This window comes from Solibacillus sp. FSL H8-0538, assembly GCF_038003525.1.
Classification (GTDB): domain Bacteria; phylum Bacillota; class Bacilli; order Bacillales_A; family Planococcaceae; genus JBBOPI01.
Map to the genome: position 1 here is coordinate 1,556,787 of NZ_JBBOPI010000001.1, position 57,671 is coordinate 1,614,457.

A 57,671-nucleotide genomic window follows, 5' to 3' on the forward strand; every position below is an offset into this window, starting at 1 on the left:
AAAGAGAGCTACCGCACAAATCGTGTTATTAATCGTAATTTTGCTAGAGGTATTTTGTGAAAATAATCTATCTGAAAAAAATCTTGCTAAAAAGTATGTGTAAAGCAAAATTAGCCTATGCTATACTTTTCTTAGAATTTTTATGGGGGTTATGACATGATTTTACAACTACACATTATAGTAGAGAATATAAACGACAATTCTATTTTCCGCACAATCCAATTACCAAGCAACAGTACATTTGAACAACTAGCAGAAATGATTACCGTGGCGTTTGATTATTTAGACGATGAATCATACGTTTTCCGTATGGAGCAATCAAAAGGGAAGCTGGAAAAGGACAAGTATATAGGCGTTGATTTTGATAATGATTTTTCAATTGATGAAGAATTAATTTTAGACGATGAAGAGGAACTGCTAGCAAGTTGGTTTACAAAAATACAAGACAGCGCAACCTATTTTATTGCCAATGAAGAATTTCAATTTTTCATAGAGTTAACGGATATTGTTGAAACGAAGCCTCTTGTTCGTTATCCACTTTGTATTGCAGGTCAAGGGCAAATTGATGGACAGCAATCATTTATTGATCTTGACGAGTTAAGTCTAGGTTTGCAACTCATGTATAGCTTGGCGGACAATCTTTTTGGCGAATTTATGGAAGAAGATATCAATATAGAACCTGATTGGACCGCGTTAATTGATGCTGCCGATCTACTCAAAAAATTAAAGCCGTGGCAGTATTTATCTGATAATGAAATCTTCATTGTTAAGCATCCGGAAACAAAGGACCTTTTATACGTATCCGTGTTAGGCGCGGGCGGAGAGGAATTTGGTTTGGCGATTTATATTGGAGAAGAGGGACGCCAAACGCTAAATGCCATGCTCCTTGATCAATTCACAGATGACCATTTCTTTGATTTACGTAGTTTGACCGTTTCATATGTGAACAGGGATGAGCTACATGACCATGATTATGAGATAATTAAAGAAAATGGCTTTTCGTTTAGAGGCAAGAAAAACTGGATTCAGTTCCGCAGCTATGAGCCAGGACTCTATCCATGGTTACCTGAAGCTCATGATGCGGAGTTATTATTAACAGCCATTGAGCAGACGATTCACATTGTAAAGCAGCGGATGAACGGCTGGGCGTTCCCATCCTTGCCACACAACGAGTATTTACTGCGACAGTTTGTTGAAGATGACGGGCAATTTGAATGGCAACAAGGCATCGTGTCTATAGAAGGGGCAGACGACGACTTTGAGGAAGATGAACCACTGTACTTAGAAGTAACCCCTCTTTTGCGTAAGCAATTATCAAAAAAGAAAAAAAGCTCGGTTAACATCGAATTTGATTTGTTTTATCTCCAGCAACCGATACAGGAAAAATCACATGAACGTCCTATTTACCCGCTCGTTGCTGTGGCGATGGAGAAGGCGAATGGACTCGTCATTTACCAACAGATTTTACCGATCCAAAAAGACGGACATACTGCACAAAGCGCGCTGTTAGAATTTTTACAAGAAATGAACTTTACCCCTACAGCCCTTTATGTTACACCTGTTATACTGCGTTATATTGCTCCTTTAGCAAATGAATTAGGAATAAAACTATACGCAGAGAACCTAGCGGCGATAGGGCAACTGAAAGAATTTTTTAAAGAAATGCAGTAAGTGGATATTGTAACAAGAGATGCCCTAATTAAATTATTGGGGTATCTCTTTTCGATTAGTAATAAAAACATTCAAAAAAATGTCTCTTTTATCGCTTCATTTGAACATTTAATATGGGAAGTTATTAGTGGTGCGATCAGTATTACTTATCGAATTGAGCGTTAGCGTTCGACGATATTTATTTCAATAGCGCTAAAGGGTTTGTTGAATATTCGAAATGTGAAAAAAGAAAATCTACCTAAACTTGTGATTATCGAAAACCTTGGATACGTTTATTGTGGTGTTCCGACTTCTGAGCACGGAGAGGTTGGTTAGTACAATATGTGAAAAATATTTGTTTTGGAGTGTGAAATTTCGATGAAAAGTAAGAATTGCCCAATTTGTGAAAAGGATAATCAGTGCTTCCGCAATACCGAGTCTAATGCAACATCTTGTTGGTGCATGGAGCGGGAATTTCCAGAGGGTATTTTGGAACAACTGCCAACAGAAGCAGTAGGGAAACAATGTATTTGTGAGAACTGTTTGGATCAGTATGCCAAACAGGATGAACCTGTTTAAAGTATGTATCAATCGTTAAAAAAAACACCTGCACAAACACCATCGCAGCCAGCACAATGGCTTCCTGTAGAGATTCATGAACCCGTAACGCCAAATACGATTCCGATTATCAACAAGATGAAGGACGTTTCCATCGAATTACCACCAGATTTTTACACTTACGTTTAAATGTTAGGAGTTCTTAAGTTTATTAATAAAATAATATTTATTTTTGGGTCTTTACCAAAACATGCCCTTTACATTAAAAGAAAGTGTACTACTTTATAGGCACATGGAACGGAAGGCGGCGAGTGTAGCTGACGGCATTCGCCTTTCGCTACAGAGCAAAGCTTCCTGCGGGAAAAGCGTGAGCCTTGAGACCCCGCACGTAGCTTTTAGGATCGAAGGCTAAGAACGCCACGTCCTGTGGCAACGCCTTCGTGACCAACATCGTGTTGGCCCGAGGAGGCTCAAGCCACGCCCGCGGAAACGACCGCCTGGAGTGGAATGTGCTGTCAAGTTCAGATTTTGGTGTAGAGCCATATTTTTTATAATATTTATCTATTAATGAGCATATTGTAGTATGGCGTTGAGGAAAAATGGCTCAATAGAAAAATAGGAAAGGTGGGAAATGTATGGGTATACGTTTCATTAAAATATCAGGAGTTTATTTAGTAATCGCGGTGATACTTGGGCTTGTCATGGGGATTATTCAAAATTTTTCCTTTTCATCAGTCCATGCACACTTAAACTTACTTGGTTGGGTTTCTATGGCGATTTTTGGTATTATTTATAGTATTTATAAAAATGTAGGAAAAACTAAATTAGCTAAAACGCATTTCTGGCTTCATAATATTGGATTACCAATTATGCAGGGGTCTCTATTTATAGAACTTCTCACAGGCAATACGTCATTCACAATTGGTATTATTATCGGATCTCTTATAGTTGTACTAGGTATATTGTTATTTGTTCTTAATTTATTTTTAAATATTCGAGAACAGATACCGAACTGACCACACAAGAAATTCTCGATTACTATAGTGGTCGCTGGGCAATTGAAACCTACTTCAAGTAAGTAAAAGGCTATCTGTGTTTTCAGGGTGTTTAAGTACGACACGAATGCGCGATTCATAGATACTGGCTGCTCGTCCAATTTGCGTGCATCATTGAATATGTTTACACCGCCACCACTTCAGCCAAGTCACTCGAGCAAATGAGTAATGGGCTTCGTGTGGTAAAGGCACCAGACATTGGTTTTATTTAGTAATTTTTGTATATAATAATACACATTTAGAAGTTTAATGTATTTTATTTTCGCCACAGAGTATTCTGTGGTTTTTTATTATTTAACTTTTTAGATCGCGATAAGTCATTTTCAAGGGCTATTTGTCATTTACGGCACCGTGTTATAATGGGTGAGTTAAAGGAGTTGTACTTATGGAAGCAAAGAAGGCAATCATTACCTGTAAAAGCTGTGGGGAAGAGCTGACGATTGATTTCAATCAGGCAAGTTTTTCCTCACAAATTTCGATCCTAAACGGCAAAAAACAAGAAAGCCGTACCTATTTAGAAGTTTGCCCAAATTGTGAGACGGTGAATACTGTGACGAGCGAAAATAAAGCAGAGTGGGGAAATATAAAAGGACCGAATGTGAAAATGTTTATGTTCTCTGGTCTGTTGTCATGTTTTGTCATACTGTTTATCGCAGTAATCCTCATATTCTTTGCATTTAAAGGGCTCGGAACGGTTATGGATTGGGTGTTTTAAAAGACTTACATAATGTAATGAAGCGATGTAAGACTTGAGCAATAAAGAATTTTCATTCAATTAGATTGCTTCCTTTTTAACAATTTCCAACGAAAAACTATTTATCTGCTTGTTAGCAGAACGTGATTTGACTTCACAGATTTTCCAAGCACATTTTTAGTTTCGTAGTAGCCGCCAAATGAGGTCGCCGTAGTTTTAATGAATTGCTCATGAATTTTGGGAGATAGCTTGTACATTTGAATTCCTTTCCGATACATTTAAGAAGAGGTGAACTGATGAAAGCATATATATTAACTATTACTTTTAGCAATATGGAGCTAGCTGCATGGAGAAGGGTAGTCATACCGGCTGATGTCACATTCAACCGCGTGCATGAAGTTATTTGTGCATTGACGAATTTTAGCCGAACAGATGATTTTGACAAGTTTTTTGAGTTTCCCTTATTACAAGACCGCATCATTGTGACGAATGATCCAGAAAAAGCCGCGGCCTATAAAAAGGATAAGAAAGCGTTTAATGGAATTTCCATAAAGCATCCGACCCGCGTAAAGATAGACGCTTATTTAGAGCAGTATGGCGAATTGGAATATTGCTATAACAATACGTGGAATCTGCATTTAAAACTCAATGAAATTGTAGAGGATTACTATTTTGGCTACCCAACACTACTTGACGGGGCAGGGGAGACGCCGCTGAATGTGCATGTGAGCGCTACCGAGTTTCAATTATTTCTACAGGCGTATACGAACCCCGTGCACCCGGAGCATTTAGCAAGTATCGCACTCGCAGAAAAGCATTTTTTTCAGAAATTTGATATGTACTGGACGAATCATATACTAACATCTCGCAACTACAAAAAAACGGACTGGGCGAAAATTGACCATAGTAATTATGCGATTATTTCGGACAAGTATCGTACGCGTGATTATCAAAGTATCGAAGAAATTCCAAACTATGATGAAATCCTTGAATATATTGTGGCGGCAACGAATCTTTACGGCATTGCACCCGCACGTATTATTGCGGATTTATACAATGCACATCATAAACAACCAATTTCTTTGAAGGAAATCGATTATTTACGAAGTAATAAGTGGTTTTTAGCAGAATTGAAAAAGAGATTTGTTCATGTATGGGGCTTGCAATTTGTGCATAATGTCATCATTGAATTTAGTGAATATGAGTATTATGAACAGGCTGCGAAGGGCAAACCCTATTATAAGCCAGCAAAAGCACAGTTGCTCAACTATGCAGACGATTTTTATTTAGAGCAAACACCAGCAACTCGAGCACTCGCAAAGGCTTTACGTACTAATTTTGAGATTGATGAAGAGGCATTAGAGGATCGGATTTTTGATATTGTTAGCTCGATTCAAGTGAATAGCTCATTTGAGGACATTTTAAAGCAATTTACGAAGCTCTTTGAAATGGAAAACGCAGCTGAGTTGAACTTTTATGTAGGACTCCTCATGGCAGTTTCCAATTCAACACGCATATGGGAAAATCGCGGCTACACGCCACAAGAGCTAGGGTTAATAGCAAAATCCCCGCAGCAGCTAGCCAAAACAGCTGGCCGCAACGACCCATGCCCATGTGGAAGCGGAAAAAAATACAAAAAGTGTTGTGGATGAGAGCTTTTACAGCTAGGAGCACTGTAACCAGTATTGCCAGTAATCACGCAAAGATAAATCAAGTTTGAATTATACAAAAACACTTCAAATTCTTTTGTAATAAGGATTTGAAGCTTTTTTGTTTACAATGAAAGCAGCCATAAATGTGTTTTAGTATGTGCATAACTACTTGATCGTGGTGAACCTTCCTTCAATTTTCTACACCCACCGAAGCGCTACTTTCCAATTTGGAGCCTCAACATACCTGTTACTACAACCAATACTCCTCAATTTAGGCATGGATCCGTTATTATCAATTCAAACCTAACTTTCCTGTCCAAATTCTACTCATGAATTATAAAAATTCGGTTACGCTATGGATGAGAGAAAGGAGGTTTGTTTATTGGTTCGCCAGCTTGTTACCATTTTTACGTGTGTCATGCTATGGAGCATATTTTTTACTACTAATGCTTCAGCAAATGAAGGGCCGTCACAGGAAGAAATCTTACAGCAGCGCATGAATTATTACACACAATTTGAGCATTTGCTTGTTCCTTGGCACCATTTAGCTGCAGTTGACCAATATGAACGGAATATACAAGCAGTCCGTCCAGATATCCCGAAACGTGATGGCATCATTGCAATCCAATTTTCTAAAGAACGCTGGGCGGGTGAATTAAACCCTTGGAATGAGGATACAGCACCATCGTCAATTCACTATTTCGGTGGCTTAGGTCTTGATGGGAATGGTGATGGGAATGCCGATCCGGAACAAGATGAAGATGTGATGCTGTCCATGGCAAGTTTCCTAAGCAGTTATGGAACAACGGATGACGATTATAAATTAGCACTTTGGGAATATTACAAAAGTGAAGCAGTCGTGAAGCAAATTGAGACGATTGCAATGCTTTATGATCACTTTAAAACGAATGACCTTGAAAAACATCAATTTCCGCTTCCGGTGCACTACGACTACAGTTACAGAGGAACATGGGGTGCGAATAGAGGGTGGGGTGGTAGAAGAATCCACGAAGGTACAGACCTTTTCGCTCGTTATGGCACACAAGTCGTTTCCACCTCTTACGGAGTCGTCGAAGCAATGGGCTGGAATGATTTTGGTGGTTGGCGCATCGGGATACGAGACAATCACAACACATACCACTATTATGCCCATTTAAATAACTATCATGAAAGCATTAAAGTTGGGGACATTGTTGAACCGGGTATGCTCATCGGCTATGTCGGCAGTAGTGGATACGGAAAAGAAGGCACAGCTGGAAAATTCGCACCGCATCTGCACTATGGTATGTATAAATTCAATGGTCGAACTGAGTGGGCATTTGATCCATACCCATCACTGTTACAATGGGAGCGCCAAGGGAAGACCAAGAAAAAGTAACTCTTTTAGCATACGTGTTATATATAATACAAAAAGCAGCGATGATTAGTAAAATCGCTGCTTTCGTTATAAACATAATTAGTTTGTATAAATGGTGCTTTATTGCTTTTTTATAACAGAGTAATATATCATGCGCCAAATATTACAATAAGAGAAAAGAGTATTTGATCCATTTGCTTTCCAATCTAAAAGTGTTTATTTAGCGTTCTTCGTAAATAAATAATTCAGTAAGATTGATATTTAAAACAGTTGCTAATTTAAAAGCTAGATGCAAAGTTGGATCATACTTATCATTTTCAATTGCATTAATTGTTTGTCTAGATACACAACATTGTTTTGCAAGTTCATCTTGAGATAATTTTAGTTTTTTTCGAGTTTCTCTTATATTATTTTTCATTAGGCATACTTTCTGGAATAGTATAAAAGAGATGCAAGATAAATTATGCAAGCTGTAAATAATAATACATACGGATCAACTGAAGCATTTATACTTTGTTGTGTAGTAATATGGTAAATATCTAAGCCGATTTCAATTATTAATAAGCCAATTACAACGCCGAAAGTATAAGACATTGCTTTTGATTTTATGAAATTTTGGCGCTCATCTTGCCGTTTAGCGATTGAGTAAAGTGTGTAAATGATAATACCGATTGAAACTGCGATTAAGCTTAAAAAAATTACAGAATATAGATCCATTCCATTCACCTCAATTCATAAAATGTAAAACTCTTTTGACATTTTTAATTTAACTTATTAGGTTAATTTTGTCAAACTCTTTTTACATTATTGGGGATTACAATAAATAATGAATGTACGATAATCAACAACTAATTAATTGTGAGGGAGGAATTTTTTTATGTGGAATATGACATTAGAGGCAAAAAGGCAGATAGAGCAAGCGCATATATTACCTATTCGTGAAACGGATGAGGAGTGGGCGTCAGATTTAGAAGTAGCAGCACGTGAAGGGGAAGATATTTTATCAGACTTGAAGGACCAGATACGCGAAGTAAAGGATCAACTTCTCAAAAAACTGCCTGAACGTTTTCATCCGTATGTACATAATGAATCGTTAAATACAATGGACTTGCCAAAAGACGTGCGTAAAGATTACATTTGCTGGGTGGTTGAGCAACAGATGATTTTTGAACAGTTAATGGAAAAAGCGTATGAAAATAAGCAGGCGGCGGTTCCATTTTTACCTGAAGAAACGCAAGTGGTTTTTAAGCAGTCGTTACATGATGCCATAGTGCAACATGTAAAAAGAGGAGATGGCTGTCTACATTTGCAGCTTCGTACAGGAGGCTTTTCGACCATTTCAACGACTGTATTAACATTCGAAGATTTGTATGAAGAAGTTGGTGAGTGCCCGCTAATAGAAGGTCAGTATTATATTTATGATGAGCTCATTAAAACAACGCGCGGCTTTGCATTGCGAGTCCTTTTTGATTGTCCGGAGTTAGAATGGACGATTGAAGCCATAAATATTTCTGCTGTAAATTATTATGAGGTGCAAGTTGAGGATGTGGATACATGGAGTCAATTCGTATCTCAGCTGCAAGAGGATTTTATTTATTCGCTCGTAACACCCCAAGTCATTACACAAATTCAGGCATTTTCTGCAACTGCTCCATTTTTACAGTTTGAGCAAGGTGAGCTTGTTGAAAAGGCGGATGGTTTTTATTATGAGCTTAACGGAGAAACGATTCTTATTGCGGAAAATGCCTTCGCACTGAAGGATACTATTTTCTGCAATACATATGTTGATCCGTATGCGCATTTTAGTGAGCCAGTGCCTGCTGATGAGTTGGTGCAAGCAGCGTTAAGTAATGATTTAGCTTATCAAGTGCGTGCTTGGAACACATTGTACGCACACTCAACAGCTTATGTGGCGGAAATTAATGAAATTCTATCGCAAATAGTTGTGACAGAGGCAAATGAAATGATGATTTCAATTTATGTCAATCACTTTTTCCGTGAAGGTAAATTGACGGCAAACATTGTAGAGAAGTACAAGCATTATATAGATGAACTTTAGACGAGGAATTTAGTGAGTCAAAATAAAGCCCTAACAGTTTTCTTCAACATTAGTCAGTATTTTCTAATGTATTACAGGGGGCACGTGGAAGTTAATGTGTACAAAATCTAAAGGCTTAGGATTCTAAAATGTGCCCTTCGTTTTCCTTAAATACAATTCATTTTCATATAAATATCACGTACCTTCCTTCACATTTTCAGTAATATTATTTCATAACATATAGATATCCCGTTTTTGGAGGTAAACTGTATGTATTTTCTAAAGAAAGCATTGGTTGTAGTTACCGGTAGTATCATATTTTCTTTAGGAATAAATTTATTTTTAGTACCATATGAGATATTGGATGGAGGTATTATCGGGATTGGCTTAATATTAAACTATGTGTGGGGATTAAAAACAGGACTTATGATAATTTTATTAAGTATTCCTATTTTTATATTCGCTTGGTTTAACTACCGAAATTTTTTCTACAATAGCTTACATGGGATGATTATTTCTTCCTTTTTTATTGATCTATTCAAACCTTTGGATTCTTTAATTCGAATTCCAACAATATTTAGCTCTATTCTAGGAGGAATCTTTGTAGGGCTTGGCATTGGATTAATGTTACGGTTTCAGACAAGCACAGGAGGCACAGATCTTATCGCTCAGTTCCTATGTGACAAAACAGGTATAAATGTAGGTGTACTAATTTTTTTCATCGATTCAATTGTTATTATATTTGGAGGTATGTTATTATCCTCCGACACGTTTTTTCTTTCAATTATTACGATCCTTTTTGTTGGAATTACTACGAATATTATTACAAGTCATGGAAATTTAGCAGCTAACATAAGGAAGTAGTTTGAAATAATATTGGGAAAAACAGACGGTGATTGGAAGTAGTACGAATCTTTTCTTTGCAGAGAACTATTGGTAGGTGAAAAGCAGTAGGCAAACGCCCGAACCCGTTCAGGCGTATTTGTGCTGAAATAAAAGTAAGGACAAACGACTGCTACCGTTACCAGTACATAGTGAGCTTTTTAAGGTTAATTAAAGTGGTATCGTGGAGTTCAAGCTTCTCTTCTTTTTTTTAGTGGTTAAGCAATGATAAATTTCTTAATCTCTTCATAAAATACGTATCCCGTCCTATTTTTAGGCAAGGTGTATCTTTCTAACATATTTAACAGCCAGTAAGTCATATAATTTGAATAATGGACTATGTGAAAAGTGGAATCGGACACTTTTTTCATAGTCCTTTTCAAATTTAATTGGAACTTTCTGTAAACAAATCCGTACCTATAGGAAGAAAGCTTAAATTCGTGTAAGTGAGAGAATGGAGTGGGCAAATGCTAAATACGAATTATAAAGAGTTTAGAATAATCCTGTTTATCCTATTTTTCATCGCAATGGCTATAGTATCGGGGATTATTGGCTTGATTTTTAGTTTCACAGTTTACACGGAGGGTATTGTTAACTTATTTTTAAACGGAGTACTTCTGCTGTATTTGCTGTGGCAGGTTAAAAAGCATCAAATTTCAATGAACGAGACGCGGATGAGTAGTGTGATGTCGCCCATGCGCTGGACTAAATACATATCTTTTTCAATTTTTATTAAAATACTTGGAATTGTAGGTATTATATTTTTTAGCGCAGTAATTATGCTAATGTTTCCAGCGCTTCAAGAGTTTTTATTAACTTTTATGGTTGTACCGGAAGATGAGCTGGTCACACCACACGCATCGGAATTTATACTGCTAACAATTGGTTTATGTATTCTTACGCCGATTTGGGAGGAATATTTCTTTAGAGGGATATTACTACGTAAATTGACACTGAAGTTCAAGGCGACAACAAGTGTCATTTTGTCTTCTGCCATTTTCGCGGTGCTTCATTTAGGTGGAAGTAGTATGTTTCATGCGTTTGTCATTGGTTGCCTATTTGCATATGTGTATGTACGTACGAAAAATATTTGGGTTTCCATAGTATTACATGGCATTACCAATTTTATTTCAACAGTAGCGCTACTAGCTCCTGTCACACCAGAAGATTTAGCAATGCCATCATCGGATGAACTAATTAGTACGGTGCAACTATTTAGTGTGCTGTTTCTACTATTGTTTGCAATTGTTTTATTTATCGGAAAGCGCAACTGGTATAAGTTAAAAGCGATGAGCACAGCAGAATAATAGAGGAGGGCGAAGTTATGATGAGAACATTATTAATCCTATTACTAAGCATCCCAATCATTTTTATTTTAGCAGGCATCGTGCTTTATTACGCGCCTCAAATTCAACAGCAAGAAAATGTCGAGCTTGTAGATGTCTACAATGAACAAAATAATGAAGCGGATTCGGAGCAGACAGAAGCACTCCTGGCATATGCGGAAGAACGAAATACGAACTATCTTGCTGTTATTAATGAGTTAATGGCAGAGCTTTCTGAAGAGGAGATGCTCGCATTTTCCAAACATCAATTTGTTTATACATTGGAGGTAAATGGTGAAGTGGTTCCACCAAACGGGGAAGTTAAGATTATGCCAGGAAATGCAGAAATTATCCTAAGTGAACGCGGACTAGGCTTTGATTTTTTAGAACCAGAATGGCTTGAAAAAGGCAGTATTAGCGGGGATTATTTTGACCATATAAAAGATTTTAATGCAACTGGGTGGACAGAATGGGGTGCAGACGGAACGGTTGTGACAGCAAGAGGTTATAAGCGCGAAGATGCCACAGTAAATGACATGTATACATTTACGATTACAGACGAACTAAAGGAACGCCTAAATTTTGAAAAGAATACGATTCAGATTATGGTAAAATAGGGTGGTTATGTAAAAAAAGACTAACGTCAAAGTTTGGGATGAAATAAGTGACTAAAAAGCATAGGGAGGAAGTTAAATGACGATTGAAGCGGAATTTTTAAAAGTGATTACAGCACGCTTTCAAAACGTAAAAAAACTAGGTGATGACACAATTCATCAGTTATCAGAAGAGGACGTTCAATGGCAGCTAAACGAAGTGTCTAATAGTGTAGCCATTATCGTCAAACATTTAAGCGGTAATATGATTTCAAGATGGACAAATTTCTTAACTACAGATGGTGAAAAACCTGACCGAAATCGTGACCAAGAGTTTGTAAATACAATTTCTTCGCTCAATGAAGTAAACACACTGTGGGAGCAAGGTTGGGCGACAGTTTTTAACACGTTGCATTCGTTACGACCTGAAGATTTGATGAAAACGATAACGATTCGTGGTGAAATGCATAGTGTCATTGATGCGATCGAAAGACAATTGGCGCACTATTCATACCATATCGGGCAAATTGTCTATATTAGTAAGCAGCTAAAAGGAATGGACTGGGCGAGTATTAGTATTCCAGTAGGGAAGTCCGAGGAATATTTAAAGGAAATGCTAAACAAGCATAAATCCATATAATTAACAATTGGCGGTGAAATAGATGAGACCTTTACTTAAAAATGGTGTGGAAGTTCAAGTTTTTCGTGAATTTTATTGGTTGAAAGAAGAATTGCAAGCGTTTTGCAGAGAGAATGAAATGAGTGCAGCAGGCTCTAAAATTGAAATTGCACATAGAATTGCAGTTTTTCTCGAGACTGGAGAAATACAGAAACCAGTAAGGAAAAAAAGCGCTCCTTCAAATGAAACGAAATCGGCAAATTTGAGCTTGGATACGGTTATTACGGCGAATCATCGTTGTAGCCAAGCTGTTCGAGCCTATTTTAAATCAGAAATTCCAAATTTTCATTTCTCCACGCAAATTCAAAACTATTTTAAGGAAAATGTAGGGAAGACCTACCGTGACGTTATTAGTGCATGGTACGTGGAGGAAGAACGAAAAAAAGACCCATCGTTCAAGAAACAGATTGCTCCACAATTTGAATACAATCAGTTCATTCGCGATTATTTTGCAGATCCGAATAATAGAGATAAACATCGACAAGATGCCGTTCAAGCCTGGAATAGTATAAAACAGCAACCAGGTAGTAATAAGTATGTTTCAAAGTGTGAGCAAGGAACAACAAGAGTATAAACAAACTTGGCAATAAGGAGAAGGGAATAATGAATAAAGAAGCTCATCACTACCTTAATTTATTAATATGGTATACAATAAAAATATTAACGAAGGAGGTATAATATGGTAATTATTAAAAATACTGGTGTGTTATTAGCTGCTTCTGCATTATCTTTTGGTCTTTTTGCAACCGTTACGAATGCTTCGACTTTGCAAGAGCAAGAGGAAAGGGTACAAATTAAAATTGCTACAACTGAAACAGTAGTCTCGAAAAGCGAATTAATTAAGAAATTTAAAGCAGTTTTTCCTAATAAATTTAATTTCTTAACGGAAAATGATTTTCATATGAGAAGTGGTGGTCATCGTTTTCAAAATGACGATATCATCCGCTATGACTTAAGCTTCCATAAGACAATTAACGGTAAATCTATTCACGGTAACATCACCTTTGCGGGTGAAAATTTCGAAGTTGAGAATTTTTACTATCAACCTGTCAACGTAAAAGATGCCTTATTTCCAGCAAAGGTCTCAAAAGATGCAGCTAAAAATATCGCTTCCGATTTTATTAAGAAATTTACTGGAGGAGACAACTATCAGTTAGATACAGATTCCAATGGTTATTTTACTAATAGAATATTAACAGAGCCAATTGCTTACTCATTTTCATTCGTTCGTACAGCAAATCAAGTGGCCATTGCAGATCAGTCAATTCACATAACAGTCCTTGGAAATGGAGAAGTCACGAATTTTTATCGAATGCCTGTTACTGAAGGCCCATTTACCTTTGATGATGCCAAACTAAGCAAAGATAAAAATGAGATGTTAGAGCAGGTAAAGAAGAATCTCTCGGTTAATTTACAATATCAGGTGAATTATGATTATGAATCAAGTGAAGCGGATGTACAGCTCGTATACAAACCGTCTTCAACTATAATGGGCGTTCATGCTCATACTGGGAAATGGCAAACAGCTAATAATTTCTCAGCAGAGCTACCTAAAGAACCAAAAATTGAATTCATTACATCGAGTCCATTAAAGCCAAAACAAGATGGCATTACATTAGAAGAAGCGAAGAAACTGGCTGAACAACTACTTAAAGTTGATTCGGACAAGATTAAATTAAACATTCAGTCAATTGATGAAAGAGAAAATAATGGACAACCTGTTTTCAGCATTGAATATATGTATGAATATAGAAATGGTGGTTCAGGGACGAATCTTGAAATCAATAAATTAACTGGTGAGATTATTCAATACAGTGATATGAAAAATGAACTGTTAGCACAATATAGTGAGGGAAAAACAAACGAAAATACTATTTCGGTTGAACAAGCTAAGGCTCAAGCGATTAAGTATTTAAAAGAATGGGCTCCATCCAATTTACACAATTATGCGAAGCCAATAGCAGAACCGCAATACGATAAAAACAGCCGTATCTATTCCATTACATTCCCTAGAATTGTGAATGGGCTTGTTGTGGAAGGTGATCAAATAAGTGTGAGTATTGCTGCAGATGGTTCATTAAATAACCTTAATGTTCATTCTCCAAAGGTGGACAACTGGCCATCAAAAGACAAAGCAATTGCTGTGGACAAGGCAAAGGCAATTTATGAAGAGGCATTAAATTTAAAACTGCAGTATGTAAGATTGGATAATAATGATAAGCATTATAATCTAGTATATGCACCTGTATTAAACGATAATTCGTCTAGTTATATTGATGCAACGACGGGAGAATTGAAGAGCTTCAATAACAATGCAACAAGTTCCGAAACCATTTCGCATCCTTGGGCAGAGCAAGAACTAAATTATCTAATTCATGCTAAAATTATAGATATAAAGGATAGTAAAACGTTCAATGCGAATGCCTCTGTATCAAGCGGTGAGGCCCTTAAAGTCATCCTAAAATCTCTCACATATTTTTATCCAAGTAATAATAATGAACAAGGAGAGATGAACCAATCTTTCGACAACATCGATCCAAAACATCCGCTATATCAAGTGGTTGAACGAGCAGTTACTATAGGTATACTTGATCCAGAAAATCAGAGCTTTAATCCAGATACCCCTATTACCCGTGAAGAACTGGCTGTTTGGTATATTCGCTTGCTAGGGTTTGAACAATTAGCAAAACATACCGATCTTTACAATGTTGACTATGCAGATGCTGCTAAAGTTCGAGCAGAGTATAAGGGGTATGTTGCGATCGCAAACGCACTTGAATTATTAACAACAGATAAAAATAATTTTAATCCTAACCGAGAAGTGACATATGCGGAGTTAGCAGTTTCGACAATTCGTCTTGCGTATGAACTATCGGAAAAAGGGACAAGACTGAATTATTACTAAGTGTATGACGGCAATCTAATTCGCCGTAAAAAATAGGTAAGGAATTACTTTGTATACCCTTGTTATATGCCAAAATTTTAGAACCCTTCACCGCATGAAAATTCATGTCGGAGAAGGGTTTTTAAATTGTTAGTGAAACATTTACTTTAAGCCTATAAAACGGAGTTGCAATAAGACCCTGCAATGCCGCCTACTTCATTTATAATGCGAGATACATTTTTAACGTTTGCAAAGCTGAAGCAAAGTATCCTTGCGAAAAAACACCAGTAGGAGTGACCAAAAGGCAACAAAACCTAATAATGAGGATTGGGTTAAAAATGGTTGTTTACAAAAATGTTTTAATTTTGAAACTATTCCGCGCTATGTATCGTAAATAAGCATAGAAAGGATTTGAGGCTCATGATACAGGTGAAAGTAGCAGAAGGTGGTTATTACGAGAATACCCTGATTATTAAAGACATTGAATTTGAAGTATTGCCTGGAAAATTAATTAGACTTATTGGTTCAAATGGTGCTGGCAAAAGTACAACGATTCAAGCAATCATGGGCACTCTAACGCATAACATAGGAGTTGGCGTTTTAAGTTTAACGATGTTGATTTAACAAAGAAGTCAGGCAGCTCAGTAAAGTAATTTACCGACCTGCCTGTTTTTAATGTATTACTGTTTACGTGAAAAGAAATGGCGACATTTGTACATAAAGATCGCTGTACAGCCAATGAAAATGATAAAGCTGATTGGGAAAATAAATAAAAATGCGGATGTCATTAGGGTACTCCTTTAAAATTGCAGTTTATTCATTTTCTCATGTATTGGAATGCTTGGGAACGAGAATATAGGGATTTTTAAAATAAAGGAAATATTAAGGCGAATAATATATTTCCTGAGAAATAATTGAAAATTTAGATAATTGAAAAAAATACACATTAATCATCCTACATTGAAAAAATAACTATTATCGTTAAACTTTATCTGGTAATGCTTGTTAAATAATGGACAGATTTTTGCAGATGACGTAATCTATCTTACATTAAAAGATAAATTTGAATAGGGGAATAGGAATGCTGAAAATCTTTAAGTATTTAACAAAGAATGAATGGCTACTTGTATTCATTAGCTTAATATTCATTGTCATTCAAGTATGGTTAGATTTAAAGTTGCCTGACTATATGGCAGAAATTACGATGTTAATTCAAACAGAAGGCACTAAAATGTCCGAAATTCTAATACCAGGTAGCTTCATGCTATTTTGTGCTATTGGCAGTATGATTGCAGCGGTCATTGTTGGGTATTTCGCTGCTAGAGTAGCAGCAGGTTTGGCCAAGCGTCTTCGTTCAAACGTCTTTGAGAAAACAATATCATTCTCGATGGAAGAAATTAATGGCTTTTCAACAGCAAGTTTAATCACACGTTCTACAAATGATATTACACAACTCCAAATGATTATTGCAATGGGACTACAAGCAATTGTCAAAGCCCCGATTTTAGCTGTTTGGGCGATTTATAAAATTTCCGATAAGAGCTGGCAATGGACTGCATCCACAGGTGTTGCGGTGGGCGTTCTTATTGTCATGTTAAGTGTGATTATCATTTTTGCTTTACCAAAGTTTAAAATTATACAAAATTTAACGGATAATTTGAACCGTGTCACACTCGAAAATTTAACTGGTCTTCATGTAGTCCGTGCGTACAATGCGGAAAACTATCAACAACAAAAATTTGAAAAAGCAAATGAGGAATTAACGAGCACAAACCTTTTTACGAATCGTTTGATGGCTATTATGGCACCGGGGATGACCTTTATCATGTCTGGACTTAGCATATCTATTTACTGGATAGGTGCTTATATGATTAACGAAACTGCCAAAATGGACCGTATGATGTTATTTTCTGATATGGTCGTGTTCTCGTCCTACGCGATGCAGGTCGTTATGGCATTTATGATGCTGAGTATGATTTTCATTATGTTACCTCGTGCATCAGTTTCTGCTAAACGCATTCTAGCAGTATTAAATACAAAAACAAAAATACAGGACGGGACAGAAACGAATGGCAAGCTAGGTGTAGCTGGGGAAATCGAGTTTCGTAATGTCAGTTTTGCGTATCCAGATACAAAAGAGCCAATCTTACGTAACATTAGCTTCATTGCGAAAAAAGGTGAAACAGTTGCTTTTATTGGTTCGACGGGTAGCGGTAAAACGACTGCGATTAATTTAATTCCACGCTTTTATGATACTACGGAAGGCGAAATATTAGTGAATGGTGTAAATGTGAAAAACTACACGCAAGAAGCACTTCACAATAAACTTGGTTATGTACCACAAAGTTCCGTATTATTTAGTGGAACAGTTACTTCTAACATTGCGTACGGAAATAATGGGAAATCAGCTGACACGGATGAATTAGTGAAACAAGCTGTTGAAATTGCGCAAGGTAAAGAATTCATAGAGAAAATGGACGATCAATATGAAGGAAGAATTTCACAAGGTGGTATAAATATTTCGGGTGGTCAAAAACAACGTCTGTCGATCGCACGAGCAATTTATCGTCAACCGGAAATATATCTATTCGATGATTCCTTCTCTGCGCTGGATTATAAAACCGATCGTATTTTACGTAGCGCGTTGAAAAAAGAAACGAAGGAAGCCACTTCTTTAATCGTTGCGCAGCGTATCGGGACGATTAAAGATGCGGATAAAATTATCGTATTAGAAGAGGGTCAAATGGTTGGATATGGCAACCATGATGAGCTAATGGCTAACTGTGTCACATATCAGGAAATTGCCTATTCTCAGCTTTCAAAGGAGGAACTGGAAAATGAGTAGCAATCATAATACTGTTGATGAACACCGTAATAAAGGCGCACGGCAAGGTCCTCCTTTAGGTGGCGGACCTCCTGGCATGGGTGGTAGCATGCCTATGGGGAAAGCAAAAGATTTTGGTAAAACCGTCAAGCAGCTTTTAGCGTACTGTAAAACCTACTTGCCAATCATTATTTTGGGGTTAGTGCTTGCATTTACCGGTGCGATCTTTAACGTCATTGGTCCAGATAAATTAAGTGACATTACAAATCTCATAGTAGATGGCCTTGCAACATCAGTGGATATCGATGCTGTACAGAAAATTGGTTACATTTTAGCTATCCTCTACGGTTTAGGGCTAATTTTCAGCTATGGTCAAGGTTTTATTATGGCCACTGTCACGCAGCGTATTACGAAAAAAATGCGAACAGAAATTTCTGGAAAAATTAATCGCATGCCATTAAAGTACTTTGATAAAACAAGTCATGGTAATGTGTTAAGTCGCGTAACAAATGATATTGATACAATTGGTCAAACATTAAATAACAGTTTAGGTACTTTAGTGACTGCTATTGCAACATTCTTCGGTGCAATTGTCATGATGTTTTATACAAACTGGATTATGGCCATTTCTGCGATTTTATCTACTCTAATTGGTTTCTTACTAATGGCGACTATAATGAAAAACTCGCAAAAATATTTTATGGCACAGCAAAAGGAATTAGGTCAACTTAATGGTCATATCGAAGAAACGTACACTGGTCATAACGTAGTAAAAGCGTACAACGGTGAAAAGGAAGCAAAAGCAGAGTTCCATGATATTAATAATCGACTGTATGATAATGCTTGGAAAGCACAATTTATGTCCGGTTTAATGATGCCAATTATGTTTTTTGTCGGTAATTTTGGCTATGTCATAGTGTGTGTAGTCGGTGCTTTATTAGCAACAAATGACATCGTTTCAATTGGTACGATCGTCGCCTTTATGATTTATATTCGTTTATTTACGCAACCACTTGCTCAATTAGCACAAGCAGCGGCTAGCTTACAATCTACAGCAGCAGCTAGCGAGCGTGTTTTTGAATTTTTAGCAGAAGAGGAATTGGAAGATGAAAGTCACAAAACGATTGAGCTGGAAAATGTAAAAGGCGATGTCGAGTTCAAAAATGTCCGTTTTGGTTACACAGAAGACCAAATGATTATAAAAAACTTCTCTGCAACTGCAAAAGCGGGTCAAAAAATTGCCATTGTAGGTCCTACAGGTGCGGGTAAAACCACGCTTGTGAATTTATTAATGCGCTTCTATGAAATAAATAGCGGTGAAATTTTGATCGATGGTACCCCAATTAGTCAATTAACACGTGAAAACGTTCATAAATTATTTTGTATGGTTTTGCAAGATACATGGTTATTTGAAGGGACGATTCGGGAAAATATCGTGTATTCTAAACAACATGTTCCAGACGAAGAGGTCGATAGAGTGTGTCAAGCAGTCGGGTTGAATACCTTTATTAAAACATTACCTAAAGGTTATGACACGTTGTTAAATGACAAAGTGAATTTATCTGCGGGGCAAAAGCAATTAATTACTATTGCCCGTGCAATGATCGAAAATGCACCACTTCTTATTCTAGATGAGGCGACAAGCTCGGTCGATACCCGTACAGAGTTACTCATTCAAAAAGCGATGGACCAATTGACAGTTGGTAAAACATCATTCGTAATTGCGCACCGCCTCTCTACAATTAAAAATGCAGACTTAATTTTAGTCATGAAAGATGGCGACATTATCGAAACAGGAAATCACGAACACTTACTAGCGAAAGATGGCTTTTATGCTGCCCTCTATAATAGCCAATTCGAAAACGCTTCATAATTCAATCAACAATAAGCTGCCTAAAACGAGAGAAGCGTTCTTGTTGAGGGCAGTTTTTTAATTGTTAAGGAAATTTTAAAATACCCTAACTATACAAAGATGGCCTTGGAAATTGAGTATTTTATTTCCGATTTTTACGAACACTATTACGAAAAAGAAAATGAGGGATAATATGGAGATAAAACCACACTATTTTTGGGCCGTACGATTACCGGATTCCATTAAACAATATATTCAAGATGAAATGACAAATGTTAAACAAATTTTTAAGTTCAAACGTTGGGTACATATGGATGATTATCATATTACCCTTGTTTTTCTCGGGTCTGTGGATCAACAAAAGACCCAATCTGTTATCGATTTAGTAGGTGATGCCATTAAGGATGAAAAAGCTTTTGAATTGCAGATTGAAGGACTTAATGTTTTTGGGAATAATATATCACCGAGAATTTTCTGGGGGGCAGTAAATCACGAAACTAAATTACATCAACTTCAAGCAGTTGTCCATAAAAAATGTCAAGAAGCTGGATTCACATTGGAAAATCGACCATATCATCCGCATATTACATTGGCACGAAATTGGACAGGAAATGAAGAATTCGATAGGGGGTTATTACAAAAACATAATCCTTTTTACGAAGAGGCTTTATCTTTTCAAGCAAATGAAATTGTATTATATAAATCAAATCTTGAAAAAACACCTAAATATGAACCAGTTGCAACCTTTTCATTATTAGATGAATAGAAATAAATCTTTAACAGTTTGTTTGTTGCTTTCATTCAAGTCCTATTTTGCAATAAGTTCGAGTTTAGACGTGGAAGGAGAATGGAAATTGATTTATTTTATGATAAACAACTGTTGGATGAAAAGGTGGCAGCCCCGGGGAATTGAGTGTTCTTTGTTATAAATATTTTCTGTAAATGGATGTATTAGTTTATTGGAAGGTTTGTTGTGTGGATGATTACTATTTTTTCTGAGCAGGGGGTGGGAGAAGATAGTAACATCTTTGCAATTTATTTTTACATTGTTCAAATCAGGCCGTGTATTTAATAATGATAAACAAGAAATTAGTTCAGACGTAAATAATACGCCTAAAGACATTCCAAGTGTCTTTGATTTTATAGTTCAGTTCGGAGTGGAAAAAAGAGTGGAACTTTTACTTTTGAAGATAAAGTAACTAAGGAATTAATAGCCGATGGAAATGCACCAACGAATATTACATTTACAATAGAAGAAATGACTAGGATTTATGGGAAAATGAAGAATACAAAATAACTCACGAGTAACGAAATTACCGAGCAATATTAAATGGTACTGAGAGAGGTCGGAGGTTATTTACTTCTTTTACACGATTTATTAGTGCGTTACTAGATGTATCCATGCATGATCTTAATAGTCGAAATTTTTATCCAACTAAATAGCTGGAATTTGGGGGTATTTCTAATTTTAAAAAAACGTTTTGTTACTAGAAATGAATGGACAAGAATATTAGAACGACAATGTAATCAGGCGTATATATCTGATGCAGAGTATAAAGGAAATATCACTTTACTAAAGTGTAAAAGAACCGTTATGGAAAACCTATCTAAACAAATCGATTTGTATTGTTGATAACGGGTATTCTTGGCTACAACAACTTCCGGAGAATGAACATTTTGCGATTACTACAATGTTCAACGAGAAAAATGAGATTGTACAATGGAATATTGATATTACAACTCACAATGGTGTTGAAGATGGTGTGCCTTATATGGAAGACCTTTTTTTAGATTTAATTGTCTTACCCTCAGGAGAAATTATAAAAAAAGATTTAGATGAAATTGAAGAAGCTCTAAATGAAGGGTGGATTACAAATGACCAATACAATTTGGCTTTTTTAACATTTAATTGTATCTATGAGGATTTGTTAAATGGTACATTCAAATATTTAAAATTAAGTACCGTACATAGAAATAGGTTAGTTTAATAAAGTGGGGAAATACGAAAGGTTGGATTGCAATACTGAATGAGGCGATTACTCCAAATTTGAAGGGGGTAAAGAGTTTTCCCATATCGGTGCTGCTTTTGTAGGTGTTTTTCTTCACTTGTTATGTATTTTGCTTATCGATATAATTAAACATTCAAGAAGCTCTCGATATTGCGAGCCATGTTGAGAAAGTGATGATAGATGATAACGAGGTATACGATGCTCACGTCTATGGTTTACTTTAAATTAATTATCGAAAAGAGGTTATTATAATGGACAACAATAAATTTATGCAAATGTCAATTGAGTTAGCTTATGAAAATACACAAAAAAGTAAGGGCAAGCCATTCGGTGCTATCATTACCAAGAATGGAGAGGTTGTTGCGAAGGGCGTAAACGATGTGCTAAAAACACATGACCCTACCGCTCACGCTGAACTTCAAGCAATCCGTGAAGCTAGCCATATCCTTGAAACTTCCGACCTTTCTGACTGTGAACTTTATGCAAGTGGCGAGCCTTGCCCGATGTGTTTAACCGCAATATACTTAGCAAACATTAAAAACGTTTATTATGCCTATACTGCTGAGGAAGAGGAAGAAGCGGGATTAGGAACAAAATACTTTTATCAACAAGTCGCACTCCCATTAAATGAACGAGATACTAAATTAATCAATTTACAAAAAAATTATCAAGATCATAACCCTTTTTCTCTGTGGATTGAGTTGAACAAGGCTAAACATTAAGATTTAGGCTAAGTACAATAACATTGTTGTTTTTCGGAATTAACCGTTAGTAGGAAAAACATACTACAACCCTGCCTTGCTCAACGCGCGAAGACTGACCGTAGGAGGCCACATCTCGAATCCTACGACAAAGGAGCGCATTTCCTATCAGCGGTGAATTAATGAAATTATTGAACTTGGTAAGCTTGCGGCCGAAGCTGGGATTGTAGAGTACAGCTTGGGGGAGAGACATCAACGCTATATAATCGCACAAATGGAATTCGACAGTGTTCCAATCGAATCGTTACGAAAAAATATTGAATTAATCGCAACAGACATCTTACCGGCAATTAAGAAGTATACGAAAGAGGCGTAGGGAAGGCAGACTTGATATTGTGGACTTCTCGATTTATATTACATTTATTACAATTTTTATAAGTGTTTTGTATGAAAAATCGGTATTTTATAAATTGTTGTTAATTTAATTGTAATGTGTTTGTAATATATAAAGGGAAATATTATGTAAACATAATAAAATTTAGTTGGAATGCATGTAATATGTATTATTTTTATTAAAAAATATTAATTTAGTATAATGTCTTCTGTTTTTGTAATTGTAATACGCTGCACATGAAATTGTCATATAAAAAAGGAAATTGATGGTTAGGTTAACTTCAAGTAACAAAAGCGGTATAAAAAGCTGCAAATAAAACTTGGAGGGTACCAATATATGATGATAAAAAAAATTTTAACTATAATTAGCGTATTAATGATTAGCTCAGTATTATTTGTGTCTACAACATTTGCTGCGACACATACGATTAAACCGGGTGAAACACTAGACACTCTGGCCGTACGATATCTTACAACTGTAGAAAAATTAATGGATCTAAATGGACTTCTATCAAACAGGGTTGAAATAAAACAAGTCATCAAGCTACCAGCACACATTCAAAATAAACCATCAGTCGAAGCTAAAAAGCCTATAGTTGACGAGCCCGAAGCGGAGGAAGAAAAAACATTTCAAGTGACAGCAACTGCGTATACAGCATATTGCAATGGCTGCTCAGGCATTACGAAAACTGGCATTAATTTACGTAAAAATCCAACAATGAAAGTTATTGCAGTTGATCCGAAAGTCATACCACTCGGCACGAAAGTATGGGTTGAAGGCTATGGTACTGCCATAGCAGGGGATACTGGCGGCGCCATTAAAGGCAATAAAATCGATATTTTCGTTGCGGATAAAACAGCCGCATATAATTGGGGTAGACGTGTTGTGACGGTGAAAATTTTAAGTTAATTTTACAGAAAAATAAATTGTGCTGAATTGCATAAGTGATAAACGGGCTGTGTCAAACGTGTTGGAAGCACGTTTGACACAGCCCGTCTATATTTCAAGAGATTTTTAATGTTACAACCGCATTTGTTTTCTCATTTGCTTCATTTCGTACATTAATTGATCAATTTTTCGCTCCAAGCGTGCTAATTCATCGGAAGAAGACTGAACTTGTTGTGCCTCTTCTTCAATGGCCAGCGCCTCAGCGATGGTAGAAATACCATAGGCAATTGTATTAATTGCTGATGCAATCACTGACAACTTTGCTGCTTGAGATACTGACCCCGCATTTGTTGGATTTTGCTTGGAATCATTTTGCATCCCCTAACCCCTCCCTCTATCAATAAGCAGATTGCTTTAGCATATGCGGGATGACCTAGTGCAATGTGGGGGACGGTAAACTTTGCTACATACAAAAGTAAAGTTGGCATTTGCCGAACGTGGTTTAAGGCAATCAAAGACGTTTAAAAGTTTTGCTGGAACAATGAATGAAAATCCAAAGCTATTTAAAACCACCTAATAGCTGTCCATTTCATCCAAGTATTCCCGGTAAATGGTGCTATAATAGTGAAAAAGTATTCGAAGGTAGGTTTTTAGTATGTATATTGAACTGGGCTTGGATGCTGCACTTCGGGAACAATATGACGAGGCAGTTCAGAACTTTCGATTAGCCCGTGAAGCGAAAGAACCATTTGATGTGGAAGCACATTATGTATTTGCTAAATCTTTAAATAAAATTGCTAGCACTGAAATGGCACTTATTCAAGAAGCTTTTGCTGAAAGTACATCTGCGTATAAAAAAGATACAACACATAAGTTAAATACATCTCTTTACATGTGGCTTACCTATAAGTGCTATGTAAAAAATGAAGCCACTTCGCGTGACATGCGGATGCGTGCGGCTCAGTTTATTGTTGATCACTCGGTGCAAGAAGAATATTCTGCCTATGAAGTGACGGTTATGAAAATAGTAGAATATTTAGAGGGTTTGCCAAATCCAAATGATGCACTTGTCTTGCAATGGATCGACTACCTTAACCCACATAAAATCAGCAAGAAACAGTTTAGCTATATGCGTGAAGGCAAGCGTGTAGAAAATGCGTCTGCTTTTGAAAAGTGGTATGTGACGAAGAGTAAGAAATTATTTGCGTTACAGCAGTATGAGGCATGTATTGCAGTCATTGATGAGCTTGAGCAGAAAATGCATCGAGGATTTACAACATATCATTATAATCAGGATGCTTGGTGTCAGCGTCGAAAGGCCAAGGCGCTCGAACAGCTTGGACGTATTGATGAGGCGGAAAAGGTGCTATGGGCATTGCTGAAAAAGTTCCAGCATTCCTCAATTTACTATGATGTCATGTGTGTGCAAATGCAGCGCGGGCAGTCCGTTCAGGCATTAGCTAGTGCTGCGGAAGGGTTGTTAACAAAGGACGGTAAATACGAGCATAAGGTGAAGATTATTAAAGATTGTGCCCGGTTATTATATGAAGCGGGGATGGTACAGGACAGCTATGCGCATTATGTGCTACTTCAGAAAGTTCGTGCACGCAATGATTGGCGAGCGGATCCAGAGGTGGAGGAGCAAATTCTTCGATTAGCGGCACAAGATGCTGGCTGTCGTCCTTATACAAATAAAGAGCTACAACAGCTATGGGCAGATTGGCAAATGATGCAGTATGAAGAGGTAGATGGCATTGTAAAGACCATTTTGCCAAATGGACAGGCTGGTTTCATTTCGGATAAAGCAGGCTCGGATTATTATTTTAATATTAAAAATAGCAAATGTAGCATGGCCGAGCTACCTATTGAGCAACATGTACGCTTCCGTAAAAAGCCATCATTTGATCGTGCGAAAAATCGTGATTCAATGGAGGCAATTGCAATTATACCCGTTTAAGTAGGAGGAATTAGGCATGCAACTTACCGCTAGTCAACAACATGCAATACAACAGTTTCAGTGTTTTTTACAAGGAGACGCTGAGTGTTTCATACTAAAAGGCTATGCCGGAACAGGTAAAACATTTTTATTAAAACGCTTTACTGAAATGCTAGCGCAGTGGCAAATTGATTTTCAACTTGTGGCACCAACTGGACGTGCGACAAAAATTTTAAAGGAGCGCACACAGGTGGATGCGCGTACGGTACATAGCTTAATTTATGAAATGGATATGGACCAGTCTACGATTAAAGCGGTGGAAGAGCAGGACGTCGAGCAAAATAAGTATGAGCTTGTGTTTAATTTAAAAACGAATGGCTCCAGGATCAATACAGTGTATATTGTCGATGAAAGCTCAATGGTCAGTGATAAGCATTCGGAGCATGAAACGTTGAAGTTTGGTTCGGGTCAGCTGTTGACCGATTTTCTGAGCTATGTAAATATACGGACAACACGTCGGAAAATCGTTTTTGTTGGTGACCATGCCCAACTTCCACCCGTAAATAGTAATGAGTCCGTGTGTTTTAATAAAGACTATTTAGAAGAAAGTTTTGGGCTCAATGTTATGGTGGCTGAGCTAACAGATGTGTTCCGTCAAGGGGCAGATAGTAGCGTACTTCGTGCAGCAACAGCACTGCGCAAACAACTAGATGAGGAAAGCTATAATTATTTCCCGGTGCAGGTAGATGCACAAGATTTGATTGAATATAGTGTAGACGAAGCGGTGCACCATTACACGCGTAATTATACATGGCAAAAGTCTATCTTTATTACGGAAACGAATCAACGTGCATTTGAACATACAAAGCATATTCGTGAGCAATTAGGCTTTCGTGAGTTATCAATAGGTGAACGCTTACTCGTAATAAAAAATACGGTCATTAACGGAGAACGCCTGTTTAACGGAGATTTTGTGAGGGTTGATCAGGTGGCAGCAGAGCCAGAAATACGGAAGATTCCAATGCGTACAAAGCAAGGTGCTGAAGTTGTCGAGCTTAAGTACCGAGATGTCACGATTTCCTACCGTACAGAAGACGGACAAGTACGTAAGCAAGTGCCGTGTAAAATTTTTGAGAATCATTTATGGAGCTCCTCTATTGATATTTCTTATGAAGAACGACGCGCAATGATTATTGATTTCCAAATGCGCTATCCACACACTCGCCAAGGGACAGATGGCTTTAAAAATTTAATTAGCAATGATCTGTATTTTAATGCGCTCCATGTGCGGTTTGGCTATGTTATTACGTGTCATAAAGCACAGGGCGGAGAATGGAATGATGTATTTGTTGATTTAAAATATTCCCAAAGTATAACGAATAGACAGTTTTTTCGCTGGAGTTATACAGCCATTACACGTGCAAGGGAGCGAATTTATTTTGTGAATTTACCGAAGCAGGTGAAAGTCGAGGATGATCGCTTTGCTATTATTCGAGATATGATAGGTCCACTGTTGGCACATGTAAATGCCCAAATCATCGAAGAGCAGGAAAGTGCGTATCAAAACCTTTACTACATTCGCCACGGCATCGAGCAATGTAAAATTATCGTTCATTATAATAAGAAAGAAAAAATAACGAAAGTACGTTTTGTGAAAGGAAATTCTGCAAGTGAAGCAGTTGTTACGCCGATTTTCCAAAACTTATGTGGTCGTAGCTTATATGATGCAGAGCCGTTGCTTGTGTAATAGTAATATTGGAAACACTGAAAAAGACGAGGACCATGAGTAATATGGTCCTCGTTTTTGTTCTACATCGATCAAGTCTTCCAATTCATCTAAATTAAAATGGATAATGTCCACATGAACTTTATTTTGGAAAAGTCGTATTTCCAAGAGCGGCCACATAAGTAAGGGCATCAACACGCCCTATTTTGGCAAGTTATGTCTTTCTAACGCATATTTGCGATTGTTTAGTGCTTCCTCTAGTAAAATAATCATGCCAATATTAACGCTGTCGTTTTAACTGTTTGATTTCATAGGACAGCGCATCAATTTGCTTTTGCATCTTTTTTAAATCAGTTGGCGCCGGTTGTTGTTCTTGTTGTTGGGACTCTTCTTGTAATGCAAGCGCAGCCGCAATCACAGCGAGCCCGTCACCAATCGTTGTGACTGCCGCTGCTAATAATGCAAGTTCAGAAGCGGATAAGAATTGTGTAGACTCTTTATTATAATTATTCATGAAAGCACCTCCAAAACGCTTTTTATTAGCGTATGCGGGAAGAAGGCATGGGGTGTGGAAACGGTTGCTCTGACAAATTTTATTGTTTTTAGAAAGAGATTAGAATGTGACTCGTTACATAGTGTAATTGGCTTGTATTGAAAAAAGAAGAGGAGAGCACAGGATTGTGCTCTCCAGGGGTTACTAACGACGATGTTCCACTAGGTCAATTGCCCCTAAAACTATGTGTGCTAAACCGAATCCAAAAATTGTGTTGGCGATCATTTTATTAGATCCGCGTTTTTGTTTCAAAGCATACCCAGTAGCAGTAACAGCCGAACCTAAAACAGTTGGGATTAATCCTTCACGAACGTTCATTCATAACCCTCCATTTTCGAAGTTAGTAGGTGCAATCACACCAATCTTACTATGACCAATTGAAGCGAAATGTATGCACTTTAACATTTCAGTACTATTAAGTAAACGCACTTAATTGTTTAAATTCATTTGAAGTAATTATTTTCTGTTCATAATAGATCACGCGATTTTTAGCTGAATTATCATTAGGAATACGAAAAGTAATGCGAATTAATGTATATGGTGGATTTAGAGGACCTTCATAACCAACAACTTCTAATGTGACATCATAGTAGTCATTTTGTCCGTTTCTAACAATTTTTCCAATTCTCCCAGAAGTGAATAATTGCCTGTTTCCGTATGAAAACATCGCTTCAAGAATAGATGGCCTCAACTCCCGTAAAAAGGCTAACTCTACTACACTTGGAAGTTCGTTTTGAGGGATATATTCAGTGTTTGAATTTGCGAGGAATGAATTGATGACAACTATACTCATTAAAAATATCAAAATAATTATTACTATATTCATCGTATCAATTTCCCTTCTGCTGTTAATTTAGTTATTCGCAGAGAAAAGAATATTATGTATACGGGTTAGAACTAAATTTATAGCACATTAGGTGAAGAGAATTTTCATTAAAGCCCGAAAAGGACAAAAAGAGTTGGATCGTCATTTTAGGGAAATCAATTATTAAGGGAAGTTATAGGGGAAAATAGTCCTCGTAAACGTGGAATAACAGCGCGCCTTCACTGATAAAGAAGTGGTCAGAAAAGTTGGCTTGAAAAAAACGAACATTTCCAATGGGAAGGCATTTGTAATGTAATTAGAAAGACACAACTCGCCCAAAAGAGGGCGAGTTGATGTCTTTACTTATCCAGTGTTCGGGGTTCAGATCATACTCTATTTTTCATTGCTTATAGAGAAATCTAATGAATCCAACCTAAATCTTTCGCCTTCAACACAGCTTCTGCACGTGATTCTACATTGAGTCGAACGAAAATTTTCGACAAATAATTTTCAATGGTACGTTGGGTAACAGAAAATTCAAGTGCAATTGCTTTATTCGTACAACCTCGTGCTACGAGCTGTAAAATCTCTTGCTCTTTTTCACTTATAGCAAGTTCAGTAGAGGACATTGGACACTGGTGTTTTCGATAGATGAAATCCAAAAAATCAGCTGGTAGCAGTAATTCACCTCTTAATGTGGCACTAATTGTTTGAATCACTTGTTCTTTCGTAGCCGTTTTCGATAACAGCCCATCAACTTTTCGTTCAATTAATAAGTCATAATAATCGGCTAGGTCGTAGCCTGTATATAAGATAGTGAGTGCCTCAGGATGCAGGTGTTTAATTTTTTGTGCTAACTCGATGCCATTAATTGGCTGCATATTAATATCGAGCAAAAATAATTGGAATGTCGTGTCGTTCATTCTTTGTAACACAGCGGAAGGTTCATGTTCGATTTCAATATGCCATTGATCAATATGTTGAAGTAATGCCTTTGTGCCGTTTAATACAACGGGATGGTCATCTACAATTAATAGATTCATCCGTTTCACCGCTTTCTTCGATTATTGTAATCGTCATTTTTAAACCATTGGCTTCTTTCGTATCAATGGTCATCTTGCCATTAAATGCTCGTACTCGTTCAAACATTCCCTTGAGGCCCATCGAATCTGTTGTAGTTAGTTCATTCATTTCAAAGCCAATCCCGTTATCTTCATAATGTATTTCAAAACCATGTGGAATCGATAACAGTTGTAATGACACAACGGATGCTTCTGAATGTTTGAGCGCATTGTTCAGCAGTTCTTGAACAAGACGGTAAATCATTAACGGATAGGCAGGATCTGTTACCGTTAGTTCCTCGATGGTTTCATGTAGCATGAAATTTGAACGCATTTTCACCTTTTGCATTAATTTTTTGAGTGCTGCCTGTAAGCCGAGTGTATCGAGTAAGGGGGGATTCAGATTTTCACAATACTCTCGTAATTGGTACGAAATATCGAGTAATTGATCACGAATCGGTTCGATCTTTGAAACAGTTGCTTCATTCATTTGGACATCTAGCTCGCGTGCAAGATACAGTTGCTCTTGTAAAACCGTATCATGTAATTCTTGTGCAAGAATGACCTTCTCTTTCTCAACAAATTGCCACACTAATTTATCCAACCAAGGAATCGATTCAGTATGAGATGCTTGGAGGTCCTTCATTTCTTTGACTAGCTCTTCAATTCGTTTAAAGTTATGTAAAAAAGCATCGCAGTACACCGTAATAAGTTCTAACCAAATAATTTCTTCTTCCTTTAGCTGAATCGACCGTGTGGGAGAACCGATAGATAAAATAAATTGTTTGCTAGGATTACTATGTAGCAACAAGGAATAATGCGATGATTTTTTTTTAACTTCAGCCAGTTTCATCGGTTTCTGGTCTATAGGCAGAATATTGATGGAAACTGTATCGAATGCTAGTTTTTGTTTCACTTCTTGTTGCAGTAGATCCAGCATTTGATCCTGACAAACGGCTTGTCCGATTCTTTGAACAACCGAATACACACCATGAATCGAATCTCCATGTGTCGTAAATAATATTTTGCGCTGACGAAAATCTATTTTTTCCTTGATATAAAGCAAAATGAAAATGGCAACAGCACTTAACAGAAACAGTACTATCGCTTTTTCTACTGTAAATTCATCACGCCAAACGAATGAAATAATTACTGACAAAACAAATGCCGTTAATAGGGAGAGAAGTCCATAATAACGAATGCGACTAAGATGATAGTGTAAACCGAATAGCCGCTCTGTTAGCTGTGTGAAAATAAAACTAAACGGAATGAACAGTAAAAATAACGAGCTAATATCAGAGGATAGGATCGGCTTTTGAAATAGTATTTCTGGTAGCACAAATAGCAACACAAACGGTAAAAATGGCACAACAACGCATATCAATAAAATTTTTAGTTGCAACACTCTTGAACGAAAATAGCCCTGGAGTAATACCCCTAGCACAATGAACAGTAACACAGTAAACAAAGAAAGTGTCAGCCAAGAAAGCGCAGAATCGAGCGCAGGCGAGTATAGACCGATTATACCAACGATTAACATCAATATGGGCAGTGCATACAGTATGTTCATATTGCGCGTAAAGGACCATTTTAACTGCTGATAAGTGAAATAATTTTTTAAAAAATGAATGAGAATTACGAGACAAAGAATCATAGTACTTTGAATAATAATTCCTGCGAATGCATTGCCTCGACTTGATGCCCCTGCGCTAATATAAGCAATAGACATGACAAGTAAAAATAAAATTAACAGATTCAGTAGTGCATTATTGTTTTTGAAACAATACAGATAAATTGCTGTCCATAATGTAATCAAAAAATATATGCTTGGCACAATCTCATGCATATAAAATTGATGCGGGAGATCGGCGTGGCGCACTTGAATGTCCCGAATTTTTCCGTTTTCTTGTGCAATTGTAATTGTGTTAGCTGAATAGACGGCAGATTTGTTCGTAATATGGTCCAGAGTTTCAATTGGCTCACCGTTAATTTGTAGAATTTGATCTCCAAAAGCAATTCTCTGCGTTGCTCCCCAGTCTGTAAAATACGTTGATTCGACTAACCACTTCCCATTTTCTTCTTTCAATATAATCGGTGAAAACGGCTGTAAAAATGAAATCGCCAGGACATAAATTCCTATAACTATATACAGTAGTAACGTAATGCCAAACCAATAGATTGAGATGGCATGGTAAATGCGTTGTTTAATCAATTCGATGCAATCCTTTTCATGAAAATAGTAAATCTATACCAATTATGGACGAAATGCTGTATTTGTTAAAGGTGGTAAAAGAAATTTTCGGAAAACCACTGATTCGCTCTACTACCGAATTGGTTTTTTTCGGAAAACCACAATGGTAATTTCGGTTACCCGGGTGATAGTGTTTGATTAGGACAAGAAACAAGAGGAAAGAGGTATACATGTATGAGGAAATGTATTGTAATTATTGTCTGCGTACTGATTATTGCCTGTTCGTCGGTCTTGGTTACTTCGGAAGAGAAAAAAAGGACGTTTGCGAAGGTCGATAGTAAGGATATGACCATTTTAGCAACCAATCTGAATTACATGACGAGTGCGTTAATGTCCGTTTCACAGACACTGTTATTGTATCGGGAGGATTTGACTGAAACCGAGAAAGCGCTGTTTGAGCAAAGTCTAGCAAAGGATCAGTTACAATTAAATCAACTAGAAGCGAACTTGCAGGTAATCGCCAACATACAGGATGTTTATACGACACAATCCGTTGTACATGAAACGCAGCTACTACTTGGTGACATTATGACAGCAACAAACATCACGAAAGAAAAAATGACGGAAATAAGTAATACGTTCAATGTACAAAGCGAAAAAATGGCCGGGCTACCAAAATCCCAACAAGGGCTAAAGCAGTACATTGACATCGTAACAAGTTTAAATAAAAGTATAGAGACTTTTATGAAGCATTGAATATTACACCATACTCGCTACCAACCGATTGTATGGAGATGATTAAAGACAATTGATTATATAAATTGAACGGGTTGTTTTTCTTTGTAACCAATTTTCCTAAGATGAAGGCCAATGTTGAATTTTGTAGTAATTCTTATATTAATGATAGTCAGTTACATACTTGCAAAACAATTTAAGTTTCAAAAGCCTATTGCATATTCGCTTGTTATGGGAATTACTTACTGTTCGATTGTGTGGGTAAAGAGCGAGAGGATAATAAATTCCAAGAGCTTTTTGGCTGTAAAGTGGAGGCGAAATTGATCGTAAAAAATAAGTTTATTGCAATAGCTATAGCTGGATATAGATTGTTGTTATCGTGACCAATTGTTGTGACCGCGACTGCTAGTAAAAATAAAAACAGAAAGAGGACTTCACTGTTGAAGTCCTCTTTGTATTTATTAATTATAAATGCGTAAAATTTACATATTGAGGTGTAGTAAAAGACATGCCATCACAGCATGACCTTATTTCTTTTCTTATCTTTCACAAGCTATTCCGTCTTTGTCGCGATCTTTTCCTGCATTTAATTTATAGACAGCTGCTGATACAGTTGGTTTTAATTTTGTTTTACCGCCTTTATTTTTCACTTGCCCATCTTTAGCTACTCCACCAGAGTAAACTTTATTTAATTCTTTGCAGTTGCTAAATTTTTGTTCAACTGCCTCTGTGTTGATTGGAGATACTACTGTGCTGCCTAATAAAACGGTTCCTAAAAGTAAAACTGCTTGTAGTTTTTTCATTTGTAACGCTCCTAAAGTTTATTGAAATTGGTATAGCAATAGATTTATTTGGAATTTTCTATTCAAGTAAATAAAAGCATCAAATTACTTTATATTCCATAAAAGTGTTGTATCATATTATGAAATTAAGCAGAAGGAAATTTGAAAGACATCAGAGAGCGAAAGGCACTCATTTCTAAAGTTCAATTTTTATACTTCTAACAAAAACACTGCTATAATAGTGTAATCCAATATTTTTACATATATATAGAAAGAGGTTATGAAAATGACAAATGCTTACGACGAATATAGGCATTCGTATTTTTCGGAAACCTTGACATAACAATGATTAGAAGGGGAGAAGTGGGGTCTTTTTTGTGAAAAAGTCACAAAAAGATAACATTTATTCAAATTTTTTTTAGAATTTTAATATATAGATAACTAGAAGAATAATACCTGAAGACGCACTAGAATCAAAAAAGATTCTCGTGCTTTTTTGATATTAAAAAAATGGAAAAGGATTAAATGTGAAATATTTGTATTTAATTAAATTTTTTTTACCTATTTTTAACATATATGTATTACAATTAATTGAAGAAAAAGAAGAGAGGGATCGAATGAGAAAACTAATAACAAATGTATTTTAGATTTTTCAAATTTTATACTTATTTCTCATACTTTTTTTATAACTTACCGATATGTGCCTAAAATACTGAAGACATTGTGTCAATATTGACTTGAGAATGATTTCTGATGGACAACTGTATGAGAAAGGAACTGTTGCGTCCAGTCCAGAAACAAGTTATGTCCCAGCGACAACGACTTCATCAAATAGCGCCTTAATCTAGGTGGAGCAATCAGAGTACGGGGGGATAAGCTGGCAAACTTTGATCCAGGAACACCATTAACACTTGAGGATGATGGTGTTTATTTAATTTGGTGGAGAGCTGCTGAAAAAATCTAGTTTCAGTTTTAAAGATTAATAATAGGTTATAGAATGCAGAAATTTATTTAAAAATGAAGAAAAAAAGGAGGTTTGAAATGAATTTAGTAAAGAAAGTAGGGTCATTATCTCTAGTTTTGTTGTTAGTAATAGGGACTTTAACTATAAAACCAACTGCTATCGTATATGCTGCGTCTCCAACGGCAACGATTGTAGTCGCAGATACTGCACTGAAAGTTGGAGAAACCTCATTGGTAACGATTACCTTCTCAGAAGCAGTGACGGGCTTCGACAATGTAGATCTGACAATCGCAAACGGAATACTAAGTCCCGTTAGTTCTTCGGATGGCGGTGTCACATGGACGGGAACGTTCACACCGACTGCTAGTGTCACGGATGCAACCAATGTAATTACGCTAGACAACACGGGTGTGCAGGATGGTGCAAGTAATGCAGGAACGGGTACCACAAGCTCGAACAATTATGCGATTGATACGGCCCGTCCAACGGCAACGATTGTAGTCGCAGATACTGCACTGAGAGTTGGAGAAACCTCATTGGTAACGATTACCTTCTCAGAAGCAGTGACGGGCTTCGACAATGTAGATCTGACAATCGCAAACGGAATACTAAGTCCCGTTAGTTCTTCGGATGGCGGTGTCACATGGACGGGAACGTTCACACCGACTGCTAGTGTCACGGATGCAACCAATGTCATTACGCTCGACAACACGGGTGTGCAGGATGGTGCAAGTAATGCAGGAACGGGTACCACAAGCTCGAACAATTATGCGATTGATACGGCCCGTCCAACGGCCACGATTGTAGTCGCAGATAATGCGTTGGCTGTTGGGGAAACCTCATTGGTAACGATTATCTTCTCGGAAGCGGTGTTGGGCTTCACTAATGCAGATTTATCAGTCTCAAACGGAACCCTAAGTAGTGTTAGTTCTTCGGATGGCTTCATCACATGGACGGCAACGTTAGCACCAAATGCAAATATCACTGATACAAGCAATCTCATCACGCTCGACAACACGGGTGTGGCTGATTTGAGCGGTAATACAGGAGTCGGTATTACTGACTCGAACAATTATGTGATTGATGCGCAGCGTCCAACGGCGACGATTGTAGTCGCAGATAGTACGCTGACAGCTGGAGAAACCTCACTGGTAACGATTACCTTCTCCGAAGCGGTCACGGGCTTCACCAATACAGATTTATCAGTTCCAAACGGAACCCTAAGTGCCTTTAGTTCCTCGGATGGCGGTGTCACATGGACGGCAACGTTAACACCAGATGCAAATATCACTGATGCAAGTAATGTTATTACGCTTAACAACTCTGGTGTGCAGGATGCTGCAGGTAATGCAGGAACGGGTACCACAAGCTCGAACAATTATGCGATTGATACGGCCCGTCCAACGGCCACGATTGTAGTCGCAGATAATGCGTTGGCTGTTGGGGAAACCTCATTGGTAACGATTATCTTCTCAGAGGCCGTGTCGGGCTTTACCAATGTAGATTTGACAATCGCCAATGGAACCCTAAGTGCCGTTAGTTCTCAAGATGGCGGTGTCACATGGACGGCAACGTTAACACCAACTGCAAATATCACTGATGCAAGTAATGTCATTACGCTCGACAATACGGGTGTACAGAATATTATGGGTAATACAGGACTGGGTACCACGGACTCGAACAATTATTGGATTAATACAGTGGTTCATGCGGTGGTTCGTCCAACGGCAACGATTGTAGTCGCAGACACTTTACTGACAGCTGGAGAAACCTCATTAGTAACGATAACCTTCTCTGAGGCGGTGTCGAGCTTTACCAATGCAGATTTGACAATCGCCAACGGAACACTAAGCACAGTTAGTTCTTCGGATGGCGGTGTCACATGGACGGCAACGTTCACACCAACTGCTAATATTATTGATGCAAGTAATGTCATTACGCTCTACAATACGGGTGTGCAGAATGGTGTGGGCAATACAGGACTGGGTACCACAAGCTCGAACAATTATTCGATTAATACAGTGGTTCGTCCAACGGCAACGATTTTAGTCGCAGACACTATGCTGACAGCTGGAGAAACATCACTAGTGAAGATAATCTTCTCAGAAGCAGTGATGGGTTTCGATAATGGAGATTTGACAATCGCCAACGGAACACTAAGCACAGTTAGTTCTTCCGATGGAGGTGTCACATGGACGGCAACATTCACGCCACAAGCCAATATAAGTCTAGCTACAAATCAAATCAAACTTAATAATAGCGGTGTGTATAATAGTGGAGGTATTGCAGGACAGGGTATAACTGAATCCAATAAGTTTTCTATTTTCACGGAAGTAACAACTGGTGGCAGTAATTCAATAAATATACCTGACAATGTGATTTCACCTATTCCACCTGAAAACGTAATTACTTCTATAAACGGTAAAATAACGCTACCAATTGGTACTTCAGGAGTTGTTAGTCTAGGAGAAAAAATTATTATTTCAATTCCTAAGGGTGCATCAAGCAGGAAATTAGAAATCTCAATAGAAAAATTAACAAACATAGAAGCTTTTCTTAGAAATAAAGAAGTATTAGCAACCCCAATGTTTGAAATCAAAAAAAACATTATAGAGAATTTAAATAAACCTGTAAAATTATCTGTAGAATTCGATTCGAAAAACTTAAAAAGTAATGAAACTGTAGCTCTATTTAATTATGATGAATTAAAGAAATCATGGGTTAAAGTTGATGGTGGCTTAATAATAGAGAATCAATTGACAGTAGAGATCAATCAGTTTTCAAAGTATGCGGTACTCGTTGTAGATAAAACTACTGGAATGCCGATTATAGATACTACAGTAGAAATAGATTTCAGTGATACATCTGAACATTGGGCAAAAGAAGAAATTGAGGCAATGTTCGCGCGTGACATTATTAAAGGCTATCTAGACGGTACTTTTAAACCAAATGACCCTATCAAACGGGAACATGTAGCCGTCATGTTGACACGTGCCTTAGAGCTAAATCCGATTCATACAGCGCGTACATTTAGCGATGTTTCAACAAGCAGTCCGTACTATGATGCGATTAGTAAATTACAATTAGCGGGTATTATTGATGGTACGAATGGTGCCTTTCATCCTCAAGCTAGTATGACTCGTGCTCAAATGGCAAAAGTACTAGTATTAGCACTTGGGTTCAATACTGATGGAAAAACTACCTTCCGAGACGTCCCTGAAAAACATTGGGCGTATGTTTATATTGCAGCCCTTGAAGAATATGGCATTACGTTAGGGGATAATGGGAATTTCAATCCGAATGAACCTGTGACACGCGCCCAATTCTCAGCCTTTTTATACAGAGCATTAAATTTACAAAAATAATTAAATACTAAGTGCGAATAACGCCCATCTGTTTTTAGATGGGCGTTTCTAATTTTTAGGTAATACAAAATCTCAAGAAGCTGAACGTTATGTTATTTAAATAATGTTATCAATGAATCTAGGCTTTTCTCTACCTAACCAGTAGGTACGTTATTTTTTATGTTTTATTATTACTCGTTTTCAGTGTGAGTAGTTAGTAATTCAGTAAACCTCTTATGCATCACATTCGCGGCGTTTTCACGCATACCTTCAGTTACATGCAAGTAGATTTTTGTGGTTGTAGCAGAATTTCTATGACCTACACGGTTCATAATATATTGGAGATCCACACCAGCTTCAGCAAGTAGGCTTATGTGCGTGTGACGCAATATATATGTGTAGAATCTTTTCTTAATCTCCGTTTTCTTTCCACGCTGTCGAATATATTGATTTAGTGTTTTTACAGTAGGGGGTATCCCTTCAACATCACTAAATAAAAATTCGGACTTTATCCAATCCTTATTCTTCTTGAACTCCAGTAAATACTTTATTTTCTCCACGACAATCTCATCGATATCGATAGTACGAATCGCGTTATATGTTTTTGGTGATGTTAATTCGAAATCACCTTTAATACTGTCTTTTGCATAAACCGTTTTAGTGATGTGGATTACTTTTCGTTTTAAATCAACATCTTTATGTTTAAGTGCCATTGCTTCACCGTAAGCCCGTAATCAAATAACGCATATATATGACAGGCACCTCCCGGTACGATAGATATATCAAATAAGGGAGGTGTTTTCTATGCCAACAACTAAACTAACAATTGTCCCCGTGTCGCTAGACCCTATCATTGACGAATCTTCATTTACAAATTCACCGCAATCTCCTTCTGATCCAAGCTGCGTAATTAAAACAGCTACCGCAGTAATCTCTTTCTTCAATGGCGTAGATGAGCACATCATCCAAACGATCGTGAAGGAGCTGAATAATCAATGAAGCATGATTTTACGAGCGTGCAGAACATCTACATTATTTGCGGTAAGACCGATATGCGTAAAGGTATTGACGGTCTCGCAACACTCATTCAGGATTCTTTTAAACTTGATCCATATAGTGATTCCATCTTCTTATTTTCTGGAACGAGTAAAGACCGTTATAAATGTTTGTATTTTGATGGAGATGGCTTCGCCATGCTTTATAAACGATTAGATAATGGCAAACTGCAATGGCCAAAAGATGAAAAGGAAGTACGTAACCTTTCACAAAAGGAACTTCGCTGGCTGTTAGAAGGTTTATCGCTTCAGCAGCCAAAAGCGATTGCGAAATCTGCAAAAGGTGTCTTTTAAACCCACCTATTAAGGTGGTATAATCATCCATAACTTATACTGAACGGAAATGTGGTGAATGATTTGACGAACGTTTCTCCTAAGCAAGAAAATCAAAATGAACGATTAATTCGAATGCTTGAGCAACAATTAGCTCAGTCAAATCGACAAATCGAAGCGTTGACTGAACAAGTTCGCCAATTAACCAAGGCTTTATACGGTTCAAAATCGGAAAAATCAAAGTATAAAGCACCAGACGGACAAGGTTCTTTATTCGAAGACGATCCGTCTTTTAGCGATTCTGAGCAGACAGAAGAACAAAGCACGGCAATGATTACGTATACCGTTGTCCGTAAATTACATAAGAAAAAACGGAATGATTCTTTTCGTGACGGGATTGAAATAGAAGAAATTCACCATCATCCTGAAAACACGCAATGTGACTGTTGCCTTGGTCAAATGACCGAAGCTGGTACGACCATTGCGCGTGAGGAAGCAAAATTCATTCCGGCTACAATGAAGCGTGTTCAACATATTGAACACGCTTATGAGTGTAGGCATTGTAAAAAAGATACTACTCAAAAAGCGCAGATGAAACGTGGAAAAGCACCGCAAGCTGCCATTCAACGTAGCATTGCAGGACCTACTGTTTTAGCAAAACTCATCTACGATAAGTTCATCCAGTACTTACCTCTTTACCGCCAGGTGAAGGAGTGGGACCGATTTGGTCTGCTTACCAATGACAAAAACTTATCGAATTGGGTCATTCGTGCAGCAGAAGATTGGCTTCTACCGGTTTATGAGCAGATGAAGCAGACATTAACAGCAAAATCTGTTCTGCATGTGGACGAAACGTATGCGCAAATTATTAAACGATCAGATGGTAAATCAGGTCAATCGAATGCCTACAATTGGGTGTTCCGAAGCGTGCCAAGCCAAGGACCAATCATCGTTCTTTTCCAAAGTGCTTTATCGAGAAGTCGTTCTGTATTAGAAAACTTTACAGCTGGCTTTAAAGGAACCGTGATTTGTGATGGATATTCTGCATACGGCAATCTACCTGATGTCACGTTCGCCAACTGTTGGGCGCATGTACGACGTTATTGGCTGAAAGCTGATAGCAGAAACGGTCAAATTGGTGTGGATTACTGTGACCAACTGTATCACTTAGAACGTCAATTTAAGCATCTTTCACCAGGTAAACGACGAAAAGCACGGCAAAAACATTCGAAACCGATTGTAGAAAAGTTTCTAAAATGGGTAGATGAATCCCCTTTCTTCGGAAAAAATGCCTTGGCAAAAGCTGCCGAATATACATTAAATCGTGTACATGGGTTAAAAGCTTTTCTGCTCGATGGTCGCATTGAAATCGATAATAATCCAGCTGAAAATGCGATTCGCCCTAATGTGATCGGCCGAAAGAACTGGCTTTTCTCTGTTAGTGAAGCTGGTGCTAAAGCGAATGCGATCTGCTTAAGTTTGGCTGAAACAGCAAAAGCAAATGGTATCGACTTCTATCAATACCTAGTAACGTTAATGACAGAGCTGCCGAATTTACCGATCCATCAGCAACCCCAAATTTTAATTAACTACATGCCTTGGTCAAAAAATATCCAAGCCACATGTGCTAAATAGCCATCTATCCGAAAAAAGTTCAGATAGATGGCCATTCGTCGTGCGTACCGAAAAGGTGCGCTTTTTTATATTTCGGGCTTACGATAATTTCTTTGTTTGTAAGTTCATCTGTCATTTTATCTTTTACCACTGCCCACTTAATTTCTGAAGAATAATTTGTTTTGCTCATCCAAAAACACCTCCGAGTTTATGTACGTATTTTCAACGTACACTAATTGGAGGTGTTTTATGTTGTCTTATAAAATTATGTTAGTCCAGTACTTTTAAAATGAGGTGCCGAGTTTTATATTTTATTAAACACAACCAATTTGTTTTTTTTACAAGCCATTAAAAGGGTTCAAAAAAAGTCACACGAAAGTCACAAAAAATATAAAAAAATTCGAAACGCTATGAAAATCCGAATTTTGTACAAGTGCGAAAAACCTTGTTATAATAGGCTTTGTGAATATAAATGAAAGAGGTAGATAATATGAATGCTTACGACGAATATATGCGCCAAGTAACTCAACCAATGCGTGATGAGTTAGAGAATGCAGGGTTTACACAATTAACAACTGCGGATGCGGTAAATGAATTTATGGCGACGGCAAAGGGGACTTCTTTAGTTGTCATCAACTCTGTGTGCGGATGTGCGGCAGGTCTTGCTCGTCCAGCAGCGCGTGAGGCGATTGCGGAAGTGAAACCAGATCACTTAGTAACTGTGTTTGCGGGTCAAGATCAAGATGCAACTGCTTCAATGCGCGCATTCTTTGATGAGGTACCACCAAGCTCACCATCAATGGCGATTTTAAAGGACGGCGAGTTAGCGTACTTTATTCCTCGTGAAAATATCGAGGGCTTCCCGATGGAGCAAATTCGCGATCATCTTGCTGATGTATTAAAGCAAATATGTGCGGAGTAACAATTGTTACAACGGCCGGGCGTCCAGATGAATTGACACAAGCGTTAGCGGACAAGGCATGCGCGGAGCTAGGATTACGCTTTGAGCCGCGCAAAAAGCGTTCCGTTACAAAACTCAGTGAGCAGTTCAGTGCGAATGTCATCGTTGCAGGAAAAAATCGATACGAATATTATATGAAAGGTGCAGATGCGCCTTTCTTTTTTCATCCGAATTCGGCGGCGTTTCGCTTGAAGCGTGTAGCACGTGGTGAGGCAGAACCGCTTTTATCGGCTTGTCAGCTCGAACAAGGGGATTCCTTCCTTGATTGCACGCTTGGCATTGGCGCTGATAGTATGCTGGCGGCGTTTGCAGTAGGTGAGAGTGGACGTGTAGTTGGACTAGAAGCAGACCGAAATGTTACTTTCATTGTACAAAAAGGGATGCAAACGTATGATACAACTGAACTTCCTTTAACAGCTTGCATGCGCGGCATTGATGTGATTCATTCTGAAGCGGTCAACTATTTAAAGCAGCAGAAGGACAATAGTTTTGACGTAGTGTATATGGATCCAATGTTTGAAAAAGTAATCGAAGAAGCAACGAATTTTGAAGTGCTTAGAGTAGCAGGTACCCATATCGCATTGTCTGAAGAGTGGGTGCGTGAGGCAAAGCGTGTTGCGAAAAAACGTGTTGTCTTAAAAGCACATTATCAGTCTGAATGGTTCGAGCAGTTTGGCTTTGTGCGTGATATCCGCTTAACGGCGAAGTTTCATTATGGTGTAATAATAAAATAACAACAATTAATCTCGTCAGCATAAGCGCTGGCGGGATTTTTTTAGCTGTTGTTAGCTTTCTTTTTTTCTCAATACGATCTTTTTAAAAATGTGAATTAAATATAAAATGAGTTTAAAAAGGTTTAATTGTATTATAATGGAATAAATTTAAAGGGGGTTATTTGATGACAAATGTAAAAGAAGTGAAATATCTTGGGGTGACGGATATTCCGATTTTGAATTCATCGGAGGATTCTTTAAAGGTAGAAATGTACATAGAAGGTCTTGTCGACTTTATTTCTTCTTGTAAAACGCCAATGACAATTGCCCTACAAGGTGACTGGGGGACTGGTAAAACATCATTTATAAATCTTGTAGATCATAAGTTATATGAAAAAACAGACGCATTAAGTAAAAATATGGATACAAAATCTAAATCAAAAGAGCGTGGTTACAAAGAAGATAAGGTTGTAACAATTAAATTTAACACATGGAAATACTCACAATTTAACCAAGAGGACCATTTAACACTTTCATTTTTAAGCTATTTAGTTAGTGCGTTGATTGGTAAGAAAATGCCGGAAATTTATGAGGAAGCATTAAATGATCAAACAACGGATAAAACACCTTCATTTGCAAAACGTTTCTTTAATACAATGGGTACTTTAGCTTATGATGTTACAAAAGATGTATTTTCTGGAGCGCTGATGGCAAGCTTCGGGGTTGCTCCAGCAAATGCTGCCGGACAAGTTAATAATAATTCGGACCAATCAAAGAAAATAAATGTTTTCGAGCAAACGAAAATTTATGATTCAGCAATTGCGATAGAGACACTGAAAGAGATGTTCCAAGAGGCAGTTCGCCAAAAATTACTAGATTCAGGTTGTGATCGGGTTGTCATCTTTATTGATGATTTAGATCGACTACAGCCTAAGCTCGCTGTTACTTTGTTAGAAATTATCAAGCTTTTCCTAGATATTGAAAAATGCGTATTTGTACTAGCCGTTGATTATACAGTTGTAACTCGAGGCATTCGACTTAAATATGAAGATGAAGATATTTCAGATGAAAAAACACAAAGCTTCTTTGATAAAATGATTCAAGTGCCATTTCATATTCCAACAGAGTTTTATAATTTCGAAGAGTTTTTAATTGATAATTTAAAGGGATATATAAAAGACCAAGAACAAATCGAAAAAATTAAAACCGTTATGCATCGCAGTATTGGACGTAATCCACGGGCTGTAAAACGTTTACTTAATTCATTTTATTTAATTTCTAGCATTGCATTCCGCGATTCTGATACTAAACAGAATGAAAGTAAGCAATATGCACAATTATTAGCAGTTTTATGTATGCAATTAGCGTATGAACCAGTTTATAAATATTTCTGTGAAAATGATAAGGACTTACCAATTTTCCGTGTGCAATCAGGTGATGATGTTGGTAGGCTTTTATCAAATGAACTCATTTCCTATAAAAAACAGAATTTATCGAAGTATTATTCATTTATTATTTCTTTAAAAGAATTTGTTTTTGGTGAACTTGATTTACTCTCTGAAGCTGAAAAGAATCCAGATGTTTTAGCAGCGTTAGAAGATTTACATTTAGTATTAAATTATGCCAAAATCACAGACGAAAAAGACGGTGGTTCGAGCGATGAATACCAAATTATCAAACTATCCGAAATTACCCAATTTAATGGTTTACAATCAACAGTTGAAACAATAAAATATAAAGAACCTCTAAATGAAAGAACGACAAATGGTCAAATGTTTGAAATTTTAGGACATATCATTTTGAATAATGAAACATATATTAAAAAAATCGAGTCATTAAGTGATATGCATGAGGGAGGGCTTGATACGCGACTTGTTTTGCCTCTAATTTGGAAGCTTTCTGATGATGAGAAAAAAAACCTGGCAACCTATGCTCCAAGATATGCGAATGAATATAAAAATTATGTTCAAACATTGTCAAAGCGTCAAGTACCTGGAACAAACACAGAAATTATCACAAACTACACAGCAATCGATGTTGTAAAAAACCTGTATCATATATTAAAATACTTAAACTATGATGGAATTGATAATATTCAAGTATATGTAAAGAATAAAACAAAGAAAAACCAAAAGAAAACAGAACAAGAAATAAAAGAGCCGGTAACTGTATAAACAAACGGTATTACAATTATTCTGAAATTTATATATATATTGAAGCTGCCTATTAAAGGTGGCTTTTTATTATGGAAATTTTTACTAACAAGCATTTTAAACGATTGTAAAACATAAAAGTATAGAAGAAACTTTGCGAAATAGACTTGCTAATAGATTGGACAATATTCTTTAGATAGCTGAGAGAAAACCTGAAGAATGGGAGTGGTAGACAAATGGTATTACAAAAAAATCCAAAGTTCTATAATCATGCACTACCAGATTCAATTGATTTACCAGTGTTTCCGATTGGAAGAATGTTTAAAGGTAGCAAGGGGAAATATGGAAATGGAACAGCGGTTATTTTCAATAATCACCGTATTTCCTTTAAAGAGCTTTATACTGAATCTCTTAAATTAGCCAATGCACTTTATGAACTTGGCTATGGGAAGGGGGATGTTATTACAGTCTATCTTCCGAATAGTATACAATTTGTTATTTCTTATTATGGAATTATCCTTTCAGGTGCAACGTATTCGCCTATCGATCCTTTAATGCCAGTAAGTGAAGTGGTTTCTCAAATTAAAGATAATGGGACAGTAGCAGTTATTGCACATGAGTCCTGTGTGAAAAATCTTGTAGATCATGCGGATGAACTACTGTTAAGAAACGTTATTGTCACAGGAGACGTTGAGCTGGACGGATTTGATGTATTCATTGATTTATCTCAATTCAGTTCAAATTATTTTGGCTTTAATGATCTAAAAATTCGTTTTGAGGCAAAACAGTTGAACCTTCTAATTGATCCACAAAAAAATAGTACGTATCTATCCTATACGGGCGGTACTACAGGCGGTCAAAAGAGTGTGCTAAGTAAGCACTATAATTATGTAAGTAGTTGCATAGTCTCAGGTGCAAGTAGGGGGATGCTGCCATATATAATTGATAGTGATGGTGTAACAGTCAAACCTTTGACAATGCAGATGAATTCTTCCAGGAATAACTATGCATCCCCAAAACAGCAGTTACCATGAGTCCAGCACCGATCTACCCTATATCCGAGTTAAAGGGATCTGTTGGTGTATGGATTGTAAAAGGTGTAACAGTAGCTCATATTAACCGATTTAGTCCGGATGAATTTATCAATAATATTGAGAAGTATAAATAGACGTGATGAGGTTAGTATTATTACCATTATAGATAGTAAAAAGGACAGGCTTATTAATAACGGCTATAATAATTATCCTTTTCAGTTAGAAGAACTACTTTATGAGCATGAATTAGTAAAATCCTGTGTAGTAGGTGGAATTACAGATGAAATGGTTGGGGGAAAGCCAAAAGCCTTCGTCGTATTGAAACCAGGTGCCACGGCCATACTTGAAGAGATTAAGCACTAAGTAAACGAACGTGTCGTACATTTTGCAAAAATCCTTGGAATCGAAGCAATAAATGAATTACCAATGCAAGCTACAGATGAAATTTTTAAGAAAGAAATTCAAAAAACTGGAAGAAGCAAGAATAAACTAAAGAGCGCTATTCAAAAGTATAGGCGAGGGGAAATTTCCGTCGTCTTTTTTAGTGGAAATGAACCTAAAACTTTCCCATCTACAAAAATAAGGACATCAACTCGCCTTATTTTGGGCGAGTTGTGTCTTTCTAGCGAGTTTTTCCATAGGCTGGCGGATAGCTACGTAAAGAGATGTACTATGTCAAATATGTGAACTGAAATGGGCTATATAAAGGTACTGAAAAATATCAATCAAAACATGGCGTCAAAAATAATTGATTTAGCCGACTTCGGTATTGTACCGGAGTTAGCTGAAAATCATTTCATATACTCTACTAACTCATAACATCTTTCTTTCGTAATGCGTGCAAGTGAAGATAAATACTGTAACGATTCCATTGTGCCACCTTCAAAAATTAATGATTCTTCCTTAGCTTTTTTTTCTTTGTCAATAATCCACTGCCGTTGTTCTTCCTGTAACTTGTTCATCTCAGTGGTTGAAAGTTGTTGTTTGAGTACATCGTAAATGTCATTTAAGGCTGTATCCCATCGTTTATATGCGTTTGCTTCAGCTTCTTTCATTTCTGATATGACACCCTTAGCATATAAAGGTTTGAGGTCACCTAAATTTTTTTCTATTGTATGAAGTTTTTGTATATACTCAAATTTTTTAGACTTTAAAACTTCTTCCAGTGGTAAGTAGGTAGTTATTACAAGTTCATCTTTTTTTAATGTACTGATTAAATTTCCGTTATAACTTTTGCTACCTAGCACCTTATTAAAATCCATAGTTGCTACTGCTAATTCCCCCTTTTCTGTTGCATTTTCTGTAGGATTATTACATCCAGCTAAGAGAGAAAGTAAGCTTCCGATAGTTACTATTAAGTATTTTTTCATGAGATCACTCCCTGATTTGTTGGGTCAACCATTTCTTTATTTTTCCATAAAACGCTTATTTTTATACATTTATTTAGAAAGACACAACTCGCCAAAAATAGGGCGAGTTGATGTGCTTACTTATGTGAGTGGGAATGATATACTTTCTCATCAACTAAAAAACCATCTTCTAAAACTACTGTAGAAAGTAGGGAATTTGATTTCTATACAAATATATGTTATATTAAGAGCAATGCTATTTTAGATAGCAATATAAATAAATTGGCATTCTGCTAGTGATTTTTGAAGATACTTATTCACACTGGCGCAAGCTAAAGGGCTGCAAGGACGCAAAAGAAGGTTGGGTTTGCGTTGCTTAAGTTAGAAAGTTTTAGTGGAATTTTACCGCGGTTAAAACGGAAGCATGAGCGCTTCTAATAATAGTAAATTTCCCCGGATGATCGGGTCGAGACATATAATTTATTTATAACGTTATCTATTAAATACTAGAGGGGTATCTTCCAAGCGAAGATACCCCTTGTCTAATTTTATGGAAGTTTTTTGATTGGGGTTTTGTTCAAAGGGCGTTGTTGGTTCGGCAGGCAACACTTAGTGAGTTCAGCACCAAAGTCAATTCGTTCAAGCAGCAAGTTGGTTCGTACAAGGGTGAAGTCAGTGCGTTCGAAGAGCAAGTTGGTTCGGCAGGCAACACTTAGTGCGTTCAGCACCAAAGTCAGTGTGTTCAAGCAGCAAGTCGGTTCGTACAAGGGTGAAGTCAGTGCGTTCGAAGAGCAAGTTGGTTCGACAGGCAACATTTAGTGCGTTCAGCACCAAAGTCAGTGTGTTCAAGCAGCAAGTTGGTTAGTACAAGGGTGAAGTCAGTGCGTTCAATGAGCAAGTTGGTTCGGCAGGCAACACTTAGTGCGTTAAGCACCAAATTTTCCTTGTAAAATCAATGGGAAATTAGAAAGTCACAATTCGCTAAAAATAGGGCGAGTTGAAGTCCTTACTTATGTAGATGGAAAAGTAATAATTTCATATCCACTAAAAAAGCTGCTCATAATTGAGCAGCCGTTTAAAATATTAGTCCGTAAAGCATAAAGAAGTCATATAGCCTAACATTAGTAATAAGCCAATGCCAATAACGATAGATGTATCCATAAAATAAAACCTCCCTTTGAAAAAAAAGAACAGTATTTACATATTTATTGTACAATGAAAGTAAAAAAGATGAAACCTTTAATTGGGTAATTCGTATATAAAGTATAGAGGATTTTATAAAAATGTACATATAGGGAAGGTGATTGTCATGAAAAAATGGTTATATAAATCGTTGGTCGTTTCGGTAGCGCTTTTAACATTCGGAATGATTACACCGAAACATGAAATTTGGACAACGCTAGAGTATGGAGTTGAGCCGAATCGAACACATGAATCGAGTGGAAATGATTTATCAGCAGCATTTCAGCTAGATACAATTTTACTTGAAGATAGTCGTGAAGAGGCGAGCATTGATACAATTTTATCTGCGGCTAAACAGCAATCTTACATAAAGTTCGGCTCGCGTATTGGGCCAGTTATTGAAAATGAATTTGAAACAAACATCTTTCCTAAAATGGAGGAAGCAATTGAAATAACACTTGCACGATTAGGGAATGACGCAATCCAATCACTAACAATTACAGAAAAGCCAAGCGGCGCATATTCTGAAAAGATTTTCCACATTATCGATAATGCGACAGCACAAGATGTTATCCGCTTCCACGTACGTACTGAAAATCGTCCATTTGACGGTTTTTATTATAATTTCCATTATCATACGATGGAAGATTCCTATGTAACACACTACAATTTGGGCGAAATTTACTGGTCCAAAAACACACCGCCTAAATGGTTGTCATAATTCACACCTTACACCTACAAAATTTGTGGGTGTTTTTTGGTGCATTATACCCCTTCAAATCAACGTTCTCGAGCCTTGAAAACTATGCAAAAAATATACAGTGACAATGATTTTGAAGTTTTAGGCATTCCTAGAGCGACCTATTATCGCTGGTTGAAGGAGGGCGTGAAGGAAGAATTAGCAGTGTGTATACATCGTATGCGTATCAAAATTATGTGAAGGAAATGAATTTGGTAGGGAGTATGTCGCGTCGAGGGAACTGTTGGGACAATGCAGTGATTGAATCGTTTCAGGCGATTTTGAAAACAGAAGAATTTCAATATGTAAAATTTAATTCGTTACCACTAGAAGAAGTACGCAAACGTGTAGAGGAATATCTTTTGTATTACAATGAGGAGCGAATTCAAGAAAAATTAGACTACCTGACGCCAAAAGAATTTATTCATCAAGCAGCCTAAAGTAGGTGTTTTATGTGTGTCTCAAATCGTTATGTCAGTTTGAAAGATAGGCTTTTTTGCTTCTTAAAAAAGGATTATTGTACTATATGTCGAATGTAGGTAGAAATGGGGGGATAGCATGCTTACAAATAGCGCTGAACGTATGAAAGTTAACATATTTATGACTTTTGATGAATTATCAGAATACATATTGGTGACGCTCGACCGCCATGAATTAATTGTAAAAGTGCTTTATTACAGAGCTGAAAAAGACGAAATCACTGATATAGACTTAGACAAATTTGAAGTCGTAAAGAGTTTTACATGCGCTAATTTAGAGGAAGCGGAGCTCAAGTATTCCGAGTGGAACGATTTACGTATAGCTGTTTCGATGATTTCCGAGTACTTAAAAAATCAAAATTGATGAAAGTGAAGCAAAAGTAGGGTGCGCAAAATTTTAAAGCCTTCCGCATAAAAAATGCAGAGGGCTTTATTTTTTTGTAACGATCAAATTAAAAGAGATTCAGAGGTTATATTTGGAATTAATTGAATCGGAATGGACATATACTTATAGTAGTAAATACATTCAAGAAAAAATAGTAATAGAGATAAAGTGCTATGTTCTGCGCTAATATTAGGTAAAGCCCCTATAAACATAAGGTCTCATTAACAGTAATTAGCGTATGAGTAGGATGAACTGATTTTTAGGGAATTCATATGACGAAATAGTTTGATAATTTGCGTTTGTGGTATATAATGAGAAATATTGCGCATAGTGACTTTTGGCACACCAATGAATTAGGGGAATTGGAGGTAGGGACTAATGCAAATGGCACGTGAAAGCGAAAGTATTCACTTGAAAAAGGCCATGCTACAGCATAATATACGTAAAATTAGTTTAGTTAGTAAAATAACAACCGTGATTTTGCTATTTGTAATAATTTCACAGCTTACAATGCAACTAATAGGAACTCAAAAATACCTAAAGGACGTTTCGCTTACTATAATTCCTTATTTACTGCTCATCCTATTTAATGTATTTTGTTTATATTTAACAGACGTATCGAAAATTAGAATAAAAAATGAATATATTCACAAAACAGAAAAGCTCATTACAGCCTATATAATAATTATTTTTGCTTTTGGTGTTGCGATTACACTTGTTGATAGCATGCTCTATAATAAATTAATGGTTTACACACTTGTAACACTTATTTGTTCATCATTCTTTGTACTGAGGAAAAAGCAGTTATTAGTACCGCTAGTCATTGCAGGGAGTCTTTTAGGCATAGGTCTCTATGCGAAAAATGGATTAGATGAAATATTCCTGACTCAATTGCTATACATAGCAACCGTCATGGCAGTTTCTCATTTATTGTCCAGATCATACTATCGTTCGTTTGGTCTATCTGCTCGCGTGCAGGAAGATTTATTACGTGAAATCGGTTTTGGTCGTAAAATTTCTAGAGAGTTACGTGAAGCAAACCGCAAACTAGGATTACAGGCGGCACATGATCCGCTAACGAAACTATTTAATCGCCGAGCTTTTAATGAATATGTGGATAATTTAGAGCTGCGTACAGATGCAGGTCCATTTTCATTAACTGCTGTGATGCTCGATGTGGATTGTTTTAAATTATATAATGATTATTATGGCCATTCACAAGGCGATTTAGTGCTTAAAGAAATTGGGAATGTACTTATCGAAGTAGCCGAGCATTACGGTATTTTCACTGCGCGCTGGGGTGGAGAGGAATTTGCGCTTCTCATAGTTAATGAATCAGAAAAAAAAGTGCGCATTGTTTGTGAAGAAATTATTCATGCAGTGCATTTGCTGAAAATTGAACACAATACATCATTAGTTGATAAAGTAGTCACGGTAAGCATGGGTGCTAAATCCGAATTTATTTCTAAACCTAAGCAAATATTAGAGTGTGTGGAAGCAGCAGACGAAGCACTGTACGAAGTGAAAAAGAGCGGCCGTAATGCATATTTATTACGAACGATAGTATAAGAAATTGAATTAGAAAAAAGGACCGAAGTAGCAACAATGCTACTACGGTCCTTTATAGTTGGAATAGCAAGTATAACTATCCCATCCACATAAGTAAGGATTGCAACTCGCTCTATTTTGGGCGAGTTGTGTCTTTCTAATGTGGGTGCTCCTAAAAAGTGCAGTTTCATGATGCATATTAATAGTATGTGCGATGGACAGTATAAACGACAATTCCTCATAAAGACGTCTTAATTCATCTTCCGTCATTTCTTTGTTTAACTTTTCCACGGATTAATTGTGACTTTTCCTGCAGGAGTAACTCGCCATCGTACCAATGCTTTCTGAATAATATAAAACAGAAAAAAAACAATGAATTAATTCTGCTTCGGAGTTTATCAGTTTAACTAAAAAATAGTATTATTAAATAATATAACCAAATTGGTGCGTTATGTAAATTTTGGCGTTTGTGTACCAATCCTAAAACAATAATTTAATTTCTCTAGAATTGATATATAATAATGATTTGAGGAGAGTGATTGCAGGATGACACATCCAGAACAAGCGTATTTAGATTTATTACGCTATATAATAGAAAATGGAACAAAAAAAGAAGATCGAACAGGGACAGGGACATTAAGTATATTTGGTTATCAAATGCGTTTTAATTTAGCGCATGGATTTCCGTTAATTACGACAAAACGCGTGCCTTTCAAGCTCGTAGCAAGCGAGTTATTATGGTTCATCAAAGGTGATACTAATATTCGATATTTATTACAGCATAATAACCATATTTGGGACGAGTGGGCGTTTAAGAGATGGGTTGAATCTGATGAATATAAAGGTCCTGATATGATAGATTTTGGTCGTCGCTGTTTAGTGGACGAAGAGTTCAATAAAATGTATCAAATCGAGCTAAACGCATTTTGTGAGCGTGTGCTAGAGGATGATGATTTTGCTGCTAAATACGGAGATCTTGGCAATGTATACGGCAAACAGTGGCGAAACTGGACATCTTCAACAGGAGAGCGAATTGATCAGCTGCAAGATGTCATTGACCAAATAAAATCCAATCCAGATTCTCGCCGCTTAATCGTTAATGCATGGAATCCTGAGGACGTTGTGAATGCTGGGGCGAAGGGAAGTAAAGCTGCTTTACCTCCATGCCACGTCATGTTCCAGTTTTTTGTTGCAAACGGCAAATTAAGCTGTCAATTAATGCAACGTAGTTTAGATACGCTGTTAGGCTGTCCGTTTAACATCGCCTCGTATGCACTATTAACACATTTAATCGCACATGAATGCGGGTTAGAAGTAGGCGAGTTTATTCACAGTATTGGGGACGCGCATATTTACTCAAATCACATTGAGCAGGTGAAGGAGCAGCTATCCCGCGAGCTGAGAGATTTACCAACACTGAAAATTAATCCAGCAAAGACATCGATTTTTGATATTGAGCTAGAGGATTTATCGATTGAAGGCTATGATCCGCACCCGGCGATTAAAGCACCGATTGCGGTATAAAAGGAGAATTGGATGATTTCATTAATAGTAGCACATGATAAAAATCGTGTAATTGGGTATGACAATGGTATGCCGTGGCATTTGCCAGGTGATTTGCAATATTTTAAGGAAATGACGATGGGTAAGCCAGTTATTATGGGGCGTAAAACGTTCGAATCGATTGGTCGCCCGCTCCCAGGTCGCCGCAATATTGTTATTACACGCAATACGGAATTTACTGCCCCAGGTATTGAAACCGTTCCTAGCTTAGAAGCAGCACTTGACCTTGTAAGTGAGGTAGAGGAAATTATGATTATTGGCGGTGAACAAATTTTCAAGCTGGCCTTACCGCTTGCTGATAAATTGTATATTACTTTAATTAATCATGAATTTACAGGTGATACGTATTTCCCAACGTATGATGATTGGACGCTTACTGCGAGCCGCGAGCCCATTACGGCACCAGAAGGCTATACATTTACTTATTGTATTTTTGAGAAGTGATAGGTTGAAAAAAGGTTTGCGCCATTAAATTGAGCGCAAACCTTTTTTCTATTATTCTTTTATAAGCAATACGTCATAACAATAAAAAATGTCCCATGTAAAGAGTGTTAACCAACCTACTATTACTAGCTAGGGTTTGTGTATTGATTAAAAGGAAATAATTAAATAGAATTGATATTTTTCGTTGCTAAGTACTGCGTATAAGCTGAAGATGACGAAAGTTGTGACATTAAACTAGAATTCGTCGTAGCCTCAGATGTTTTTTGTGTTAAGTATTGACTCAGTAGATTGACATTTTGCGTCATTTGCTCAAGGCGAAGCTTCGATGCTATGGAACTTTTGTCTACTAAACTTTCTTCATAATTTGTTGCTTGTGCTTGCAAATTGTCCTTCGCAGCTGTGAGCATTTTCATTTGCTGTGCTAGGAAATTCGATTGTAAAAAGTTTGAAAATGTATCGGTTGTCGTGGAATCATTGTTATTGCTAGTTGTTGACGATGTATCTAAATATGAAGATAAAATATCGTTACCCGTAGAACTCCCCCCAAGCAGGCTCTCAAGTGAGCTAGACATTCCGAATGAAGACAAATCTGAAAACAATGAACTTGTCGATGTTTTATCGTTGCTTGCTGATGTAGCAGTTAAGAAGTAATCAGCAAAGCTTGTTGAATACATATTAGAAGATGTATTCGTAGACGACTTCGTTGAGCCTGGAAAGCGTCCGGAAGTTGTGTAATAACTTGAAATATCCATAGCCATAATCATTCACCTCCCTTCCATTATCGGTTATATTACACTAAGTTTTATTTTAAAGGGTGAATATGTCAGTTAGAAGTCGACCAAATTCAACAATAAGTGCTACTGACATTTTCTTGACATAAAAGGGTGGTATACTATTGGAAAAAAAGGAACAAAAGGTGAGAAGTAAGCATGCGAAAAATTTTAGTTATTGAAGATGAACTGGCCATTAGTCAAGTTTTAAAAGCATATTTAATGAAACATGAATTTGAAGTCGTTCAATGCTTCACCGGCTCACAGGCAATTGACATATTTTTAGACGCAAAGCCGGATTTAGTACTTTTAGATGTGATGCTACCAGGGAAGGATGGCTGGACCATCTTAAAGGAAATTCGTGAAAGAACTTCGACACCTGTCATAATGCTTACGGCGCTTGGGGAAGTAGAATATCGCTTAGAAGGCTTCGAGGAAGGGACAGATGATTACATTACGAAGCCATTTATTGGTGAGGAGGTCGTGGCACGTGTAAAGGCGGTATTGAGGCGTGCAAACTCGGAGCGGCAGGAACGGTGCAAATTCGGCCAATTAGAAATTGATTTTAAAGGGCATTCTGTATATATGGAGGGGCAAGAAATTGAATTAACGCCCCGGGATTTATCGGTGCTGCTGTTTTTAGCAGAGCATCCGAATCAAACGTTTACACGGGATCAACTGTTAGAACATGTATGGGGATGGGAATATGATGGCAGTGATCGTGCCGTTGATTTAGCGATTAAGCGCATCCGTAAAGCATTAGTAAGTTGGCCAGAGCAAGACGGCGAAATTCGTACATTACGAGGGCTTGGGTACCAGTTCCATGTTTACTAAACATAAGCGCGTATCTCTTCTTTCGTACTGGACGAGTCGCTACGTTCTTACATTACTAATAGGTCTTGGCTTTGTGTTCCTTATTTCAATTTTATGGGTGCGCCATACAACACTTGAATACCGTCTTGAAATGATGGAATATATGACGGATGAAATGATTCACCGGATTACGAATAATGAATCACCAGGAGCTGGAAAAGGTCGAGATATCCCTAATTTTATTGATGAAAAAGACCGCCCGAACTTCCGTGATATTAATCCTGTTATGTATATTGCAGATGCGGAAGGCAACGTACTTACGAGCAATCGGCCGTTCAATCCAGTACCGAATATAAAGTTTGCGGATTTTCTTAGTCATAGTGAGGGGGTTGTAAAAACAACAATCGATGGCGAGGCACTTTATATGGTGAAGCGTGAAATTATTTCAGAAGAGGAGACACTTGGCTATCTTTTCGTTGTCGAAACAAAGGCGATACTCGTGCAGGTGAAGCAGGAATTCGGACAGCTTACTTTGTTAATCGTGACGCTCGGCTTACTCGGTTGGTGTGCGATTTACTATTTATCAAAACGTTTGTCTCGGCCGATTAAGAACGTGGCAGAGGCCGCAAAGCTTGTGCAGGAGGGCAATTACAATTTTGAACTCCCTTCTTTGATTAAAGAAAAGGAAGTATATGAGCTCGTCACGTCCTTTAAAGAAATGGCAACAAAACTAGAGCAGCTGGAAAAAACGCGTACCCAACTACTCGCTGGAGTGACGCATGAATTAAAAACCCCAGTTACATCAATAAGTGGTCTTCTCCAGGCTGTACAGGACGGGGTGGTAACCGATGCTGATGCGGATGAATTCATTCAAATGGCGCTTGTGGAAACGACAAAAATGAAAACAATGGTCGGCGATTTACTGGCGTTTAATACATTTGCTGTAGATGCAGTGCCTGTCCATATGACGACGATGGATGCCAATGATTGCATTCAGAGTATTGTAGCAAGATGGGGGGCTACGCGTGAAACGTTCGAAATTATCGTTCATAAATTACAGACAAATGTAGAAGTACGTGTGGATCAAGTGCGCATTCAGCAAATCATCACGAATATTTTAACAAATGCAGCACAGGCTATGAATAATAAGGGTACTCTGACAATTTCACTAAATGAACAATATGAATTTGTTCACGTCAACATCCAAGATAATGGCTCAGGGATTCCGGAAGCAGATCAACCTTTTGTATTTGAACGCTTTTACCGAGGGGAAAATAAAAAATACGCGGTGCGCGGTTTAGGGCTCGGCTTACCACTAAGTAAAATGATGGCGCAGTCTATAGGTGGAGACCTTCAGCTTATCTCCAGTGATAAAAACGGTACATGCTTTGAAATTTTATTAAAAAAAGAATAACTTGACATGTAGTTGACACACTGTGCGTATATACTAAAGGTCTAAAGAAACAAACTATTGGAGGAAACATAATGAACATGAAGAAATTACTAAAGATGGGTACCATTCCATTCGCATTATCAGCAATGCTTGTAGGCTGCTCTGATTCATCATCAGAAACAGTCGCGACTGTAAACGATGAGGCCATCACATCGGAACAATTAAACACAAAACTTACACAGCAATACGGTTCGGAAATTTTAGATACACTGATCACAAATAAAATTATCGAGCTAGAAGCGAAAAAATTAGACGTCTCTGCTAGTAAAGAAGAAATTGAAGAAGAATACAAAGAGTATGCGGACATGTATGGTGGTGAGGATGCGCTTCTTGAGGTGTTATCATCATATAATGTCACTGCAGCTGACATTAAAAAGGACATTGAAATTTACTTATTAACCGTAAAAGTGATGGAAGACTATGTTAAAATCACTGATGAAGATGTTAAAACTTACTTTGAGGAAAATAAAGAAACATTTGGTACAGCTGAACAAGTGGAAGCGAGCCATATTTTAGTCGCTGACGAGAAAACAGCAAATGAAGTCGAAAAAAAATTAAAAGCGGGTGAGGATTTTACTAAGCTAGCTAAAGAATACTCAACAGATACTGCTAATAAAGAAACTGGTGGTGCACTTGGCTTCTTCGGTCGTGGTAAAATGGCAACAGAATTTGAAGATAAAGCATTTTCGATGAAGGTTGGCGATGTGAGTGAGCCAGTTAAAACAGAATTTGGCTTCCATATTATAAAAGTGACAGATAAAAAAGAAGCAAAAGAAGCGACATTTGAAGAGTCAAAAGAAGAAGCACGTGTAGCATTACTTGAACAACGTGTAAATGAACAATATCCAACGTGGGTAGAAGAAAAACGCGGAGAATATGATATTGTAAATAATTTATTTAAATAATTGACTAAATCTCCGCTACTGTGCGGAGATTTTTTAGTGGTTAAGGAAATATAAAATTACCTATCGTTCCTCGAGAAAAAACCTTATAGTTAAAAAGAAAGAATTT

Annotated in this window: 55 protein-coding genes, 1 pseudogene and 1 other annotated feature; of the genes and pseudogenes, 43 read left to right on the plus strand and 13 right to left on the minus strand. The window is 37.2% G+C overall.

What is annotated here, in order from left to right:
* The first annotated feature begins 156 nt into the window (after positions 1-156).
* The 7 genes from MHH87_RS07275 (at position 157) to MHH87_RS07305 (ending at position 6,987) form a co-directional block, all read left to right on the plus strand.
* Complete coding sequence (locus MHH87_RS07275) at positions 157-1,671, plus strand: DUF7309 domain-containing protein (protein WP_340748652.1); 1,515 nt, start codon at positions 157-159, stop codon at positions 1,669-1,671.
* A 357-nt stretch (positions 1,672-2,028) separates the two neighbouring features.
* Entirely contained in the window at positions 2,029-2,229 is a 201-nt protein-coding gene (locus tag MHH87_RS07280; protein WP_340748653.1) for a cysteine-rich CWC family protein, read from the plus strand.
* A 3-nt stretch (positions 2,230-2,232) separates the two neighbouring features.
* Positions 2,233-2,397, plus strand: coding sequence for a hypothetical protein (locus tag MHH87_RS07285; RefSeq protein ID WP_340748654.1), 165 nt, complete (start codon positions 2,233-2,235; stop codon positions 2,395-2,397).
* Between the two features lie 446 nt (positions 2,398-2,843).
* Positions 2,844-3,224: a cytochrome-c oxidase gene (locus MHH87_RS07290; protein ID WP_340748655.1), complete on the plus strand. Its 381-nt coding sequence runs from the start codon at positions 2,844-2,846 to the stop codon at positions 3,222-3,224.
* Between the two features lie 424 nt (positions 3,225-3,648).
* Positions 3,649-3,978 (plus strand): redox protein, encoded by a 330-nt coding sequence (locus tag MHH87_RS07295; protein WP_340748656.1) that lies wholly within the window; start codon positions 3,649-3,651, stop codon positions 3,976-3,978.
* 275 nt (positions 3,979-4,253) lie between these two features.
* Positions 4,254-5,609 (plus strand): IS1096 element passenger TnpR family protein, encoded by a 1,356-nt coding sequence (locus MHH87_RS07300; RefSeq protein ID WP_340748657.1) that lies wholly within the window; start codon positions 4,254-4,256, stop codon positions 5,607-5,609.
* A gap of 418 nt (positions 5,610-6,027) precedes the next feature.
* Positions 6,028-6,987 (plus strand): M23 family metallopeptidase, encoded by a 960-nt coding sequence (locus tag MHH87_RS07305; RefSeq protein ID WP_340750923.1) that lies wholly within the window; start codon positions 6,028-6,030, stop codon positions 6,985-6,987.
* 199 nt (positions 6,988-7,186) lie between these two features.
* Here the strand turns inward: MHH87_RS07305 and MHH87_RS07310 are convergent, their stop codons facing one another.
* Positions 7,187-7,384 carry a helix-turn-helix transcriptional regulator gene (locus MHH87_RS07310; protein WP_340748658.1) on the minus strand — a complete coding sequence of 66 codons (198 nt, stop codon included), beginning with the start codon at positions 7,382-7,384 and terminating at the stop codon, positions 7,187-7,189.
* Positions 7,384-7,683: a hypothetical protein gene (locus MHH87_RS07315; RefSeq protein WP_340748659.1), complete on the minus strand. Its 300-nt coding sequence runs from the start codon at positions 7,681-7,683 to the stop codon at positions 7,384-7,386. The genes MHH87_RS07310 and MHH87_RS07315 overlap by 1 nt, the downstream gene beginning before the upstream one ends.
* Before the next feature lie 160 nt (positions 7,684-7,843).
* Here MHH87_RS07315 and MHH87_RS07320 point away from each other — a divergent pair, with 160 nt between their 5' ends.
* The 15 genes and pseudogenes from MHH87_RS07320 (at position 7,844) to MHH87_RS07390 (ending at position 24,056) form a co-directional block, all read left to right on the plus strand.
* Positions 7,844-9,025, plus strand: a complete 1,182-nt coding sequence (locus tag MHH87_RS07320; RefSeq protein ID WP_340748660.1) for a DUF4085 family protein — start codon at positions 7,844-7,846, stop codon at positions 9,023-9,025.
* 249 nt (positions 9,026-9,274) lie between these two features.
* Positions 9,275-9,868 carry a YitT family protein gene (locus MHH87_RS07325; RefSeq protein ID WP_340748661.1) on the plus strand — a complete coding sequence of 198 codons (594 nt, stop codon included), beginning with the start codon at positions 9,275-9,277 and terminating at the stop codon, positions 9,866-9,868.
* 19 nt (positions 9,869-9,887) lie between these two features.
* Positions 9,888-10,097 (plus strand) — a binding site (T-box leader).
* 256 nt (positions 10,098-10,353) lie between these two features.
* Entirely contained in the window at positions 10,354-11,193 is an 840-nt protein-coding gene (locus tag MHH87_RS07330) for a CPBP family intramembrane glutamic endopeptidase (RefSeq protein WP_340748662.1), read from the plus strand.
* A 17-nt stretch (positions 11,194-11,210) separates the two neighbouring features.
* Entirely contained in the window at positions 11,211-11,828 is a 618-nt protein-coding gene (locus MHH87_RS07335) for a hypothetical protein (protein ID WP_340748663.1), read from the plus strand.
* Positions 11,829-11,904: 76 nt separating this feature from the next.
* Positions 11,905-12,444 carry a DUF1572 family protein gene (locus MHH87_RS07340; protein ID WP_340748664.1) on the plus strand — a complete coding sequence of 180 codons (540 nt, stop codon included), beginning with the start codon at positions 11,905-11,907 and terminating at the stop codon, positions 12,442-12,444.
* A gap of 22 nt (positions 12,445-12,466) precedes the next feature.
* A complete protein-coding gene (locus tag MHH87_RS07345; RefSeq protein ID WP_340748665.1) occupies positions 12,467-13,057 on the plus strand; it encodes a DUF6434 domain-containing protein in 591 nt (196 codons plus the stop codon).
* 105 nt (positions 13,058-13,162) lie between these two features.
* A complete protein-coding gene (locus tag MHH87_RS07350; RefSeq protein WP_340748666.1) occupies positions 13,163-15,388 on the plus strand; it encodes a PepSY1/2 domain-containing protein in 2,226 nt (741 codons plus the stop codon).
* A 399-nt stretch (positions 15,389-15,787) separates the two neighbouring features.
* The gene (locus MHH87_RS07355; protein WP_340748667.1) at positions 15,788-15,991 is read left to right on the plus strand and encodes an ATP-binding cassette domain-containing protein; all 204 of its coding nucleotides are present in this window, start codon (positions 15,788-15,790) and stop codon (positions 15,989-15,991) included.
* A gap of 457 nt (positions 15,992-16,448) precedes the next feature.
* Positions 16,449-18,212, plus strand: coding sequence for an ABC transporter ATP-binding protein (locus MHH87_RS07360; RefSeq protein ID WP_340748668.1), 1,764 nt, complete (start codon positions 16,449-16,451; stop codon positions 18,210-18,212).
* A gap of 76 nt (positions 18,213-18,288) precedes the next feature.
* Complete coding sequence (locus MHH87_RS07365) at positions 18,289-20,064, plus strand: ABC transporter ATP-binding protein (protein ID WP_445683117.1); 1,776 nt, start codon at positions 18,289-18,291, stop codon at positions 20,062-20,064.
* Positions 20,065-20,236: 172 nt separating this feature from the next.
* Positions 20,237-20,809, plus strand: a complete 573-nt coding sequence (gene thpR, locus MHH87_RS07370) for an RNA 2',3'-cyclic phosphodiesterase (RefSeq protein ID WP_340748670.1) — start codon at positions 20,237-20,239, stop codon at positions 20,807-20,809.
* 859 nt (positions 20,810-21,668) lie between these two features.
* Positions 21,669-22,031, plus strand: a complete 363-nt coding sequence (locus MHH87_RS07375; RefSeq protein WP_340750925.1) for a DUF402 domain-containing protein — start codon at positions 21,669-21,671, stop codon at positions 22,029-22,031.
* 272 nt (positions 22,032-22,303) lie between these two features.
* Positions 22,304-22,774, plus strand: coding sequence for a nucleoside deaminase (locus tag MHH87_RS07380; protein ID WP_340748671.1), 471 nt, complete (start codon positions 22,304-22,306; stop codon positions 22,772-22,774).
* A gap of 229 nt (positions 22,775-23,003) precedes the next feature.
* Positions 23,004-23,129, plus strand: a pseudogene (locus MHH87_RS07385) (LLM class flavin-dependent oxidoreductase); the annotation flags it as partial.
* A gap of 354 nt (positions 23,130-23,483) precedes the next feature.
* Positions 23,484-24,056, plus strand: coding sequence for a 3D domain-containing protein (locus MHH87_RS07390; RefSeq protein WP_340748673.1), 573 nt, complete (start codon positions 23,484-23,486; stop codon positions 24,054-24,056).
* A 111-nt stretch (positions 24,057-24,167) separates the two neighbouring features.
* Here the strand turns inward: MHH87_RS07390 and MHH87_RS07395 are convergent, their stop codons facing one another.
* The gene (locus MHH87_RS07395) at positions 24,168-24,413 is read right to left on the minus strand and encodes a hypothetical protein (RefSeq protein WP_340748674.1); all 246 of its coding nucleotides are present in this window, start codon (positions 24,411-24,413) and stop codon (positions 24,168-24,170) included.
* Positions 24,414-24,690: 277 nt separating this feature from the next.
* Here MHH87_RS07395 and MHH87_RS07400 point away from each other — a divergent pair, with 277 nt between their 5' ends.
* Both MHH87_RS07400 and MHH87_RS07405 read left to right on the plus strand, forming a co-directional pair.
* Positions 24,691-25,992 carry a DUF7017 domain-containing protein gene (locus MHH87_RS07400; RefSeq protein WP_340748675.1) on the plus strand — a complete coding sequence of 434 codons (1,302 nt, stop codon included), beginning with the start codon at positions 24,691-24,693 and terminating at the stop codon, positions 25,990-25,992.
* A gap of 16 nt (positions 25,993-26,008) precedes the next feature.
* Positions 26,009-27,718, plus strand: a complete 1,710-nt coding sequence (locus MHH87_RS07405; RefSeq protein WP_340748676.1) for an ATP-dependent DNA helicase — start codon at positions 26,009-26,011, stop codon at positions 27,716-27,718.
* Positions 27,719-27,977: 259 nt separating this feature from the next.
* Here MHH87_RS07405 and MHH87_RS07410 read toward each other — a convergent pair whose 3' ends face one another.
* The 5 genes from MHH87_RS07410 to MHH87_RS07430 form a co-directional block, all read right to left on the minus strand.
* A complete protein-coding gene (locus MHH87_RS07410) occupies positions 27,978-28,211 on the minus strand; it encodes a hypothetical protein (RefSeq protein WP_340748677.1) in 234 nt (77 codons plus the stop codon).
* Positions 28,212-28,394: 183 nt separating this feature from the next.
* Positions 28,395-28,568, minus strand: coding sequence for an asparagine synthase (locus MHH87_RS07415; protein ID WP_340748678.1), 174 nt, complete (start codon positions 28,566-28,568; stop codon positions 28,395-28,397).
* Positions 28,569-28,665: 97 nt separating this feature from the next.
* Positions 28,666-29,076: a hypothetical protein gene (locus MHH87_RS07420; RefSeq protein WP_340748679.1), complete on the minus strand. Its 411-nt coding sequence runs from the start codon at positions 29,074-29,076 to the stop codon at positions 28,666-28,668.
* 398 nt (positions 29,077-29,474) lie between these two features.
* Complete coding sequence (locus MHH87_RS07425) at positions 29,475-30,098, minus strand: response regulator transcription factor (RefSeq protein WP_340748680.1); 624 nt, start codon at positions 30,096-30,098, stop codon at positions 29,475-29,477.
* The gene (locus MHH87_RS07430; RefSeq protein WP_340748681.1) at positions 30,076-32,328 is read right to left on the minus strand and encodes a sensor histidine kinase; all 2,253 of its coding nucleotides are present in this window, start codon (positions 32,326-32,328) and stop codon (positions 30,076-30,078) included. Before MHH87_RS07430 ends, MHH87_RS07425 begins: the two co-directional genes overlap by 23 nt.
* 213 nt (positions 32,329-32,541) lie before the next feature.
* Here MHH87_RS07430 and MHH87_RS07435 point away from each other — a divergent pair, with 213 nt between their 5' ends.
* The gene (locus MHH87_RS07435; RefSeq protein WP_340748682.1) at positions 32,542-33,063 is read left to right on the plus strand and encodes a hypothetical protein; all 522 of its coding nucleotides are present in this window, start codon (positions 32,542-32,544) and stop codon (positions 33,061-33,063) included.
* Between the two features lie 518 nt (positions 33,064-33,581).
* Here the strand turns inward: MHH87_RS07435 and MHH87_RS07440 are convergent.
* On the minus strand, positions 33,582-33,845 hold the full coding sequence (locus MHH87_RS07440) for an excalibur calcium-binding domain-containing protein (RefSeq protein WP_340748683.1): 264 nt from the start codon (positions 33,843-33,845) through the stop codon (positions 33,582-33,584).
* A gap of 1,020 nt (positions 33,846-34,865) precedes the next feature.
* Here MHH87_RS07440 and MHH87_RS07445 point away from each other — a divergent pair.
* Positions 34,866-38,153, plus strand: coding sequence for an Ig-like domain-containing protein (locus tag MHH87_RS07445; RefSeq protein WP_340748684.1), 3,288 nt, complete (start codon positions 34,866-34,868; stop codon positions 38,151-38,153).
* Between the two features lie 170 nt (positions 38,154-38,323).
* Here MHH87_RS07445 and MHH87_RS07450 read toward each other — a convergent pair whose 3' ends face one another.
* Positions 38,324-38,845, minus strand: coding sequence for a site-specific integrase (locus tag MHH87_RS07450; RefSeq protein WP_340748685.1), 522 nt, complete (start codon positions 38,843-38,845; stop codon positions 38,324-38,326).
* Between the two features lie 91 nt (positions 38,846-38,936).
* Between MHH87_RS07450 and MHH87_RS07455 the strand changes: the two genes are divergently transcribed.
* The 3 genes from MHH87_RS07455 to tnpC all read left to right on the plus strand — a co-directional run bounded on the left by MHH87_RS07455 (position 38,937) and on the right by tnpC (position 41,095).
* A complete protein-coding gene (locus MHH87_RS07455) occupies positions 38,937-39,131 on the plus strand; it encodes a hypothetical protein (RefSeq protein ID WP_340748614.1) in 195 nt (64 codons plus the stop codon).
* Positions 39,128-39,481, plus strand: a complete 354-nt coding sequence (tnpB, locus tag MHH87_RS07460; protein ID WP_340748613.1) for an IS66 family insertion sequence element accessory protein TnpB — start codon at positions 39,128-39,130, stop codon at positions 39,479-39,481. Before MHH87_RS07455 ends, tnpB begins: the two co-directional genes overlap by 4 nt.
* A 63-nt stretch (positions 39,482-39,544) precedes the next feature.
* Positions 39,545-41,095, plus strand: coding sequence for an IS66 family transposase (tnpC, locus tag MHH87_RS07465; RefSeq protein WP_340748686.1), 1,551 nt, complete (start codon positions 39,545-39,547; stop codon positions 41,093-41,095).
* Positions 41,096-41,114: 19 nt separating this feature from the next.
* Here the strand turns inward: tnpC and MHH87_RS07470 are convergent, their stop codons facing one another.
* Positions 41,115-41,264 carry a hypothetical protein gene (locus MHH87_RS07470; protein ID WP_340748687.1) on the minus strand — a complete coding sequence of 50 codons (150 nt, stop codon included), beginning with the start codon at positions 41,262-41,264 and terminating at the stop codon, positions 41,115-41,117.
* A gap of 300 nt (positions 41,265-41,564) precedes the next feature.
* On the opposite strand from MHH87_RS07470, the gene MHH87_RS07475 reads away from it, so the two are divergent.
* The 5 genes from MHH87_RS07475 (at position 41,565) to MHH87_RS07495 (ending at position 46,298) form a co-directional block, all read left to right on the plus strand.
* Complete coding sequence (locus MHH87_RS07475; protein ID WP_340748688.1) at positions 41,565-41,996, plus strand: BrxA/BrxB family bacilliredoxin; 432 nt, start codon at positions 41,565-41,567, stop codon at positions 41,994-41,996.
* On the plus strand, positions 41,984-42,769 hold the full coding sequence (locus tag MHH87_RS07480; protein WP_340748689.1) for a class I SAM-dependent methyltransferase: 786 nt from the start codon (positions 41,984-41,986) through the stop codon (positions 42,767-42,769). Before MHH87_RS07475 ends, MHH87_RS07480 begins: the two co-directional genes overlap by 13 nt.
* Before the next feature lie 164 nt (positions 42,770-42,933).
* Positions 42,934-44,922: a KAP family P-loop NTPase fold protein gene (locus MHH87_RS07485; RefSeq protein WP_340748690.1), complete on the plus strand. Its 1,989-nt coding sequence runs from the start codon at positions 42,934-42,936 to the stop codon at positions 44,920-44,922.
* Positions 44,923-45,137: 215 nt separating this feature from the next.
* Positions 45,138-45,935, plus strand: a complete 798-nt coding sequence (locus tag MHH87_RS07490) for an AMP-binding protein (protein ID WP_340748691.1) — start codon at positions 45,138-45,140, stop codon at positions 45,933-45,935.
* 117 nt (positions 45,936-46,052) lie between these two features.
* The gene (locus MHH87_RS07495; RefSeq protein ID WP_340748692.1) at positions 46,053-46,298 is read left to right on the plus strand and encodes an AMP-binding enzyme; all 246 of its coding nucleotides are present in this window, start codon (positions 46,053-46,055) and stop codon (positions 46,296-46,298) included.
* A 428-nt stretch (positions 46,299-46,726) separates the two neighbouring features.
* Here the strand turns inward: MHH87_RS07495 and MHH87_RS07500 are convergent, their stop codons facing one another.
* A complete protein-coding gene (locus MHH87_RS07500; protein WP_340748693.1) occupies positions 46,727-47,305 on the minus strand; it encodes a lysozyme inhibitor LprI family protein in 579 nt (192 codons plus the stop codon).
* Positions 47,306-48,593: 1,288 nt separating this feature from the next.
* Between MHH87_RS07500 and MHH87_RS07505 the strand changes: the two genes are divergently transcribed.
* From MHH87_RS07505 to MHH87_RS07530, 6 genes are all read left to right on the plus strand, one after another.
* Positions 48,594-49,187 carry a YpjP family protein gene (locus MHH87_RS07505; RefSeq protein ID WP_340748694.1) on the plus strand — a complete coding sequence of 198 codons (594 nt, stop codon included), beginning with the start codon at positions 48,594-48,596 and terminating at the stop codon, positions 49,185-49,187.
* Positions 49,188-49,372: 185 nt separating this feature from the next.
* On the plus strand, positions 49,373-49,645 hold the full coding sequence (locus MHH87_RS07510; RefSeq protein ID WP_340748695.1) for an integrase core domain-containing protein: 273 nt from the start codon (positions 49,373-49,375) through the stop codon (positions 49,643-49,645).
* A 118-nt stretch (positions 49,646-49,763) separates the two neighbouring features.
* Positions 49,764-50,048 (plus strand): trypsin, encoded by a 285-nt coding sequence (locus MHH87_RS07515; RefSeq protein WP_340748696.1) that lies wholly within the window; start codon positions 49,764-49,766, stop codon positions 50,046-50,048.
* Positions 50,049-50,447: 399 nt separating this feature from the next.
* Complete coding sequence (locus MHH87_RS07520) at positions 50,448-51,638, plus strand: GGDEF domain-containing protein (protein WP_340748697.1); 1,191 nt, start codon at positions 50,448-50,450, stop codon at positions 51,636-51,638.
* A gap of 525 nt (positions 51,639-52,163) precedes the next feature.
* Positions 52,164-53,141 (plus strand): thymidylate synthase, encoded by a 978-nt coding sequence (locus MHH87_RS07525; RefSeq protein WP_340748698.1) that lies wholly within the window; start codon positions 52,164-52,166, stop codon positions 53,139-53,141.
* 12 nt (positions 53,142-53,153) lie between these two features.
* The gene (locus MHH87_RS07530) at positions 53,154-53,624 is read left to right on the plus strand and encodes a dihydrofolate reductase (RefSeq protein ID WP_340748699.1); all 471 of its coding nucleotides are present in this window, start codon (positions 53,154-53,156) and stop codon (positions 53,622-53,624) included.
* A 161-nt stretch (positions 53,625-53,785) separates the two neighbouring features.
* On the opposite strand, the gene MHH87_RS07535 is transcribed toward MHH87_RS07530, so the two are convergent.
* On the minus strand, positions 53,786-54,382 hold the full coding sequence (locus MHH87_RS07535) for a hypothetical protein (protein WP_340748700.1): 597 nt from the start codon (positions 54,380-54,382) through the stop codon (positions 53,786-53,788).
* Positions 54,383-54,553: 171 nt separating this feature from the next.
* Here MHH87_RS07535 and MHH87_RS07540 point away from each other — a divergent pair, with 171 nt between their 5' ends.
* From MHH87_RS07540 to MHH87_RS07550, 3 genes are all read left to right on the plus strand, one after another.
* Positions 54,554-55,228, plus strand: a complete 675-nt coding sequence (locus MHH87_RS07540) for a response regulator transcription factor (protein ID WP_340748701.1) — start codon at positions 54,554-54,556, stop codon at positions 55,226-55,228.
* Positions 55,218-56,621 (plus strand): HAMP domain-containing sensor histidine kinase, encoded by a 1,404-nt coding sequence (locus MHH87_RS07545; RefSeq protein WP_340748702.1) that lies wholly within the window; start codon positions 55,218-55,220, stop codon positions 56,619-56,621. Before MHH87_RS07540 ends, MHH87_RS07545 begins: the two co-directional genes overlap by 11 nt.
* Before the next feature lie 71 nt (positions 56,622-56,692).
* Positions 56,693-57,565 carry a peptidylprolyl isomerase gene (locus MHH87_RS07550; RefSeq protein ID WP_340748703.1) on the plus strand — a complete coding sequence of 291 codons (873 nt, stop codon included), beginning with the start codon at positions 56,693-56,695 and terminating at the stop codon, positions 57,563-57,565.
* Positions 57,566-57,671: the final 106 nt, after the last annotated feature.

Coding starts and splice junctions, on each gene's coding strand:
- MHH87_RS07545 (WP_340748702.1), top strand. CDS start 55,218: ATGTTTACTAAACATAAGCGCGTATCTCTTCTTTCGTACTGGACGAGT.
- MHH87_RS07355 (WP_340748667.1), top strand. CDS start 15,788: ATGATACAGGTGAAAGTAGCAGAAGGTGGTTATTACGAGAATACCCTG.
- MHH87_RS07450 (WP_340748685.1), bottom strand. CDS start 38,845: ATGGCACTTAAACATAAAGATGTTGATTTAAAACGAAAAGTAATCCAC.
- MHH87_RS07490 (WP_340748691.1), top strand. CDS start 45,138: ATGGTATTACAAAAAAATCCAAAGTTCTATAATCATGCACTACCAGAT.
- MHH87_RS07475 (WP_340748688.1), top strand. CDS start 41,565: ATGAATGCTTACGACGAATATATGCGCCAAGTAACTCAACCAATGCGT.
- MHH87_RS07550 (WP_340748703.1), top strand. CDS start 56,693: ATGAACATGAAGAAATTACTAAAGATGGGTACCATTCCATTCGCATTA.
- MHH87_RS07285 (WP_340748654.1), top strand. CDS start 2,233: ATGTATCAATCGTTAAAAAAAACACCTGCACAAACACCATCGCAGCCA.
- MHH87_RS07360 (WP_340748668.1), top strand. CDS start 16,449: ATGCTGAAAATCTTTAAGTATTTAACAAAGAATGAATGGCTACTTGTA.
- MHH87_RS07420 (WP_340748679.1), bottom strand. CDS start 29,076: ATGAATATAGTAATAATTATTTTGATATTTTTAATGAGTATAGTTGTC.
- MHH87_RS07525 (WP_340748698.1), top strand. CDS start 52,164: ATGACACATCCAGAACAAGCGTATTTAGATTTATTACGCTATATAATA.
- MHH87_RS07435 (WP_340748682.1), top strand. CDS start 32,542: ATGAGGAAATGTATTGTAATTATTGTCTGCGTACTGATTATTGCCTGT.
- MHH87_RS07470 (WP_340748687.1), bottom strand. CDS start 41,264: ATGAGCAAAACAAATTATTCTTCAGAAATTAAGTGGGCAGTGGTAAAA.
- MHH87_RS07380 (WP_340748671.1), top strand. CDS start 22,304: ATGGACAACAATAAATTTATGCAAATGTCAATTGAGTTAGCTTATGAA.
- MHH87_RS07310 (WP_340748658.1), bottom strand. CDS start 7,384: ATGAAAAATAATATAAGAGAAACTCGAAAAAAACTAAAATTATCTCAA.
- MHH87_RS07290 (WP_340748655.1), top strand. CDS start 2,844: ATGGGTATACGTTTCATTAAAATATCAGGAGTTTATTTAGTAATCGCG.
- MHH87_RS07520 (WP_340748697.1), top strand. CDS start 50,448: ATGCAAATGGCACGTGAAAGCGAAAGTATTCACTTGAAAAAGGCCATG.
- MHH87_RS07440 (WP_340748683.1), bottom strand. CDS start 33,845: ATGAAAAAACTACAAGCAGTTTTACTTTTAGGAACCGTTTTATTAGGC.
- MHH87_RS07390 (WP_340748673.1), top strand. CDS start 23,484: ATGATGATAAAAAAAATTTTAACTATAATTAGCGTATTAATGATTAGC.
- MHH87_RS07485 (WP_340748690.1), top strand. CDS start 42,934: ATGACAAATGTAAAAGAAGTGAAATATCTTGGGGTGACGGATATTCCG.
- MHH87_RS07405 (WP_340748676.1), top strand. CDS start 26,009: ATGCAACTTACCGCTAGTCAACAACATGCAATACAACAGTTTCAGTGT.
- MHH87_RS07350 (WP_340748666.1), top strand. CDS start 13,163: ATGGTAATTATTAAAAATACTGGTGTGTTATTAGCTGCTTCTGCATTA.
- MHH87_RS07530 (WP_340748699.1), top strand. CDS start 53,154: ATGATTTCATTAATAGTAGCACATGATAAAAATCGTGTAATTGGGTAT.
- MHH87_RS07295 (WP_340748656.1), top strand. CDS start 3,649: ATGGAAGCAAAGAAGGCAATCATTACCTGTAAAAGCTGTGGGGAAGAG.
- MHH87_RS07280 (WP_340748653.1), top strand. CDS start 2,029: ATGAAAAGTAAGAATTGCCCAATTTGTGAAAAGGATAATCAGTGCTTC.
- MHH87_RS07410 (WP_340748677.1), bottom strand. CDS start 28,211: ATGAATAATTATAATAAAGAGTCTACACAATTCTTATCCGCTTCTGAA.
- MHH87_RS07315 (WP_340748659.1), bottom strand. CDS start 7,683: ATGGATCTATATTCTGTAATTTTTTTAAGCTTAATCGCAGTTTCAATC.
- MHH87_RS07540 (WP_340748701.1), top strand. CDS start 54,554: ATGCGAAAAATTTTAGTTATTGAAGATGAACTGGCCATTAGTCAAGTT.
- tnpB (WP_340748613.1), top strand. CDS start 39,128: ATGAAGCATGATTTTACGAGCGTGCAGAACATCTACATTATTTGCGGT.
- MHH87_RS07445 (WP_340748684.1), top strand. CDS start 34,866: ATGAATTTAGTAAAGAAAGTAGGGTCATTATCTCTAGTTTTGTTGTTA.
- MHH87_RS07425 (WP_340748680.1), bottom strand. CDS start 30,098: ATGAATCTATTAATTGTAGATGACCATCCCGTTGTATTAAACGGCACA.
- MHH87_RS07415 (WP_340748678.1), bottom strand. CDS start 28,568: ATGAACGTTCGTGAAGGATTAATCCCAACTGTTTTAGGTTCGGCTGTT.
- MHH87_RS07500 (WP_340748693.1), bottom strand. CDS start 47,305: ATGAAAAAATACTTAATAGTAACTATCGGAAGCTTACTTTCTCTCTTA.
- MHH87_RS07535 (WP_340748700.1), bottom strand. CDS start 54,382: ATGGCTATGGATATTTCAAGTTATTACACAACTTCCGGACGCTTTCCA.
- MHH87_RS07325 (WP_340748661.1), top strand. CDS start 9,275: ATGTATTTTCTAAAGAAAGCATTGGTTGTAGTTACCGGTAGTATCATA.
- MHH87_RS07395 (WP_340748674.1), bottom strand. CDS start 24,413: ATGCAAAATGATTCCAAGCAAAATCCAACAAATGCGGGGTCAGTATCT.
- MHH87_RS07335 (WP_340748663.1), top strand. CDS start 11,211: ATGATGAGAACATTATTAATCCTATTACTAAGCATCCCAATCATTTTT.
- MHH87_RS07330 (WP_340748662.1), top strand. CDS start 10,354: ATGCTAAATACGAATTATAAAGAGTTTAGAATAATCCTGTTTATCCTA.
- MHH87_RS07400 (WP_340748675.1), top strand. CDS start 24,691: ATGTATATTGAACTGGGCTTGGATGCTGCACTTCGGGAACAATATGAC.
- MHH87_RS07365 (WP_445683117.1), top strand. CDS start 18,289: ATGGGTGGTAGCATGCCTATGGGGAAAGCAAAAGATTTTGGTAAAACC.
- MHH87_RS07340 (WP_340748664.1), top strand. CDS start 11,905: ATGACGATTGAAGCGGAATTTTTAAAAGTGATTACAGCACGCTTTCAA.
- MHH87_RS07515 (WP_340748696.1), top strand. CDS start 49,764: ATGCTTACAAATAGCGCTGAACGTATGAAAGTTAACATATTTATGACT.
- MHH87_RS07505 (WP_340748694.1), top strand. CDS start 48,594: ATGAAAAAATGGTTATATAAATCGTTGGTCGTTTCGGTAGCGCTTTTA.
- MHH87_RS07480 (WP_340748689.1), top strand. CDS start 41,984: ATGTGCGGAGTAACAATTGTTACAACGGCCGGGCGTCCAGATGAATTG.
- thpR (WP_340748670.1), top strand. CDS start 20,237: ATGGAGATAAAACCACACTATTTTTGGGCCGTACGATTACCGGATTCC.
- MHH87_RS07345 (WP_340748665.1), top strand. CDS start 12,467: ATGAGACCTTTACTTAAAAATGGTGTGGAAGTTCAAGTTTTTCGTGAA.
- MHH87_RS07305 (WP_340750923.1), top strand. CDS start 6,028: ATGCTATGGAGCATATTTTTTACTACTAATGCTTCAGCAAATGAAGGG.
- MHH87_RS07455 (WP_340748614.1), top strand. CDS start 38,937: ATGCCAACAACTAAACTAACAATTGTCCCCGTGTCGCTAGACCCTATC.
- MHH87_RS07275 (WP_340748652.1), top strand. CDS start 157: ATGATTTTACAACTACACATTATAGTAGAGAATATAAACGACAATTCT.
- MHH87_RS07300 (WP_340748657.1), top strand. CDS start 4,254: ATGAAAGCATATATATTAACTATTACTTTTAGCAATATGGAGCTAGCT.
- MHH87_RS07320 (WP_340748660.1), top strand. CDS start 7,844: ATGTGGAATATGACATTAGAGGCAAAAAGGCAGATAGAGCAAGCGCAT.